Source organism: Kitasatospora sp. A2-31 (genome assembly GCF_022288725.1).
Lineage (GTDB): Bacteria > Actinomycetota > Actinomycetes > Streptomycetales > Streptomycetaceae > Kitasatospora.
The window spans coordinates 408,404-465,353 of sequence record NZ_JAKNTA010000002.1; the positions used below are offsets into that span (position 1 = coordinate 408,404).

The 56,950-nt window shown below is 74.7% G+C and carries 50 protein-coding genes; 33 read left to right on the plus strand and 17 right to left on the minus strand.

Annotated elements, in window-relative coordinates; genetic code table 11:
- Window positions 1-75 precede the first annotated feature (75 nt).
- The 6 genes from MCM47_RS06600 to MCM47_RS06625 all read left to right on the plus strand — a co-directional run bounded on the left by MCM47_RS06600 (window position 76) and on the right by MCM47_RS06625 (window position 6,071).
- Window positions 76-843: a helix-turn-helix domain-containing protein gene (locus tag MCM47_RS06600; RefSeq protein ID WP_238859422.1), complete on the plus strand. Its 768-nt coding sequence runs from the start codon at window positions 76-78 to the stop codon at window positions 841-843.
- A 185-nt stretch (window positions 844-1,028) separates the two neighbouring features.
- Window positions 1,029-2,900 carry a glycoside hydrolase family 15 protein gene (locus MCM47_RS06605; RefSeq protein ID WP_238859424.1) on the plus strand — a complete coding sequence of 624 codons (1,872 nt, stop codon included), beginning with the start codon at window positions 1,029-1,031 and terminating at the stop codon, window positions 2,898-2,900.
- A 95-nt stretch (window positions 2,901-2,995) separates the two neighbouring features.
- Entirely contained in the window at window positions 2,996-4,444 is a 1,449-nt protein-coding gene (locus tag MCM47_RS06610; RefSeq protein ID WP_238859426.1) for an MFS transporter, read from the plus strand.
- Between the two features lie 70 nt (window positions 4,445-4,514).
- Window positions 4,515-4,760: a hypothetical protein gene (locus tag MCM47_RS43170; protein ID WP_308222291.1), complete on the plus strand. Its 246-nt coding sequence runs from the start codon at window positions 4,515-4,517 to the stop codon at window positions 4,758-4,760.
- Window positions 4,761-4,846: 86 nt separating this feature from the next.
- On the plus strand, window positions 4,847-5,437 hold the full coding sequence (locus tag MCM47_RS06620; protein WP_238859427.1) for a DUF1772 domain-containing protein: 591 nt from the start codon (window positions 4,847-4,849) through the stop codon (window positions 5,435-5,437).
- A 175-nt stretch (window positions 5,438-5,612) separates the two neighbouring features.
- Window positions 5,613-6,071 carry a hypothetical protein gene (locus MCM47_RS06625; RefSeq protein WP_238859428.1) on the plus strand — a complete coding sequence of 153 codons (459 nt, stop codon included), beginning with the start codon at window positions 5,613-5,615 and terminating at the stop codon, window positions 6,069-6,071.
- A 110-nt stretch (window positions 6,072-6,181) separates the two neighbouring features.
- Here the strand turns inward: MCM47_RS06625 and MCM47_RS06630 are convergent, their stop codons facing one another.
- Window positions 6,182-6,682, minus strand: a complete 501-nt coding sequence (locus MCM47_RS06630; protein WP_238859429.1) for a DUF1772 domain-containing protein — start codon at window positions 6,680-6,682, stop codon at window positions 6,182-6,184.
- Between the two features lie 154 nt (window positions 6,683-6,836).
- On the opposite strand from MCM47_RS06630, the gene MCM47_RS06635 reads away from it, so the two are divergent.
- The 3 genes from MCM47_RS06635 to MCM47_RS06645 all read left to right on the plus strand — a co-directional run bounded on the left by MCM47_RS06635 (window position 6,837) and on the right by MCM47_RS06645 (window position 10,519).
- Window positions 6,837-7,841 (plus strand): AraC family transcriptional regulator, encoded by a 1,005-nt coding sequence (locus tag MCM47_RS06635; RefSeq protein ID WP_238859430.1) that lies wholly within the window; start codon window positions 6,837-6,839, stop codon window positions 7,839-7,841.
- A gap of 145 nt (window positions 7,842-7,986) precedes the next feature.
- Window positions 7,987-8,742: an alpha/beta fold hydrolase gene (locus tag MCM47_RS06640; RefSeq protein ID WP_238859431.1), complete on the plus strand. Its 756-nt coding sequence runs from the start codon at window positions 7,987-7,989 to the stop codon at window positions 8,740-8,742.
- Between the two features lie 241 nt (window positions 8,743-8,983).
- On the plus strand, window positions 8,984-10,519 hold the full coding sequence (locus MCM47_RS06645; protein ID WP_374209081.1) for a glutamate synthase subunit beta: 1,536 nt from the start codon (window positions 8,984-8,986) through the stop codon (window positions 10,517-10,519).
- A gap of 193 nt (window positions 10,520-10,712) precedes the next feature.
- Here MCM47_RS06645 and MCM47_RS06650 read toward each other — a convergent pair whose 3' ends face one another.
- Window positions 10,713-11,723, minus strand: a complete 1,011-nt coding sequence (locus MCM47_RS06650) for an NADP-dependent oxidoreductase (RefSeq protein ID WP_374209082.1) — start codon at window positions 11,721-11,723, stop codon at window positions 10,713-10,715.
- A 232-nt stretch (window positions 11,724-11,955) separates the two neighbouring features.
- Here MCM47_RS06650 and MCM47_RS06655 point away from each other — a divergent pair, with 232 nt between their 5' ends.
- Window positions 11,956-13,269 carry a DUF3533 domain-containing protein gene (locus MCM47_RS06655; protein ID WP_238859432.1) on the plus strand — a complete coding sequence of 438 codons (1,314 nt, stop codon included), beginning with the start codon at window positions 11,956-11,958 and terminating at the stop codon, window positions 13,267-13,269.
- Window positions 13,270-13,338: 69 nt separating this feature from the next.
- On the opposite strand, the gene MCM47_RS43175 is transcribed toward MCM47_RS06655, so the two are convergent.
- The 3 genes from MCM47_RS43175 to MCM47_RS06675 all read right to left on the minus strand — a co-directional run bounded on the left by MCM47_RS43175 (window position 13,339) and on the right by MCM47_RS06675 (window position 17,529).
- Window positions 13,339-13,989 (minus strand): GNAT family N-acetyltransferase, encoded by a 651-nt coding sequence (locus MCM47_RS43175; protein WP_308222292.1) that lies wholly within the window; start codon window positions 13,987-13,989, stop codon window positions 13,339-13,341.
- 149 nt (window positions 13,990-14,138) lie between these two features.
- Window positions 14,139-14,756, minus strand: coding sequence for an NUDIX hydrolase (locus MCM47_RS06670; protein WP_238859435.1), 618 nt, complete (start codon window positions 14,754-14,756; stop codon window positions 14,139-14,141).
- A 70-nt stretch (window positions 14,757-14,826) separates the two neighbouring features.
- Complete coding sequence (locus MCM47_RS06675; RefSeq protein ID WP_238859438.1) at window positions 14,827-17,529, minus strand: CHAT domain-containing protein; 2,703 nt, start codon at window positions 17,527-17,529, stop codon at window positions 14,827-14,829.
- A gap of 495 nt (window positions 17,530-18,024) precedes the next feature.
- Between MCM47_RS06675 and MCM47_RS06680 the strand changes: the two genes are divergently transcribed.
- The 11 genes from MCM47_RS06680 to MCM47_RS06730 all read left to right on the plus strand — a co-directional run bounded on the left by MCM47_RS06680 (window position 18,025) and on the right by MCM47_RS06730 (window position 29,662).
- Complete coding sequence (locus MCM47_RS06680) at window positions 18,025-19,032, plus strand: MsnO8 family LLM class oxidoreductase (protein WP_238859440.1); 1,008 nt, start codon at window positions 18,025-18,027, stop codon at window positions 19,030-19,032.
- A 223-nt stretch (window positions 19,033-19,255) separates the two neighbouring features.
- Window positions 19,256-19,669, plus strand: a complete 414-nt coding sequence (locus MCM47_RS06685; protein ID WP_238859442.1) for a cupin domain-containing protein — start codon at window positions 19,256-19,258, stop codon at window positions 19,667-19,669.
- A gap of 189 nt (window positions 19,670-19,858) precedes the next feature.
- Entirely contained in the window at window positions 19,859-20,929 is a 1,071-nt protein-coding gene (locus MCM47_RS06690; RefSeq protein WP_238859444.1) for a DUF4129 domain-containing protein, read from the plus strand.
- A complete protein-coding gene (locus MCM47_RS06695; RefSeq protein WP_238859446.1) occupies window positions 20,926-21,471 on the plus strand; it encodes a hypothetical protein in 546 nt (181 codons plus the stop codon). Before MCM47_RS06690 ends, MCM47_RS06695 begins: the two co-directional genes overlap by 4 nt.
- Window positions 21,472-21,620: 149 nt before the next feature.
- The gene (locus MCM47_RS06700) at window positions 21,621-22,706 is read left to right on the plus strand and encodes a MoxR family ATPase (RefSeq protein WP_238859448.1); all 1,086 of its coding nucleotides are present in this window, start codon (window positions 21,621-21,623) and stop codon (window positions 22,704-22,706) included.
- A complete protein-coding gene (locus MCM47_RS06705; RefSeq protein WP_238859450.1) occupies window positions 22,703-24,325 on the plus strand; it encodes a DUF58 domain-containing protein in 1,623 nt (540 codons plus the stop codon). The genes MCM47_RS06700 and MCM47_RS06705 overlap by 4 nt, the downstream gene beginning before the upstream one ends.
- Window positions 24,326-24,567: 242 nt before the next feature.
- Window positions 24,568-25,089 (plus strand): hypothetical protein, encoded by a 522-nt coding sequence (locus MCM47_RS06710; RefSeq protein ID WP_238859451.1) that lies wholly within the window; start codon window positions 24,568-24,570, stop codon window positions 25,087-25,089.
- 272 nt (window positions 25,090-25,361) lie between these two features.
- Window positions 25,362-26,420, plus strand: a complete 1,059-nt coding sequence (locus MCM47_RS06715) for a phosphatidylinositol-specific phospholipase C domain-containing protein (RefSeq protein ID WP_238859453.1) — start codon at window positions 25,362-25,364, stop codon at window positions 26,418-26,420.
- Window positions 26,421-26,607: 187 nt separating this feature from the next.
- The gene (bla, locus tag MCM47_RS06720; protein WP_238859455.1) at window positions 26,608-27,549 is read left to right on the plus strand and encodes a class A beta-lactamase; all 942 of its coding nucleotides are present in this window, start codon (window positions 26,608-26,610) and stop codon (window positions 27,547-27,549) included.
- Window positions 27,550-27,740: 191 nt separating this feature from the next.
- The gene (locus tag MCM47_RS06725) at window positions 27,741-28,196 is read left to right on the plus strand and encodes a hypothetical protein (protein WP_238859457.1); all 456 of its coding nucleotides are present in this window, start codon (window positions 27,741-27,743) and stop codon (window positions 28,194-28,196) included.
- 59 nt (window positions 28,197-28,255) lie between these two features.
- Window positions 28,256-29,662, plus strand: coding sequence for a M48 family metalloprotease (locus MCM47_RS06730; protein ID WP_238859459.1), 1,407 nt, complete (start codon window positions 28,256-28,258; stop codon window positions 29,660-29,662).
- A gap of 472 nt (window positions 29,663-30,134) precedes the next feature.
- Here the strand turns inward: MCM47_RS06730 and MCM47_RS06735 are convergent, their stop codons facing one another.
- On the minus strand, window positions 30,135-30,770 hold the full coding sequence (locus MCM47_RS06735; RefSeq protein WP_238859461.1) for a TetR/AcrR family transcriptional regulator: 636 nt from the start codon (window positions 30,768-30,770) through the stop codon (window positions 30,135-30,137).
- A gap of 146 nt (window positions 30,771-30,916) precedes the next feature.
- Here MCM47_RS06735 and MCM47_RS06740 point away from each other — a divergent pair, with 146 nt between their 5' ends.
- Complete coding sequence (locus MCM47_RS06740) at window positions 30,917-32,242, plus strand: YncE family protein (protein ID WP_238859463.1); 1,326 nt, start codon at window positions 30,917-30,919, stop codon at window positions 32,240-32,242.
- A gap of 68 nt (window positions 32,243-32,310) precedes the next feature.
- The gene (locus tag MCM47_RS06745; RefSeq protein ID WP_305067943.1) at window positions 32,311-32,916 is read left to right on the plus strand and encodes a dihydrofolate reductase; all 606 of its coding nucleotides are present in this window, start codon (window positions 32,311-32,313) and stop codon (window positions 32,914-32,916) included.
- Between the two features lie 16 nt (window positions 32,917-32,932).
- On the opposite strand, the gene MCM47_RS06750 is transcribed toward MCM47_RS06745, so the two are convergent.
- The 3 genes from MCM47_RS06750 to MCM47_RS06760 form a co-directional block, all read right to left on the minus strand.
- Complete coding sequence (locus tag MCM47_RS06750) at window positions 32,933-33,820, minus strand: MBL fold metallo-hydrolase (protein ID WP_238859464.1); 888 nt, start codon at window positions 33,818-33,820, stop codon at window positions 32,933-32,935.
- Window positions 33,821-34,126: 306 nt separating this feature from the next.
- Window positions 34,127-34,762: a C40 family peptidase gene (locus MCM47_RS06755; protein WP_238859465.1), complete on the minus strand. Its 636-nt coding sequence runs from the start codon at window positions 34,760-34,762 to the stop codon at window positions 34,127-34,129.
- Between the two features lie 60 nt (window positions 34,763-34,822).
- On the minus strand, window positions 34,823-35,623 hold the full coding sequence (locus tag MCM47_RS06760; protein ID WP_238859466.1) for a glycoside hydrolase family 25 protein: 801 nt from the start codon (window positions 35,621-35,623) through the stop codon (window positions 34,823-34,825).
- Between the two features lie 360 nt (window positions 35,624-35,983).
- On the opposite strand from MCM47_RS06760, the gene MCM47_RS06765 reads away from it, so the two are divergent.
- Window positions 35,984-40,033 carry a helix-turn-helix domain-containing protein gene (locus MCM47_RS06765; protein WP_238859467.1) on the plus strand — a complete coding sequence of 1,350 codons (4,050 nt, stop codon included), beginning with the start codon at window positions 35,984-35,986 and terminating at the stop codon, window positions 40,031-40,033.
- A 90-nt stretch (window positions 40,034-40,123) separates the two neighbouring features.
- Window positions 40,124-40,540, plus strand: coding sequence for a hypothetical protein (locus tag MCM47_RS06770; RefSeq protein WP_238859468.1), 417 nt, complete (start codon window positions 40,124-40,126; stop codon window positions 40,538-40,540).
- A gap of 144 nt (window positions 40,541-40,684) precedes the next feature.
- Here MCM47_RS06770 and MCM47_RS06775 read toward each other — a convergent pair whose 3' ends face one another.
- The gene (locus tag MCM47_RS06775) at window positions 40,685-41,491 is read right to left on the minus strand and encodes an SDR family NAD(P)-dependent oxidoreductase (RefSeq protein WP_238859469.1); all 807 of its coding nucleotides are present in this window, start codon (window positions 41,489-41,491) and stop codon (window positions 40,685-40,687) included.
- Window positions 41,492-41,665: 174 nt separating this feature from the next.
- Between MCM47_RS06775 and MCM47_RS06780 the strand changes: the two genes are divergently transcribed.
- The 4 genes from MCM47_RS06780 (at window position 41,666) to MCM47_RS06795 (ending at window position 45,107) form a co-directional block, all read left to right on the plus strand.
- A complete protein-coding gene (locus MCM47_RS06780) occupies window positions 41,666-42,577 on the plus strand; it encodes an SMI1/KNR4 family protein (RefSeq protein WP_238859470.1) in 912 nt (303 codons plus the stop codon).
- A gap of 120 nt (window positions 42,578-42,697) precedes the next feature.
- Window positions 42,698-43,870, plus strand: coding sequence for a serine/threonine-protein kinase (locus MCM47_RS06785; protein WP_238859472.1), 1,173 nt, complete (start codon window positions 42,698-42,700; stop codon window positions 43,868-43,870).
- A gap of 42 nt (window positions 43,871-43,912) precedes the next feature.
- Window positions 43,913-44,608: an SMI1/KNR4 family protein gene (locus MCM47_RS06790; protein WP_238859474.1), complete on the plus strand. Its 696-nt coding sequence runs from the start codon at window positions 43,913-43,915 to the stop codon at window positions 44,606-44,608.
- 196 nt (window positions 44,609-44,804) lie between these two features.
- Window positions 44,805-45,107 (plus strand): hypothetical protein, encoded by a 303-nt coding sequence (locus MCM47_RS06795; protein ID WP_238859476.1) that lies wholly within the window; start codon window positions 44,805-44,807, stop codon window positions 45,105-45,107.
- A gap of 56 nt (window positions 45,108-45,163) precedes the next feature.
- Here MCM47_RS06795 and MCM47_RS06800 read toward each other — a convergent pair whose 3' ends face one another.
- The 3 genes from MCM47_RS06800 to MCM47_RS06810 form a co-directional block, all read right to left on the minus strand.
- Window positions 45,164-45,574: a VOC family protein gene (locus tag MCM47_RS06800; protein WP_238859479.1), complete on the minus strand. Its 411-nt coding sequence runs from the start codon at window positions 45,572-45,574 to the stop codon at window positions 45,164-45,166.
- 10 nt (window positions 45,575-45,584) lie between these two features.
- Window positions 45,585-46,079 (minus strand): helix-turn-helix transcriptional regulator, encoded by a 495-nt coding sequence (locus tag MCM47_RS06805; protein ID WP_238859481.1) that lies wholly within the window; start codon window positions 46,077-46,079, stop codon window positions 45,585-45,587.
- Between the two features lie 82 nt (window positions 46,080-46,161).
- Window positions 46,162-46,554 (minus strand): hypothetical protein, encoded by a 393-nt coding sequence (locus MCM47_RS06810; RefSeq protein WP_238859483.1) that lies wholly within the window; start codon window positions 46,552-46,554, stop codon window positions 46,162-46,164.
- Window positions 46,555-47,231: 677 nt separating this feature from the next.
- On the opposite strand from MCM47_RS06810, the gene MCM47_RS06815 reads away from it, so the two are divergent.
- Window positions 47,232-49,127: a serine/threonine-protein kinase gene (locus MCM47_RS06815; protein WP_238859484.1), complete on the plus strand. Its 1,896-nt coding sequence runs from the start codon at window positions 47,232-47,234 to the stop codon at window positions 49,125-49,127.
- Here MCM47_RS06815 and MCM47_RS06820 read toward each other — a convergent pair.
- Window positions 49,102-50,601 carry a PLP-dependent aminotransferase family protein gene (locus MCM47_RS06820; protein ID WP_238859485.1) on the minus strand — a complete coding sequence of 500 codons (1,500 nt, stop codon included), beginning with the start codon at window positions 50,599-50,601 and terminating at the stop codon, window positions 49,102-49,104. The genes MCM47_RS06815 and MCM47_RS06820 overlap by 26 nt on opposite strands.
- Before the next feature lie 172 nt (window positions 50,602-50,773).
- On the opposite strand from MCM47_RS06820, the gene MCM47_RS06825 reads away from it, so the two are divergent.
- On the plus strand, window positions 50,774-51,556 hold the full coding sequence (locus MCM47_RS06825; RefSeq protein ID WP_238859486.1) for a metallophosphoesterase: 783 nt from the start codon (window positions 50,774-50,776) through the stop codon (window positions 51,554-51,556).
- Window positions 51,557-51,639: 83 nt separating this feature from the next.
- On the opposite strand, the gene MCM47_RS06830 is transcribed toward MCM47_RS06825, so the two are convergent.
- The 3 genes from MCM47_RS06830 to MCM47_RS06840 form a co-directional block, all read right to left on the minus strand.
- Window positions 51,640-53,166, minus strand: a complete 1,527-nt coding sequence (locus MCM47_RS06830; RefSeq protein ID WP_238859487.1) for a SulP family inorganic anion transporter — start codon at window positions 53,164-53,166, stop codon at window positions 51,640-51,642.
- A 121-nt stretch (window positions 53,167-53,287) separates the two neighbouring features.
- Window positions 53,288-53,890 (minus strand): carbonic anhydrase, encoded by a 603-nt coding sequence (locus tag MCM47_RS06835; RefSeq protein ID WP_238859488.1) that lies wholly within the window; start codon window positions 53,888-53,890, stop codon window positions 53,288-53,290.
- Between the two features lie 748 nt (window positions 53,891-54,638).
- Complete coding sequence (locus MCM47_RS06840) at window positions 54,639-55,427, minus strand: SDR family oxidoreductase (RefSeq protein ID WP_238859489.1); 789 nt, start codon at window positions 55,425-55,427, stop codon at window positions 54,639-54,641.
- Window positions 55,428-55,600: 173 nt separating this feature from the next.
- On the opposite strand from MCM47_RS06840, the gene MCM47_RS06845 reads away from it, so the two are divergent.
- Window positions 55,601-56,209 carry a TetR/AcrR family transcriptional regulator gene (locus tag MCM47_RS06845; protein WP_238859490.1) on the plus strand — a complete coding sequence of 203 codons (609 nt, stop codon included), beginning with the start codon at window positions 55,601-55,603 and terminating at the stop codon, window positions 56,207-56,209.
- Window positions 56,210-56,303: 94 nt separating this feature from the next.
- On the plus strand, window positions 56,304-56,771 hold the full coding sequence (locus MCM47_RS06850) for an NUDIX hydrolase (RefSeq protein WP_238859492.1): 468 nt from the start codon (window positions 56,304-56,306) through the stop codon (window positions 56,769-56,771).
- Window positions 56,772-56,950: the final 179 nt, after the last annotated feature.

Consider the following 56,950-nt stretch of genomic DNA (forward strand, 5'->3'; position numbering starts at 1 on the left):
GGGGGGGGGGGGGGGGGCCCGCCGCGGGCCCCGCCGTGGGCGGTGCGGCGGGCGGCCGCCGTCGCGGCCGAGGCGATGCTCCGCACGGGCGACCCCGGGGCCGCGCTGGCCGGGCTGGCCGCCGCGGGCGTCCGGACCGGCCCGGGCGGCGCGGAGCACACGGGCCGGGAGCACAAGGGCGCGGAGCACAAGGGCCCGGGGCACACGGGCGCGGAGCAGGCCGGGGCGGCGGCGGTGCAGAAGGGCGGCGAGGTGGCGCGGGGTGCCCTCGCCGAGTACGAGGCGGTGCTCGCCGCCCGGGCCCACCTCGCCGCCGGCGATCCCCGGGCGGCCCTCGCGGCCCTCCCCCCGGAGGCCTGCCGGGCGCCCGGCCCGGCGATCGGCGCCCTGCTGGTGCGGGCCGAGCTGAGCTCCGCGGCGGGGCACGAGGAGGCGGCGCACCGGATGCTGGCCCGCGCCCTGGTGCTGGCCAGGCCGGACCGGCTCTGCCGCCCGTTCGTGGACGCAGGGCCCTGGGTGGCTCACTTCCTCCGGGCCAGGCCCGCCCTCACCGCCCCGCACGGCTGGCTTCCGGACGGCCTGCGCGGTCCGGCCGGCCTGGTGGACGGGTCGGACGCTCCACCGGACCGAATGCCGGTCGAGCCGCCGGTCGAGCCGCTGACGGTGCGGGAGCGGGAGGTGCTGGAGCGGGTGGCCGAGCTGATGTCCACGGAGGAGGTCGCGGAGGACCTCCACCTGTCGGCCAACACCGTGAAGACGCACCTGAAGAGCATCAACCGCAAGCTGCGGACCACCCGCCGGGCGGACGCCGTCCGGCAGGCCCGCCGGCTCCACCTGCTGTGACCGCGGACTCCCCGACCCGTCGGCTCCGCAGCCCGTCCGCCCGGGCGCCCACCGACCGGGCCGGTCGGTGCCACCGGGTCACCCGCCGCAGGTGATCCACCACCGTTCCGGGCCGGGTTACCGTCGCTGGAGCACCCACCGCGGGCGGATGCCCGCACCTGGCACCGGCCGGCAGAGGAGGCACCGTGAACGACTATCCGCCGATCGCCGACCACGGCATGGTGGGGGACCTGCAGACCGCGGCCCTGGTCACCGCGGACGGCACCGTCGACTGGTGGTGCACACCGCGGTTCGACTCCCCGAGCCTCTTCGCCTCGCTCCTCGACAGCGACCGCGGCGGCCACTGCCGCCTGGCCGCCGACCTCGGGGACACCGACGACGCCTCGGTGCGCCAGCTGTACCTGCCGGACACCGCCATCCTGATCACCCGCTTCATGGCGCCCGGCGGGGTCGGTGAGGTGGTCGACTTCATGCTGCCCGACGAGTCTTCGGAACCGTCGCCGCGCCACCGCCTGCACCGGGTGGCCCGGGTGGTCCGCGGCAGCCTGCCGTTCGAGCTGATCTGCCGGCCCCGCTTCGACTACGGACGTGCCCCGCACACGGTGGAGCGGTTGGAGGAGGGCTCGGTGGTCTTCCACGGCCCGGGCACCGACCTGCGGGTCGAGACCACGGAGCCGATCGCGCTCCACGTCGACGGCACGGACGTGTCCGCCCGCTTCACCCTGGACGCGGGCCAGCACGCCGCGGTCGTCCTCACCAGTGAGACCGCCGGCTTCGGCGGCGGGACGGGCGGGCCGGGGCGCCCCGAGGAGGCACCGCTCACCCTCGACTCGATGGGGGCCGCGTTCGCCACCTGTCGGAGGTTCTGGCTGGCCTGGCTGCGGTCCTCGCGCTACCGGGGACGCTGGCACGAGATGGTCAGCCGCTCCGCGATCACACTGAAGCTCCTGACCTACCACCCGACCGGCGCTCCGATCGCCGCCGCCACGATGGGGCTGCCCGAGCAGATCGGCGGTGAGCGCAACTGGGACTACCGCTACACCTGGGTGCGGGACGCCTCGCTGTCCGTCCGCGCCCTGATCGACCTCGGCTTCCGTGCTGAGGCCGACGCCTTCCGGGCGTGGCTGCGGGACCGCTTCGAGGCCGGCGGCACCGCCTCCGGCGAGCCGCTGCAGATCATGTACCGGATCGACGGCGAGCCGCGGCTGACCGAGGAGGTCCTCGACCACCTGGAGGGCTACCGCAGGTCGGCCCCGGTCCGGGCCGGCAACGCGGCCGCCGACCAGATCCAGCTCGACATCTACGGGGAGGCCGCGTACGCCCTGGCCCAGGCCGAGGACATCGGCGGCATCCGCGGCTGGGCCTCGTTCGCACGGCTGCTCGACTGGCTCACCGAGAACTGGGACCGCCCCGACGAGGGCATCTGGGAGACCCGCGGAGGCCGGCAGGACTTCACTTACAGCCGCCTGATGACCTGGGTCGCCTTCGACCGCGGGCTGCGGCTGGCGACCGACTACTCCCGCCCCGCCGACACCGCCCGTTGGCGGGACGTCCGGGACACGGTCTTCCGGCAGATCGTCGAGCGCGGTTGGAGCGAGCGGCGGCGGGCGTTCGTCCAGCACTACGGCGCCGAGGTCCTGGACGCCTCGCTGCTGCTGATGCCGAAGGTCGGCTTCATCGCCCCGCGGGATCCCGACTGGCTCAGCACCCTGGACGCCATGGACCAGGAACTGGTCAGCGACAGCCTGGTCTACCGCTACGACCCGGCGGCCTCCCCGGACGGCCTGCGCGGCTCCGAGGGCACCTTCAACCTGTGCAGCTTCCTCTACGTGGAGGCGCTCGCCCGGGCGGGGCGCCCGCACCAGGCGCGGTACGCCTTCGACAAGATGCTCACCTACGCCAACCACGTGGGCCTCTTCGCCGAGGAGATCGGCCCCTCCGGCCAGCAGCTCGGCAACTTCCCCCAGGCCTTCACCCATCTGGCCCTGATCGACGCCGCCCTCGCCCTCGACGAGGCCCTCGACCGGGACACGGGTCGGGACGGCCGCGCCGGCTGACGCCCGCCGCCCACGACCGGGCGGGACCGCCACAACGCCCCTGTCCTGGCGTGACCACCGCTCCCACCGACACCGACCCGAGGTGCTGAGCCACCGTGACCGACCGAGCAGCTCCCACCGGCCCCGCCGGGACCGCCTCCACGGCGGCCCGGCGAGTGCTCGCCCCGCTCGCCCTCGCGCAGTTCATCTGCAGCTTCGCGGGGTCGAACATGAACGTGATGATCAACGACATCAGCGACGACCTCGACACCACCGTGCAGGGCGTCCAGGTGGCCATCACGATCTTCCTCCTGGTGATGGCCGCGCTGATGATCCCCGGCGGCAAACTCACCGACCGCTACGGCCGCAAGCGCTGCTTCCTGGTCGGGCTCGCCGTCTACGCGGTCGGCGCCGTCCTGAGCGCCGCCTCCCCGGGGCTCGGCGTGCTCATCCTCGGCAACTCGATCCTCGAAGGCATCGGGACGGCGCTGCTGATCCCGCCCGTCTACATCCTCACCACCCTGCTGTTCACCGAACTGACCTCGCGGGCCAAGGCGTTCGGCATCATCATGGCCCTGGGTGGGATCGGCGCGGCCGCCGGCCCGCTGATCGGCGGACTGATCACCACCGCGCTCTCCTGGCGGGCCGCCTTCGTCTTCCAGGCCCTGGTGATCGTGGTGATCATCCTCCTCAGCCGCCGTCTCACCGACCCGCTGCCGGCCGACCCGACCCGGCCGTTCGACGTCGTCGGGGCCGTCCTGTCGGCGGTCGGCCTGGTCCTGGTCGTCACCGGCATCCTCGCGGCCGACAACAACCTCTGGTTGATGGCCGGGTTGCTGGTCGGCGGCGTGCTCGTGCTCGCCTGGTTCTTCCGCTGGGTGCGGGGCGAGGAGCGGTCCGGCCGGGAGCCGCTGCTGTCCACCGGCCTCTTCCGCAGCCGCACCTCCAACCTCGGCCTGATCACCCAGAACACCCAGTGGCTGATGCTGATGGGTACGTCGTTCACCGTCGCCGCCTACCTGCAGGTGGTCCGTGGCTACGACGCGATCGAGACCGGGGTGATCTTCACCGCCTCCACGCTCGGCCTGCTCGCCGCGTCCCTGTCCGCCGAGCGCCTCGCCCGCCGCTTCCCGCAGCGGACGCTGATCATGGCGGGGTTCGTGCTCACCACCCTCGGCACGGGCGTGCTGATCGGCCTGGTCGCCGGCTCGCCCGGTGCGTGGGCGTTCGCCCCGGGCCTGCTGCTGATCGGGGTGGGCCTCGGCGTCATGCTGACCCCGTCCGTGAACGTCGTGCAGTCGAGCTTCCCCGAGGAGCAGCAGGGCGAGATCTCCGGTCTGTCGCGCAGCGTCTCCAACCTCGGCTCCTCGCTCGGCACCGCCATCGCCGGCACCATCCTGGTCTCGGGGCTCACCGAGCACGCCTACGCCGCCGCGATGTCCACCCTGGCGCTCATCGGGCTGGGCGGTCTCGTGGCGGCCCTGATGCTGCCCCGCACGGGGGCCGGCACCCCGGCCGACACCGAGGCCGGCGCCCGGACCGGTCCGCCGGGAGGCGGCGGGTAGACGCACGCGTATGGGGCTGAGCTCGGCGACCATGGTCGTCCTCCCCCCCCCGGCCGGGTTGACTGGGGGCATGGCGAACGACCCGCAGAACTCCCCGCAGAGCGGCCCGACTTCGAGCCACCTCATGGTGGTGGCCGGTGGGACCGGCAAGACCGGCCGCCGCGTCGCCGAGCGGCTGGCCGACCGCGGCCGCGCGGTCCTGGACGGCCGCGACGCCAGCCTGTCGGACGGCGTCCGGCGGGCGCGGGGCCGCGAGCCCCGGGACTTCACGACGTCCGCCCGGGCGGCCGCCGCCCGCAGCGCCTGGAACGCCTGATCCACCGCTTCCGGCCCCGGGCCCGACGAGGCCCGGGCCGGCGTCCGTTCCACCCATCCGTGCCCCGCCCACCGAAGGACGCCCCGATGCCCCTCGACCGGACCGCCCCCGTCGCCCCCGTCGCCCCTGCCGCCCCCGTCGCCCCTGCCGCCTCCGGCACTCCCGCCGCCGCGGCCCCGGTACGGGCGGCCGGGCCGCTCCTCGCCGTCGCCACCGTCGCCATGGGCCTGATGGCCGGCCTCTTCTTCGCCTTCGACGTGTCCGTGATGCCGGGTCTGGCCCGGGGCGACGACCGGACGTACGTCACCGCGATGCAGAACATCAACAAGGCGATCGAGAATGGTGTCTTCGGCCTCGTCTTCGTCGCCGCGCTCGCGGTCACCGCCGCCGCGGCCCTCGTCCAGTACCGGGGCGGCCGGCGCGGCCCCGCGCTCTGGGCCGCCGCCGCGACCACGCTCTACCTCGTCGCCCTGGTGGTCACCATGGCGGTGAACATCCCGCTCAACGACGAGCTGGCCCGGGCCGGTGACCCGGCGTCGATCCAGGACCTCGGGGCCGTCCGCGCCCGGTTCGAGTCCACCTGGGTGACCGCCGACGCGGTGCGGACGCTGCTCTGCACGGCGGGCCTGGCCGCGCTGGTGCGCGCCCTGTTCCTGCACGCCCGCGCCGCGCGCTGACGCGCGCTGTCCCCGTCCGGCCGGCAGCTGGTGTGCGCCCTGTGCGCCCCCCCGTGCTGTCGGCCAAGTCCGTTGTGGTGCGGGTGACTTGGCCCCGCCGGGCGGTTCTACAATCATGGCTGCGAACAGCGACCGCCGGGGGTGCGAGAGCCCCTGGGGAAGGGGCGGCAGCCACGTGAGTCCCGCACTGCGACCGTTCCGCGTGGAGGGCAGGGCGATCCAACTCGCCAAGTACCTGGCCGAGGAGCGGATCGACGACCTGGTCAGGTGCTCCTGCATCGGCAACGAGGTCTCCATCGACCAGTCCGACACCCACTTCCTGATCGGCCTCGGTGGCCTCGGGGGGACGGTTCGGCTGAACTTCCAGATGACCCACGACGGGCCCGCCCACGCCCGCTCCTGGAACCGCTACCTCCCGGCGGGCTCCGGTCCGGAGGACATCGCCCACCGCATCGCGCTGGACATCGCCACCCTCGGCCGCGAACTCGCGCCCCTCCGCGAGAACCCCCCGATCCCGCGGACGGTGCCACAGCCGCGCACTCCGGCGCAGCCGCGGAAGCCTCCGCAACCCCGCACCCCGGCGCAGCCGCGGACGGCCGCACCGCCGCAGCCGCGGACACCGCCGTCGGGCTGACGCGAAACGCCGGAGGTCGCCGGGCGGGCGCCCCGGCCCCAGGTGTCCGGGGCGGGTCGCCCGCCGGCGGCCTCCGGCCGTCCCGGGGCGCTCCGGCGGCGGGCCGACGCTCAGCCGGCGGTGTCGCAGTGCAGCACCAGCGCCCAGCAGAGGAAGCCCAGGGCGGCCGTGCAGAGCAGGGCACGGGCGACGTTCCACCGTACCCAGCGGGTCTCGAAGCGGCCGCGGACGTCCGCCGGGTCCGCGATCCGGCTCGGGTCGCCCGCCGCGGCGAGCGCGTCGTTCAGCGGGATGTTGATCCGTCTGGTCACCACCAGCGAGGCCCCGTAGCAGACCAGCGCCGCCACCGTCGCCGGCAGGCCCCGGCGGCCGTCGGCGGGCAGGTGCAGGACCACCGCCACCGCCGTGGTCACCAGGGCGCCGACGAAGCCCAGCAGGAACCAGCCGTTGAGGATCGCCACGTTGATCCGCTGCATCACGTCGATGAAGGTCCGGTCCTCCGTCCCGCGCAGTCCCGGCATCACCGAGCAGGCGTACGCGTAGAACAGCCCTGCGCTCAGTCCGGTGGTCATCGTGGCGGCCACGAGCGCGATCACGCGCGACACTTCCATCGGGCACATCCCTCCTCTCCGTCCGCGGCAGTGCTGCTGCCGACGGGTCCGGCCGACCGGGGTCGCCCCGGCCTGCCGGGCTCTGCCCGCCCGGCGTTCAGACTCTCTCAAATGACGGAACGTCAATCCATGTCCACGCGTCTAGGCTTACCCCATGGACACTCTCACCGGGCTGCTCGACGGGCCGAAGGCCCGGGGTGCCTTCCTGCTGCGCTCGATCCTCACCCCGCCGTGGTCGCTGCGGATCGAGGACGGTGCGCCGCTCTCGGTGCTCACCATGGTCCGCGGGGACGCCTGGGTCGTGCCCGAGAGCGGTACGCCGGTGCTGCTGCGTCCGGGTGACGTGGCGATCGTGCGCGGCCCCGAGCCGTACACCGTCGCGGACACGCCGCAGAGCCCCGTCCAGGTGGTGATCGGCCCGGGGCAGATCTGCACGCGCGACGGGGTCGGCGTGGCCGAGTCGATGGCGCTGGGCGTGCGGACCTGGGGCGAGGCCCGGCCGGGCGAGGAGCACGCCGTCATGCTCTCCGGCACCTACCAGGCCGAGCACGAGATCGGCCGCCGGCTGCTGGACCACCTGCCGACCCTGCTGGTCCGTCCGACCGGCGACGGCGCCGCCACCGAGGACACCCTGATCCGGCTGCTGACCACCGAGCTCACCTGCGACGAGCCCGGCCAGGAGGTCGTCCTGGACCGCCTGCTGGACCTGCTGGTGGTCGCCGTGCTGCGCAGCTGGCTGGCGGTCCCGGACGGCGGCGCTCCCGCCTGGTACCGGGCCCAGCACGACGAGGTGGTCGGACCGGTGCTCCGGCTGATGCACGACGACCCGGCGCGGCCCTGGACGGTGGCGGGGCTGGCGGCCGAGGTCGGCGTCTCGCGGGCGGGGCTGGCCCGCCGCTTCACCGCGCTGGTCGGCGAGCCGCCGATGGCCTACCTGGCCGCCTGGCGGCTGGCGCTGGCCGCCGATCTGCTCCGCGACCCGGAGCGCACGGTGGCCTGGGTGGCGCACCAGGTCGGTTACAGCAACGCCTTCGCGCTCAGCGCGGCGTTCAAGCGGGTGCGCGGGCTCACCCCGCAGGAGCACCGCTGGCTGGCCGCCGCGGCCCCGGCCGCCACCGGGCCGGTCCACGCCGCGACCACGGTCGTCCTGGCGGGCTGACCGCCGGCGGTCGGCCGCCCCGGCGCGGGCCGGTGGCCGGCGCCGGACTCGGACCCGGCCGCAGGCCCGGACCCGGCCGCGGGCCGGTTCCGGTGCGCGGCCGGGTGGGAAGGAGACCTCCCACCCCCTCGACCGGGAGCACCACATGACGATCAGTCACCGCATCATCGGAAGCGGCGCCCGCAAGGTCCTCGTCCTGCACGACTGGTTCGGCACCAGCGCGGGCTGGGGCGCCTTCCTCGACCACCTCGACCCCAAGGCCTTCTGCTACGCCTTCCTGGACTACCGCGGCTACGGCGAACGCCGTGACGCGGAGGGCGAGTTCACGCTGGCGGAGATCGCCGCGGACGCGCTGGCGCTGGCCGACGAGCTGGGCTGGGACGCGTTCTCGCTGGTCGGGCACTCGATGGGCGGCAAGGCGGCGCAGCGGGTGCTGGCCGAGGCGCCCCGCCGGGTGCGCCGGCTGGTCGGCGTGGCACCGGTCCCGGCGAGCGCCTATCCGCTGGAGGGGGACGCCCACGACCTCTTCCACGGCGCCGCGGACCACCCGGCCAACCGGCGGGCCATCCTCGACCTGGTCACCGGGCACCGTGCGTGCGGTCGCTGGCTGGACGCGATGACGGCGCGCTCGCTGGCCGACTCCCGGCCGGAGGCCTTCGCCGCGTACCTGGACGACTGGACCACCGCGGACTTCGCCGCGAAGGTCGCGGGCAGCTCGCTGCCGGTGAAGGTCTTCGTCGGCGAGCACGACCCGGCGCTGTCGGCCGAGGTCATGCGCGGCACCTGGCTGACCCACTACCCGCAGGCCGAGCTGGAGGTGCTGTCGAACGCCGGGCACTACCCGATGCACGAGGTCCCGGTGGCGTTCGCGACCGCACTGGAGGCCTTCCTGCGGGCATGAGCGCCCGGGCGGCGGCCCGGTCCGAGCGGGGCCGGGCCGCCGCCCCCTCCGTCGCTCCGCTCCCGTCCCCGACCCGCGTGCTGCGGCGTCGGTGCGGGCTCGCACCGGCCACCCCCTGTCGCCCGGAGGTTCGCAGGCGTACGGTGGCCACACGGTGGCGCGCAGCGTCGGCGGTGCGCCCGGCGGGTGCGGTCACGGCGGCGCCCCCGACCCGCCTTGGCACGCCCCGCCGGAGGCCGCGATGGCTGATTCCCAGGCCGACCGCCCGCCCGACCGCATGGCCTTCCTCACCACTGCACGCCAGCCGCGCGAGCGACGGGACCCGCGCGAGCGGCTGGGGGACCGGCGCGAGGTCTACCGCCCCGGCGCCCTGCTGCCGATCATCGGCAGCCAGGCCGCCCGCTGCATGGACTGCGGCCTGCCGTTCTGCCACCGGGCCTGCCCGCTGGGGAACCTCGTCCCGGACTGGAACACGCTGGTCTCCCACGGCGACTGGGGCTCGGCCGCGGCGCGCCTGCTGGCGACCAACAACTTCCCCGAGTTCACCGGCCGGCTCTGCCCGGCGCCGTGCGAGAGCGCCTGCGTGCTGGCCATCGACGGCGAGGCCGTGACGATCAAGAACGTGGAGCTGGCGATCGCCGACCAGGCCTGGGAGCGCGGGTTCGACCGGCCGCAGCCGCCCGAGCGGCTGACCGGGTTCCGGGTGGCCGTGGTCGGTTCGGGCCCGGCGGGGCTGGCGGCCGCGCAGCAGCTGACCCGGGCCGGCCACACCACCACCGTGTACGAGCGGGCCGACCGGATCGGCGGGCTGCTCCGCTACGGCATCCCGCCGTTCCGGCTGGAGAAGCACCGCCTGGACCGGCGGATCGACCAGATGCGGGAGGAGGGCACCCGGTTCCGGACCGGCGTCGCGGTCGGCGGCCACGACCTCCCCGCGGACCTGCTGCGGGGACGGCACGACGCGCTGGTGGTCGCGGTCGGCGCCACGGCGTGCCGGGAGCTCGACGTCCCCGGCCGCCGGATGCCCGGCGTGCACCAGGCGATGACCTACCTGACGCTGGCCAACCGCGTGGACGAGGGCGACCTGCCGGCCTCCCCGCTGTCCGCCGAGGGCCGCCGGGTGGTGATCGTCGGTGGCGGCGACACGGCCGCCGACTGCCTCGGCACGGCCCTGCGGCAGCGCGCGGCCGCGGTCACCCAGCTCGACATCAACCCGCGTCCGCCGGCCGGGCGCGCGGCCGCCCAGCCCTGGCCCGTCCACCCCAAGGTGTACCGGGTGACCACCTCGCACGAGGAGGCCGGCGGGGAGGAGGCCGAGCCCAGGGTCTTCTCGGCCACCACGGTGGGCTTCGAGGCCGGTGCGGACGGGCGGCTGGCCGGCGTGCGGTTCGCCGAGGCGGAGCCGGGCGACCGCCGGCCCCGGCCCGGCACGGCCCGGACCCTCCCGGCCGAGCTGGCCCTGCTGGCGCTCGGCTTCTCCGGCGCCGGCTTCTCGGGCCGCCGCCGCAGCCACGGCCTGGCCGCCCAGCTGGGCCTGGCGGTGGACGGGCACGGCAACCTCGCCCGCGGCGGGGACTTCGCGGCCGCGGCGTCCGGCGCACCCGGCGGCCCGGCGGACGGCGTCTTCGTCGCGGGCGACGCCGGGCGCGGCCAGTCGCTGATCGTCTGGGCGATCGCGGAGGGCCGGGCCGCGGCGGCCGCGGTCGACCGCTACCTGCGGGGCGCCACCGAGCTCCCCGCGCCGATCGCGCCCTTCGACGGCCCGCTCACGGCCTGACCGGCAGGGACCGGCCGCGGATGGCGCCGCCGGGTGGGCAGCCGTGCCGCGGCGGGCGGGCCGGCCCGCGGACGAGCCGTGCGCGGGCCGTCGGCGGTGGCCGGGGCCCGCGTGCGCCCAGCCCCGGCCCGACCCGCTCCGGCCCGGCCCGACGCGGCCCGGCCCGACCTGACGCGGCCGACGGTGCCCCTCCTCAGACCAGTTCGAGGACGAGCTTGCCGGTGTTCTCGCCGCGGAACAGCATCTGCAGCGTCCGCGGGAAGTCGTCCACCGTGCCGCGGACCACGTGCTCCAGCACCTTGATCCGCCCGGCGGCGATCCAGTCGCCGATCTCCCGGGCCGCCTCGCGGTAGCGCGGCGCGTAGTCGAAGACCACGAAGCCCTCCATCCGGGCCCGGCGGACCAGCAGGTTCAGGTAGTTGGACGGCCCCTGCACGCCGGTCGCCGAGTTGTACTGGCTGATCGCGCCGCAGACCACGACGCGGGCGTGCATGGCCAGGTTGGCCAGGGCCGCGTCCAGGACCGCCCCGCCCACGTTGTCGAAGTACACGTCGATGCCGTCCGGCGCGTGGGCGCGCAGGGCCTTGCGGACGTCCTCGCTCCGGTAGTCGATCGCGGCGTCGAAGCCGAGCTCCCCGGTCAGCAGCGCGCACTTGTCGGCGCCGCCGGCGATGCCGACGACCTGGCAGCCCCTGGCCTTGGCGATCTGGCCGGCCATGGTGCCCACCGCGCCCGCGGCGCCGGAGACCACGACCGTCTCGCCCTCCTTGAGCGCGCCGACGTCCAGCAGGCCGAAGTACGCCGTCATGCCCGGCATGCCGAGCGCGCCGAGGTAGGCCGAGGGCGCGGCCGCGGCCGGGTCGATCCGGAACGCGCCCCGGCCGTCGGAGACCACGTGCTCCTGGACGCCGAAGGTGCCGACGACCAGGTCGCCGATCCGGAAGTCGGGGTGGTTGGACTCGGTGACCTCGACGACCGACCCGGCGCGCATCACCTCGCCGATGCCCACCGGCGGCAGGTAGGAGCGGCGGTCGTCCAGCCAGCCGCGCATCGCGGGGTCCAGCGAGACGAAGCGGGTCCGCCCGGCGAACTGGCCCTCGCCGGGGGCCGCGGCCGCCTCGGTGACGTGCGCCCAGTCCTCGGCGGCGATCTCGCCCTGCGGACGGCGGGCGAGGCGGATCTGACGGTTCGTGGCGGACAGCATGGGGGGGCTCCCGGTGGGTGGGCTCGTGCTGCTGCGCGGGGTCCCGCGCGCGACGGAGGAGAGTCTAAGCAAGCGCTTAGTCATCTGGCCAGGCCTGGACGGCGGACCGTCCGCCGCCGCCGACCGGGTCGGGCGGTACGTCGTTCGGGCGAGGCGCGGCGGCCCGCGGCGCGCGGGCCGGTTAGGTTCGGCCGCAAGGGGCGGGGGACCGACCGACGTGCACGGGAGAACCATGACGACGAACCGGCCTCAGGGCGGCGTGCGGGCCCGGCAGGTGCTGGCCAATCCCAAGGTCTGGGTGGTCCCGACCGTCACCATCGGCCTGGTGGCCTTCCTGCTGACCCTGCTCTACATGGGCGGCATCCTCAACCCCACCGAAGAGCTGCACCGCCTCCCGATCGGCCTGGTCAACTCCGACCGGGGCGCCACCGTGGCCGGACAGCAGCAGAACCTCGGCGCCCAGGTCACCGCCGGCATCGCCGGCGCACCGGACCCGAAGGAGCACGTCTCCTGGCGCCTGCTCGACCAGGCCGGGGCCGACGAACAGCTCGCCTCCGGCAAGCTGGCCGGCGCGCTGGTGGTGCCGCCCGACTTCAGCGCCGCGATCGTCTCCCTCGGAGAGCTGCCGCAGAAGGCGCCGCCGCGCCCGACCATGACCGTCCTGACCAACCCGGGCGTGGGCAGCCTGGAGTCCTCGCTGGCCTCCAACATCTCCCAGACGGCGGCCCACCGGGCCTCGCAGGAGCTCGGCAAGAAGCTCACCGCCCAGGCCCAGGCCATGGCCCAGGCCCAGCCCCCGGCCCAGGGCGGCACCCCGACCAACGCCGAACTGCTCCAGCTCGCCGACCCGGTGACCGTCGAGGTCAGGGTCGGCCACCCGATCGGCCCGCGCAGCGGCGTCGGCCTCACCGCGTTCTACTACACCCTGCTGGTCGTGCTCAGCGGCTTCCTCGGGGCCAACGTCATCAGCAGCGGCGTCGACATCGCCCTCGGCTACCAGGCGAGCGAGCTGGGCCCGCTGCGCATGCAGCGGCCGCTGGTGCCGATCAGCCGCACCCGGGCGCTGATCGTCAACGACGTGATGTCCTGCGGGCTCGCCGTGCTGACGTCGAGCCTGATCATGCTGGCGAGCGTGGTGATCCTGGACATGGACGCCTCGCACCTGCCGCTGCTCTGGATCTTCTCGGTCTGCGCCACGATCGCGGTCGGGCTCGGGGCGCAGGCGCTGATCGCGGCGTTCGGCGCGATCGGGCAGCTGGTCGGCATGTTCGTCTTCATCGCCCTCGCGCTGCCGTCCTCCGGGGCGACCATCCCGCTGCAGGCACTGCCGGACTTCTACCGGGGCCTGGCCGTCTTCGAACCGATGCGCCAGATCACCGACGGCGTCCGCGCGATCCTGTACTTCGGGGCGCAGGCCGAGGCCGGGCTGACCCGGGCCTGGATCATGATCGCCGTCGGCACGGTCGCGGCGCTGCTCTTCGGCTTCGGGATGACCACCTACTACGACCGCCGGGGCCTGCACCGCTTCCACCCCGAGGCTGGCTGATCCCGGTCGGCCGGCCGGTCGACCGCCTGCCCGTGCGGTGGCGGCGAGTGGCGTCGGACCGGCGGCCGGTCAGCGCGGCAGCCGGATCGGGCCCAGCTCCCGCACCGGCAGGTCGGGCCGGAGCACCGCCGGCGTCTCGAACAGGGAGCCGGAGCCGAGCCCCGGCACCGTCCTGACGAGGCGCCAGCCGCACGAGCGGTAGTAGCTGTGCAGTGCGGGGTTGTCCGTCCGCGCGTCCAACCGCAGCACGGCGGCGCCGTCGGCAGCCGCCCGGTGGCCCGCCCACAGGTGCAGGAGCCGCCCGATGCCCCGGCCCGCGTAGGCGCGGTCCACGGTGCTGGCGCGCAGGTAGCGGGCCGGCACGGCACGCTCCTCGGCCGTCCACCGCCGCGTGCCGGCACGGGGCCAGAGCGAGCAGGTGGCGACCGGAGGGCCGTCCGGTTCCAGCAGGGCGAGCACCGTGGCGCCGGCCTCGATCATCCGGAGCCGGCGCCGCGTCCGGTCGGGACCGGACCACTGCAGGCTGCTGCTCCGGCCCGCCACCCAGGCCGCGGCCTCCTGCCGCCAGCGCGCCAACAGCTCCGCGTCCCCCGGCTCGGCGGCCCGCACGTACAGGACGGCTCGGACGGCGCCGGCGGGATCGGCGGGATCGGCGGCGCCGGCGGGATCGGCGGGGTCGGCGGGGTCGGCGGACGCATCGAGGACCGGCTGAGAGCTCACCCCCCGCCAACGAACACCGACCCCGAAGGGTTGCGCCCGGCGGGCGGACACACGGGTGACACGCCCTGTCGAGCGGGCGGGATGGGGAAACGCGTGAATCGCGTCGGCTGCGGGTGCCGAGATCGAGCTGGCTGAGCCGCGCGCATCGCTCATAGAAGTCTCCGCGCCTGCGCAAGGGCGATGGCAGCAATAGTAAAGCCGTCCGTAATCCGTCCCGTGAGCATGTAATCGCGAGCTTCTTCGGGGGTGAGCCAGGCTGCGCTTCGGATCCCTTCGGCGGCTTGGACGCTGATGCTCTGCATCCGAGGGATCTCGGCAAGGTAGAGTTCTACACTCTGGGACATGAGCCCGCTGTCCGGGTGGACCACGCCCAAGGGCTTGTACTCGTCTGCGGCTGCACTCAATTCCTCTCTCAGTTCCTTGGCGGCATTCTGGGCCCCGGTCAAGCCAGCCGTTCCGAAGCCGCGAGGAGCTTCCAGGCTCCAACTTCGAAGTGCGTGCCGGTAGATCTCCAGCAGGAGGATATCGCCGTTATTGCAGGGGAGAACGACCGAGGGTGGCGAGGTTGCCGAGTGGAGGATGCGGACATAGCCGGTGACTCGTCCGTCCGGGAAGCGCACGGGGTCGCGTACGACCCTGATGTAGTCGTCTGAATACATCAAGCCCACCGGGCCTAGGTCATCGATGATCTCGATGGCGGCGTCAGTGTTGTCGAACAACCGGGGCTGGTCCTCGCGCAGGCGACGGTAAGTGGCGTGGTCTTCCAATTTCGTTCCTTCATTGCTTGGGGGAGACTGGTGAAGTGCTGGCAGCGCGCCGAAGGGGGGACGGCGTGAGTCACAGGTACAGGGCGATGGGGAGGGATTCCTGCCATTCCCCAAATGCTTCGGCGTCCTCGACGGATCCCCGGTAGCGAAGGTAGAGCGCCTCGACCGCATCGAACACTTTGGCCCCTGCGGAGCGAGCCGTGATGCGGCTCGTGCGGAGCAGGTAGCCGACGGTGTCCGCTATGGCGTCGTCGCAGACACTCCACAGCGGTACGCCTATGACACCTGAGCCAGACGCGATGAGCGACCTCATGAAACCCAGTACGTCGCCCCCGCCGGACTGCATTCCCTGACCGGCCAGGCAAGCACCGAGAATCGAAAGTTTGTTGCGTGGGAGTCTGAGGCGCAGCGCGATGTCGTATTGCGTGAGGTAGTCGCCGCTTGCCAGCTTCAAGGCAGGGCCCAGCTCCTGCAGAGCGGAGCTGAAGTACCCGTGGCCGGCGTAGACGAAGAATTCCGGCTTGCATGCGACCAGAGCCTTGATACCCGACCAGTCTGCCGGGTACGACTGGAACGGTCCGGTAAGGCCGGTGGGTGGGGTGCCGGCGATGTGCAGGTAGGGGGCTGGCCAGTCCGCGCTCGCCACTTCGTTGCCTGTGACGATCCCATCGGTTACGAGAAGGGCGGCGAGGTCGTCGTCGGCAGCCACAGGCTGCCGCTTGAGCAGGTGGCGGCCCTGGCCGACGAAGGCGGTGACGCTGACCGAATGCGACAGCGGGAGCATCGCACCCAGCGGGAACGCGCCGCTGCGGGGTAGGGCCATATGTAATGGCAGCGCGAAGATCTCGTCGGTAGGGACGAGTATCAAGTGGCTGGGTGTGCCGCCTCGGGTGATGAGCCCCCACACCGGCTGCAGCAGCTGTGTCCACATGTCGTGGCAGTCCTGCCTGGAAGGCGGCCCCTCTATGGCCGCCTCGCAGATTCCCTGAGCCAAGTCGCGCAAGTCCGCGCGACTCATGTCGGAGATCATGTCAAGTGAACCGTCGCGACTGATGAGGGCACCTAGGCCTGCTGATCTGTGTCCGGAGGACCCGTACGTGAAGTAACGGACCACGCAGGTGCCCGGATTGTTTCCCGTGTACATCATCAGCCGGTGAGCGATCTCAGCGTCATGCGGTGCGAACTCCAGCGGATACCGCAGGAACTGCTCCTCGAATTCCTGTGAACGGGCTTCGAGGATGTCCCTGGGGATTGGCTCCTTCTCCTGGGTGGGAGCGCGAAGTGGTGATCGGCGCCGACGGCCGCGCGTGCCGCTCACAGGTGTGCATGTATCCGCGCCTCCCCCAGGGTCAAGTGCTGGCGGAGGGGAGGAGGAGACGGGCGGTGAGGAGATGGAGCTCTGCTGGGGTGGACCGAGCAGTGGCAGCGAAGCGTTGGACATCAGATCGAGCAGCTCTCGGGCGGTGGACTCTTCGACGAGTGAGAACACCTCCTCGATGCGCTGCCGCGAAGGGCTTTCGTTCATAGCCCGTGCGATGTGCCGGAGGTAGACCGGGCGGACCTGCGCCGCGTAGGCGCGCTTGTAGGCGGGAATGACCACAACCCGGCGTACCGAGCGTGCCATCTCGAGTTCGCGCTCTACGACGTCGCCCGGTTGTTCCTCGGCGCTCAGACTGCTTGCCACGGTGAGGTAATGGCGCACGGTGTAGGCGTGGAAGTCGACGTCCATGCCCGTTTCGCGGCCGCTTCCGGTTCCGGGCATGTTACTGCCCAGTTCGTCCAATAGCTGGCGCAACTCCTCGACGCCTTCGCGGCCGCCCTTGTGCAGTGCAAGGTTCTGTCGAGCGATGAGTCTTCCGCGCGCCCACGGTTGGGCTGCCGCCGCCGTGAAGAGGTCCACGGCTTGGTCCGGGTCCGCTAGCGCCAGGCTGATCAGGGACTGGGCAGTCCGGTAGGCGTCTCCCAGGGCCTGGGAGATTCCTAGCGATTGGCGGGACACCAGCTGGGACTCGTCTTCGTACCCGCTCGCGCGCAACGCGGTTGCCAGGTTGTGCAGAACGTTGGAGTAGCCGCGAAGGAACTCTCGCGTCCGGGTGGCGTCTCCAGGTGACACCCGTTCCAGGTCGATCCCTTGTGTGACGGCCTCGCGGTGCGTCTGTGCGCGCAACTCCTCCATTTCGTCCAGGAGCTCGGCTTGCTCGTCGAGGGAGGGGCGGGTCGCCGATTTCTGCCCGATCTCCTCGAAGCGGGCTCGCGTGAAGTTGCTGCGCAGATCAGGCAGGATCCACCAGAGCCCTGAGTCCTCGGCCACGTTGACGGCTGTCTCGAAGGCGACGCGAGCGCGCGTGTAGCTGCCGGTTCGGTAGCGGATTCTCCCGGTACCGTCGTGCCACCTGGCGGTCACATAGGACGGCAGGACGGCCCCGTGCCCGGCGCCCTGCTGAGCGATGCGTGAATGCAGCCACTGTGCTTGCGTCCGGGATTCCTCGATGAGGCGCAGGCCACGCAGCAGGTCATACTCCACGTCGGCCTTGACCAGGTCGCACCAGAAGGCACCGGTGCGTCGCGCTACGGCGGTGGTGCCACTCGCACCCGCGCCGTCGTATGCACCGCTCAGGCGTAGGACTCCGATGGCTTGGGACTGGTCCATGGGAATGTCGAAGTCGGTGTCGAAGGAGAGGATCAGATCCTCCACGTCCACCGAACGTACGAAGTCGCTGATGCGTGACTTGAGATCTCCGTCGTTTCGTTCGTCACGCTCGTCGCGGGTCATGGTCCTCCTTCCGCGCAGGGCATGCAACGCCAAGATCAGCGTCGATTTGGAAGGCCGTCGTGCGCAAAGCCACCGCGGGGTTCCTCGGATTGGTGAAGACGCGTCAAGCTAAACTCCGTCGCCGCCCATGTCGGAGATGGTTCCGCCACCTTCTATGAGGGCGGCGGTCCCCATGGTCAACCGCTTCGAGTGGCAGCAGCCCGGCGCGCTTTCGCGCGACAGGAACCGATGACTGTTCGCTCTGTGGGCACTCCTTACAAGCCCCTCTGTCGACCATACTCAAGCGCTGGTCGGCGTGCGCGGGATGGCGTAGTGGCTGCGCGACTCGACTATGGGGGAGCGATGATCATTTCGGCGACCGACGTCACCGAACAGTGAGTGACTGCTTCCCGGAAAGCCACCCTGATCCGCCGTGCACCGCCAGTGCTCGCCCTGCCGGGCGGGGGGAGTGCCCGGGACGGGAATGCGGGTCGGACCGGCGTGGTTGGCGGCGACGTGACCACGACCGCGCCTTCGCTCCGACTCTCCGTGCTGGACCGGTCCCGGACCAGGCGGGGCCAGGAGCCCGCGCAGGCGCTGCGGGACACGGTGGCGTTCGCGCGGGAGGTGGAGCGGCTCGGTTACCACCGGTTCTGGGTGTCGGAGCACCACGGAGTGCCCGGGGTGGCGGGCTCGGCGCCCACCGTGCTCGCCGCGGCGGTGGCGGCGGCGACCACGCGGATCCGGGTCGGCACCGGCGGGGTGATGCTTCCCAACCACCAGCCGCTGGTCGTCGCCGAGCAGTTCGGCGTACTGGCCGCGCTCTTCCCGGACCGGATCGACATGGGCCTCGGACGCTCCGTGGCGTTCACCGACGGCGTGCGCCGCGCGCTCGGCCGGGAGAAGGACGCCGCCGACCGCTTCCCGGAGCAACTGACCGAGCTGATCGGCTACTTCGACGGCGCCGGGCGCACCAGTCGGGACGTCCACGCCCGGCCCGCGGAGGGCCTGCACGTTCCGGCGTTCGTGCTGGCCACCGGCGCCGGCGCGGACGTCGCCGCCGACGCCGGCCTGCCGCTGGTGATCGCGGCCGCGCGGGGCGAGGAGCGGATGCTGGCCGCCGTCGACCGCTATCGCCAGCGGTTCCGCCCCTCGGCACAGGCCGCGGAGCCGTACGTGGTGGTCTCGGGCACCGTGGCGGTCGCCGCGACCACCGAGCAGGCCGAGCGGTTGCTCGTCCCCGAGGCCTGGTCGAGCGCCCACGCCCGCACCCGCGGCGAGTTCCCGCCGCTCGCCCCTGCCGAGGAGATCCTGGAGCGGGCGATGACGCCGCGCGAGCGCGCCGCCTACCAGGAGGCCCTGCGCGGGCACATCGCCGGCACGCCGGCCCGGGCCGCGGCCGAGCTCGCCGCGCTGGTCGAGCGGACGCGGGCCGACGAGTACCTGGTGACCACCAGCACCTACGACCGCGCGGCGCTGCTGGACTCCTACCGGCTCCTGGCGGAGGCGGTCGGCCTGGCGTGAGGGGAGCGCGGGCAGGCGCCCCCGGCGTGGCGGCCGCGTTCGCGGATCCGCCGTCCCGGAGGCACCGTTGACCCCACGGGCCCTGCAGGACACGATCTGCGGTGAGGACCGCGTCGCGCACCGGCCGACGGCCGCCGGCGTCCCCGCCCGCAGGAGTACCGCCTTCCAGGAACACCGCCTCCGGGGTCGCCGCCCCGGAGCCAGCCGACCAGGACGGACCCGCATGGCCGACCAGCCCTTCGACACCGCCCGCTCCGCCGACGCCGCCACGGTGACCGCGCCCGACGGCGCGATCGTCCACCCGTTGCTGGTCCTGGACGGCGCGGGGAGCATGGCCGTCTTCGAACTGGCCCCGGGGGAGGTTACCCGCGCGGTCTCCCACGCCACCGTCCAGGAGCTGTGGCACGTCACCGGCGGCCGCGGCCTGCTCTGGCGTCGCCAGGCCGAGCGGGAGGAGACCGTGCGGCTGCACCCCGGCACGGTGGTGTCGGTGCCGTTGGGCACGGTGTTCCAGTTCCGGGCCGACGCGGACGCCGCCGAGGCGCTGCGGATCGTCGCGGTGACCATGCCGCCGTGGCCGGGCGACCCCGAGGAGGCGCGCCCGGAGGACGGACCCTGGCCCCCGACCGTCGCCTGACCAGACGGCCTCGCCGGGCCCCCGAGGCCCCGGCCGCACGGCCCGGCTCCCCTGCGAACGCGACGGATCGACCGCTCGACCGCCGCGACTCCGACCGCGCCGGCGGAAGGTGACACCGGGACAGTCGGTATGCGACGCTGCATCCGCGCGCGTGATCGAGCGTTGCCGGTGGGACCGGGGGGATTCCGCATGACTGACGTGCCGTCGAGCCTGCCTCGGCGCGCCCGGGGGACCGGGGGAGCCCGGGGCGGCGGGCCCGGCCGGCCGGGCGCCTCGTGGGGCCGGAGGCCCGCACTGCTGCTGGTCCTCGGCGGCCTGCTGCTCGCCGCGGCGTCGCTGCGCCCGGACGGCGGACTGCTGGGCACGGTCGGCGACCCGTTCGTGCGCGCCGTCGGCTTCGTCGTGCTGATCGCCGGGGGCTGGGCCGTGCTGGTCGGGCGCTTCGCCGTCCGCTTCCGCGAGGAGGTCCGCCACCTCGACGGGCCGACCCCGCAGGCCGAGCGGCTGCGCGAGGCCACCGTGTGGCTGCTGGGCGGGGCGACCGTCCTGGTGCCGGTGCTGCTCTTCGTCTTCCACCACCGCGCGGCGGAGGGGCGGCCCGTGAAGCCCCTGCTCACGGACGTCGAGCTGCCGCCGCTGCCGACCCCACCGGCGTCCACCGCGCTGCCGCAGCCCTCCGAGCCGCCCAACGGGGTGCCGGTGGTGCTCCTTGTGCTGTACGCGCTGGCGGCCGTCGCGGCGGTGGTCGCGCTGGTGGTCCTGGTCAAGGTGCTGCGGGGCCTCTACGGCGCCCGGCGCCGGCCGGAGCCGCTGCCGGTCGTCGGAGAGGTCGAGCCCGAGGACGTGCTCGCGGCCGCCGTCGCCACCGGGCGCCGTGCCCTGCACGGCGTCGACGCCCGGGCCGCGGTGATCGCCTGTTACGCCGCGATGGAGCAGTCGCTGGCGGCGTCCGGGGTGGAACGGCGGATCTGCGACAGCCCGACGGAGCTGCTGGAGCGGGCCGTGGCGGACGAGCGGGTCGACCGGGCCCAGGCGCACGCGCTCACCGAGCTCTTCCGCGAGGCCCGGTACTCCACCCACCCGATGGACGACGACCACGTCCGCCGGGCCGGGGAGGCCCTCGACACCATCGCGGCCCGCCTGGCGGAGCCGGCCATTCCGGCCGACGGCGCCATCCCGGCCGATGGCGCCACCCCGACGGGCCGTCCAGCCCGTCCAGCCCCGACCGACCGCGCCACCGCCTCGGGAGGCCGCCGATGAGCACCCGTCCGGGCCGCCGGGCAGCCGGACCGACGGACGGCGAGGCCGAGTTGCCCGCCCCCGGCTCGGTCCGGCACAGCCTGATCGAGCTGGCGGTCGCGGCCGTCCTGGCCGAGGTCCTGTTCGGCCTGGTCGGCGGGCGGCCGGCGGCCGCCGCCGGGGCGGTGCTCTTGGCCCTGGCCGCGCTGCCGACCGCCCGCTACGTCGCCGGCGGCGGCGTCCTGGACGTGGGCCTGCGCCGCCGGTCGCGCCTGATGGACTCGCACGAGCCCGGCCTCGGTGACTGGCGCTGGACCGTGCGCCAGGGACTGATCCCGGACGGCGACGTCCAGCCCCTGCGGGGCAGACTCCAACGGCTGTTCGCCGCCCGCCTGTCGGAGGCCCACCACCTCTCGCTCGACGACGACCGTGACCGCGGCCGGGCGGCCGAGCTGATCGGCCCCGGACTCTGGCCGTGGATCGACCCGGCGGCCCAGGCTCCGGCGCCGAGCGTCCCACCGGACGTCCTGCTCGCCCTCGTCGACCGGCTCGAATCCCTGTAGCGGTCCGGCCCGCACGCCTCCTCCCGCTCACCCCTCGTGCCGCCCCGCAGCGGCCGAGCCCACCGCCCGTCCCGCCCGTCCCGCCCGTCCCGCCGGCGCCGCACCGCCGCCCGCAGCGGGTGGGCCCCTACCGTCCCGTCAGGAGAGCCATGACCGCCGTTCCCCAGGCCCCCGCCGACCCGAGCGCCGCCCCGGCCGCCCCGGAGGTCGCCCCGGACGGCTCCGGCGCGTCCGTCGAGCTGACGCCCCAGCAGGCCGGCGAGTGCGCCCGCACGGTGCTCAAGGAGATCGAACGAGCCGTCGTCGGCAAGCCCGAGGCGCTGCGCCTGGTGATGCTGGGCGTCCTCGCGGGCGGCCACGTGCTGATCGAGGACCTGCCGGGGCTCGGCAAGACCCTGCTCGCCCGCTCCTTCGCGACCACCCTCGGCCTGGACTTCCGCCGGATCCAGTTCACCCCCGACCTGCTGCCCTCCGACGTCACCGGCGCGCCCTTCTACGACCAGCGCAGCGGCGAGATGGTCTTCCGGCCCGGCCCGCTCTTCACCCAGCTGCTGCTCGCCGACGAGATCAACCGCACGCCGCCGAAGACCCAGGCCGCACTGCTGGAGGCGATGGCCGAGGGACAGGTCTCCGTCGACGGGGCGACCCGCCGGCTGCCGCAGCCCTTCGCGGTGATCGCCACCGCCAACCCGATCGAGTACGAGGGCACCTACTCCCTGCCCGAGGCCCAGCTGGACCGCTTCCTGCTCCGGGTGCGGATGGGCTACCTGTCCACCGGTCTGGAGGCCGCGATGCTGCGGGCCCGGCTGGACCGGTCGGCTCCCGAGACGGTCCTGGACGCCGTCAGCAGCCCCGCCGAACTGCTCGCCATGCGGGCCGCCGTGGAGCGCGTCGAGGTGGACGACGACCTCGTCGACTACGTGATCGCCCTGGTCGACGCCACGCGCAACGACCCGCAGATCCAGGTCGGCGCCTCGCCCCGCGGCGGCCTCGCGCTGGTGCAGCTGGCCCGCGCCCGCGCGATGCTGGAGGGCCGCGACTTCCTCACGCCGGAGGACGTCAAGGCGCTGGCCGTGCCCGCCCTGGCCCACCGCATCACCCTCAAGCCGGAGCTGTGGGTGCGCCAGATCGACGCGGACGAGGTGCTGGCCCGGGTGGTCGCCACCGTCCCGGCCCCGCAGACCCTGCCGCGGGCCTCCGATGCCGCCGGCTCGGGCGCGGACGCCGCGCGGTGACCGCCGAACGACCCGCCGGCGCCGGGGCGGCCGGCACCCCGGCGGCCGAACCGCCCGCACAGCGGGCCGGCCGGCTCGCCGCCCAGACCGGGGAACGGGGGCGCCGCCCGGTCCGCCGCCTCGCCACGGCCACGTCTACGGCCGCAGCCACGGCCACGGCTACGGCGGGCGCCGGGGGAGCAGCGACCACCCCGACCCGCGGTCCGGTCATGACCACGGCCGGCGCCGCGCCGGGCCGCCCGGCACCGGATTCGCGCCGCCGGGGCGCCCGGCGCTTCGCCGGGGCCGCGCCGGGCGACCCGATCACCGCCCGCATCCTCGCCCGGAGCGCCCGCGCCACCGCGGAGGGCCTGCCCAGCACCCCGCCCTCCCCGCACTGGCGGCCCGGCGAGCAGACGCTGCGCCTGCTCACCGTCGCCGTGGCCGCCGCGGCGGCCGCCCTGGCCACCGGCCACGCCTGGCTGCTCGCCCTGGCCGCGGGCCCCGCCGTCCTGCTCGTGCTGGCGGCCCCCGGCGACAGCCGGCCCACCACGCTGGCCACGACCGCCACCGTCACCCCACGCCGCTGCTTCGAGGGCGAGCGCATCACCGTGCGCATCCAGGTGGAGCACGACGGGCGGATCGGCCCGCTCGACCCCACCGTCGTCCTCGGGCCCGGCCTCGCCCTGGAGGCGCTGACCGTGCGGCCCGCCGGGGTGGACCTCGCCCTGCGCGCCGACAGTTGGGGCCGCTGGAGCCTGGGCACCGTCGACGTCGACGTCTACGACGCCGGCTCGCTGGCCCGCCGCACCCTGCGCACCGAGCTCGGCACCGCCGACGTCTTCCCGGTCCCCAGCGCGGCCGGCCTGACCCCGATCCCGGTCCGGCTGCCCGAACGCCTCGGCGAGCACACCACCGACCACGACGGCAGCGGCGTCGAGGTGATCGGCGTGCGCCCCTCCGTCCACGGCGAGCGGCAGCGGCGCATCCACTGGCCCTCCACCACCCGCCGCGGCAGCATCCAGATCAACCAGTTCGCCGCCGAGCGGGCCGCCGACGCCGTCGTCCTGCTCGACACCCTCGGTGATGTCCACGACCCGGCCACCGGGGTGTCCAGCCTGGACGAGAGCCTGCGCGCGGCCGCCGGCCTCACCCGCGCCTACCTGCGACGGCACGACCGGATCGGCCTGGTCGCCGTGGGCGGTCAGCTCCGCTGGCTCACCGCGGCCACCGGGGACCGACAGTTCTACCGGATGGTCGAGAGCGTGCTGGAGGTCCGTCAGGACCGCGCCCACCGCGGTCCCCTCCTGCCGCAGCTGCCGCTGCCCGCCCTGCCGCGCCACGCGCTGGTCTACGCGTTCACCACGCTCGCCGACCAGCGGATCCTGGACGTGCTGGGCCGCATCGGCGACCGCGGCAACCCGCTCGTCGTGGTGGAGATCCCGGTCGGCGAGCCGTCGGTGGAACCGGGCGACGAGGTCGGCGCCCTCGCCCTGCGGCTCTGGCGGGCCGAACGCGAGGCGATGCGCGCGGCCCTGCGGGCCCGCGGCGTCCCGGTCGCCCGCCACACCGCCGGTGAGGCGCTCGACCTCGCCCTCGCACCACTGCTGCGCCGCCGGATCGGGGGAGGAGTCCGATGAGCGACCCGAGGAGCGGGACGTCCCCGACGGCCGGTCCGGTCTCAGGTCTGACGAGCGGCCCGACGAGCGGCCCGACGAGCGGGACCTCCCCGACGGCCGGTCCGGCCGGTCCGGCCGGACCGGGCTCAGGCCCGCCGGGCCCGGCCTCGGCGCCCGCGCGGACCGGCGAAGGGCCGGCCGTCGCGCCGACGAGAGCGGCGGCGCCGCGCTGGGCGCCGTGGGCCGAGCGGACGGCCCTCTGCGTGGTCGGCGACGCACTGGTGCTGGCCGCCGCCGGAGCCGGCGGCGAGGGCGGCGCGGCCCGGCTGGGCCCGGTCGGCCTGGTGGCCGCACTGGCCCTCGCGACCTGGGCCGCCCCGCCGCCGCCCCTGCCGGCCCGCCGTCCCACCACCTGGCCGGCCCGGCTCGCAGCCCATCGCACCACCGTGCTCGCCACCGGCGGCGTGGTGCTCGCGGCGCTGGGCGAGCCGTCGCTGTGGCGGGGTGCGGCCGTGGCCGTCCTGCTGGTCGGCTATCTGCTGCTCGTCGACGCCCTCGGGCCGGACCGCCGGCGCCCGCGCCCCGCGCACGCGCTCGCCGCCCTCGCAGCGTCCGCGCTGGTCCTGCCACCGGCGTTCGCCCCGACCGGGGCGCAGGACTGGTCGCGCCCGGTCGCGGTGCTCGGCGTCGTGGTGGCCGCGGTGGGCGTCGGCCTGGCCCTGCACAGCCGCCGCCACCCCGGCGGGGCGGACGCGGCCGGAGCGGAGCCGGGGCGCGGGAGCTGAACGGCCGTCGATCCGTCGGCGGCCGGGTTCCTGCGACGGGTGGTGAGGTGCCCGGTGGCCCCTCCTGCCACCGTCCTGCCACCGTCCTGCCACCGTTCGGCTGCCGTCCGGCCGCCGTTCGAGCCCGACGGTCCCGGTTGCGCCGGCAGGTGTCCCAGAGTGGTGGCGAGCCGTCACCACCTTGTCGTGTCTTCTTCATCTGAAGCATGCTCAGGCAGCCGATCCTTCGGGTCGGCCGCACAGCCCCCGCTTCCGACGAGGAGACAGCAACCGTGACCGCTCGCCGTACCATCACCGGCGCACTCGCCACCGGCCTGCTCACCGCAGCCGCCGCCCTGCTCCCGCTGCAGCCCGCGACGGCGGCCGGCGACGGCAGCCTCCCCTTCGGCTCGGCCACCACGGTCGGTCTGCACAACACCTACGACCCGGCCGCGTTCGGCTACCTCGCGCAGAGCCTGGACACCGGCACCGGCATGATCGAGCTGGACGCCTGGACGGACACCATCACCAAGGAGTGGAAAGTCAGCCACTCCAACCCGCTCGGCAACTCCAACAACTGCGTCACCGCCGGCACCCCGGCCCAGCTCTACACCGGCGGGGGCAACAAGAACCTGGAGACCTGCCTGGACGACGTCCGGGTCTGGCTCGGCGCCCACCCGGCCGCCGGGCCGCTGGTGGTCAAGCTGGAACTCAAGGGCGGCTTCGCCGCCAACCGCGGCATGGGCCCCGCCCAGCTGGACGCGCTGATCGCCGGCCACCTCGGCTCCGCGGTCTTCCGGCCCGCCGACCTGCTGGCCAAGCCCGGCGGCGGCTCGTACGCGAACGCCGACGAGGCGGCCCGGGCGGGCAACTGGCCGACCCGGTCGTCCCTCGCCGGGCGGGTGCTGGTGTACGTCATCCCCGGCACGTTCGAGGAGGGCAACCCCTTCGACACCCTCCACACCGACGTCGAGTACGGCCGCCACCTGCGCGACCTCGCCTCGGCCGGCCGGATCGGCGACGCCCAGGTCTTCCCCGCCGTGCACGGCGCCAAGGCCGGCGACCCGCGCACCGGCTACGGGGAAACGGCGATCCGCCCGTGGTTCGTGGTCTTCGACGGCGACGCCGCGGCCTACACCGGTGGCATCGACACCTCCTGGTACGACGGCCGGCACTACCTCCTGGTGATGACGGACGCCCAGAACGTCGCCCCCGCCATCAGCGCCACCGACCCGACCGCCGACCAGGCCCGCGCCCGCACCGAACAGCTCGCCCGGGCGCACGCCAGCATCGTCTCCAGCGACTGGCGCCACCTGCCCGCCGTCCAGTCCCTCGTCCTGCCGCGCGGCTGACGGCCGCCGCCGGCCCGCCGGTAGCCGCGCACGCCCCCTACGGATCCGGGGCGTGCGCGGCCCTCGACGACCACGACGGCAGGGTGATCGGCCGGAGGCTGGGGCTCGCGAGGATCCGCGTGGAACGTCTTCCCTCCTCAAGGCGTGGTGATCAGTGACGTGTCGATCACTCATGGAGGAGACGGTGATGGAAACCACCGGAGCACGGCGGTCCCGCCGGGCGGTCCTGGCCCTCGGAGCGGGGACGGCGCTGGCCGCCGGCCTGGCCTCGACCGGGCGGGCGTACGCGGCCGCCGCCCCTGCCGCCGCCGGCACGGCGGCCGGAGCGGCCGGCGCCCTGTGCGGGGAACTGGCCGGCCTGGAAAGCCGGTACGCCGCCCGGATCGGGCTGTTCGCCCACGACACCGGCACCGGACGGACGCTGGCGTACCGGGCGGACGAGCTGTTCCCGCTCTGCTCGGTCTTCAAGCCGCTGGCCGTGGCGGCCGTGCTGCGGGATCTCGACCGGGACGGCGAGTTCCTGGCCAAGCGGATCCACTACACGGAGCAGGACGTCAAGGACGCCGACTACGCGCCGGTGACCAAGGATCACCTCGCCACCGGCATGACGGTCGAGGAACTGTGCGCCGCCGCCGTCGGCCAGAGCGACAACGCCGCCGCGAACCTGCTGCTCCGCGAGCTGGGCGGCCCGACGGCGGTCACCCGCTTCTGCCGCTCCGTCGGGGACGGGCGGACCAGGCTCGACCGCTGGGAGCCGGAGCTCAACTCGGCCGAGCCGTGGCGCAGCACCGACACCACCAGCCCCCGCGCCATCGCGCGGACGTTCGCGCAGGTGCTCCTCGGTGACGTGCTCGAACCCCGCGACCGGGCCCGGCTGACCGCCTGGATGATCGCCAACACCACCAACACCGACCGGTTCCGGGCCGGCTTCCCGCCGGGCTGGGTCCTCGCCGACAAGACCGGCGGCGGATCGGCCTACGGCGTGTCGAACGACGTGGGCGTCGTCCGGCCGCCGAACCGGAGGCCGATCGTGGTGGCCGTGCACACGACCACCCGGTCGGCCGCGGGCCCCCAGCACAACGAGATGGTCAAGCGCGCCGCCGAGCTGGTCGCCGAGACCCTGAGCTGAGCCCACCGGCTGCGGGACCACGCCCCGGGCCGCCCGGACCCCGTGCCTTCCGGCCATGCGGGGTCCGGGCAGGGCAGCGGGGGAGCGCGAGCAGCGGGACTGCGGGGCTTCTCTGTCTTCCCTTCGGGTCGCGTGCAACGAGTTTCCGTAATGTGTCATCAACTCACGTCGTGCAACGTAGAATTGGGTTCATGGGCACCGTAGTGCGTGAGGCAACCCGGGAGATCGTGGCCGCCGCAGCCCCGCAGGAGCTGCCCGTCATTGACAGTCTTCGGTCGCTGGATGACGCGCAGATCACCCGCGTGCTCCGTCGCCGGAACGGCAAGTCGGACATGCTGGGATTCGGCCTGACCGAGGCTGCTTCCTTCGTGACTCCCGTGGTGTGGTTGGTGGTCAGCGAGGTTGTCAATCGCGGTGCGGGTATGGCGGCTGACAGCTTGATCGGCCGTCTCGGGTCAGGAGCACGTCGCCTCCTGAGACGTTCGCGGACGCAGTCGGAGGCCATACCGCCACTGTCGTCCGAGCAACTGGATTTCGTACACCGCAAAGTGCTGGATCGCGCGGCCGATGCCGGCATCGAGGGGCCGCAGGCCCAAGCACTGGCCGACGCGGTGGTCTCGCGGCTGGCGCGCGAGACCACTCCGTAGACTCCGTGCTTCCCCGGGTCGACCAGGCGATCTTGGGGCGAGGCACCACACGGCGTTTCGTGCTGCTGCTGGGGCTGCTCCTGTCGTCGTGCATCTCCCAGATCAACACCACGGTGTTGACGGTCCAGTCATGGTGCTCGGACACGGGCTGCGCCCACCGTGGCGACGCGGATCACAGTCTGTCCCTCGCCGACCAATGGGATCGCATGGTCCGAGGCGGGCACCTCCAGGACTACTGCTCGGGTGCGGCGTCGGTGGCACTGCACATCGATCTGGCCGGGACGGGAGCTGTCGTGTGTGCGGCGCTGGCACTGTACTGGCTGCTGCCATCGTGGCGGCGTCACCGGCGGTGCCTTGTCCCCGCTGCGGACTTCGAGTTCGAACTTCGGCCGGAGGCGGCTGCTCCCGCTCAGCAGCGACGGCCGCCTATGATCTGGACCGCAGAGGAATGGCGGCTGCGGCATCCCGCCGAAGAGCGTGCGCCGGAATCCGGGCCACGCGAATCACTGACGGAACACCTGTCCCGACTGGTGGTACAGACCGGTCTCCGCCGACCACCCGGCTTTGTCGTGGATGCCGGTGCGTCGTCGGCCGGGGCCGTCGCGTTCGGTCGAGGCGGGAGGCATTCGGTGTGCCTGGACGGCAACCTGGTGATGCGCCGTGACCGGCAGCCAAAGATGTTCGAAGCTGTGGTACTGCATGAACTGGCGCACATTCGCAATGGTGACGTGGACATTGCCTATGTCGTTGTGGCGCTATGGCGGATCTATCTTCCGGTCGTGTTGTTGCCGTGCCAACTGGTCACCTGCTGGGCCCTACTGAAGGGATTGCTATGGGGGACGGAGCGTGGCTGCTCTCCCGAAGCAGAACTGCGCTCGGGCATGGCAGCGCTTTCGCTTTCGCTTGCCGCATTGACCTATCTGGCTCTCGCCGACATCCTCCGACGGCGTGAGCTGGTGGCGGATCTCGACGCCGTCGCGTTCGGCGCCGATCCGGTCATGTGGCGCATGGCGCGCGAGGGCGATATGGCCGGACGCCGTTCCGGCGGTTCGCGATGGTTATGGGCGGCGGGGCGGTGGTTCTGCGGTCTCTGGCGGATCCATCCCACGTGGGATCAAAGGTATAGAACCCTGGTTCGATCGGAAATAGTCGATTCCGGCGGCACCCCGCTGCAGTTCCTGCTGTATGCCGGCGCGGCAGTGATGATTCCGTACGCGCTTGCGCCCGTCTTGCTGGTTGCTCCTGCGTGGCTGGGTCGGGCGATCGCTGCGAATTCAGTCGTCCTGGCAGCGTCGGCGTTTGAGATGATCGTGTGTGCGCGGCAAGTGATCCCCCGGTTCGGCTTGAGGATTCCTGCCAGGGGTGATGGTTGGATTCTCCGCTATACCACGATGTCGATCAGTTGGCGGCTGGGGTTGATCGCGGTCTACCTCGTCGTGCTCGTGGTCGTCGCCCAGTTCGGTTGAGTGGCAGCCGAAGTCCCTCTCCGGTCGATCCGCCCGATCCGCAGCTCGGCGGCCCGACCGATGAGTCCTGGCCCTGGCCGCCACCGGGGCGGGCCCGGCCCGCCCCGGTGGCGGCCGGCCGGGTGGCCGGGGCGCCGATGGGGCGGGCCGGGGGGGTCAGCACTGGGGCCGACGGCCGTGGTTGGCCTTGCTCCGGCTGCGTGCCTTCTTCTTCCGGCGCCGCTTCGACGACATGGCCGCTCCTCTCCCGGTCGGTCGGCACCGGCCCTCGGGGAAGTGGTGCCGCGCGGGCGGCGAGGGCGGTGCTCCGCGGAGGGGCCCGCCGAGGGCGGGTCCCGACCTCCATGGTCCGCCGCCGGGGCCGGGAGCGAAAGGCGAGCAGGCCGTGGGCGCGCGCAGGCCGCCCCAGCCCGGAGCTCCGGTACCCCACCGCGGTACCCGTCCCGGCCGGGGACGCCGGGGCGTGCCGCCCTCAGGCGGGCCGGCGGACCACCCCCAGCAGGAGCGTGACCAGCTCGTCCACCACCTGGTCCATCGAGGCCTCGAACTGGCCGGCCGTCCAGTCGTGCAGCAGCCCGTTGACGGCGCCGATGAACGCCGTGGCCGCGATCCGGTAGTCCCGCTCGGTGGCCTCGCCGCGTTCCGCGGCCGCCCGGGCCTCGGCGAGGATCAGCTCCACCCAGCGGGCGCGCCGGACCAGCCGCTGGCGCTCCAGCTCCGCGCTGACGCCGATGATCTCGACGAAGGCGATCCGCAGCCGGCGCGGGTCGTCCGTCGCCGCCGCGACGTAGGCGCGCAGCACCGCCCTGATCCGCGCCTCGAAGGCGAGGCCCGCGGAGTCGCCGAGGGCGGCCAGGACGGCGTGCTCCGTCCAGTCGTTGACCACCAGGTGCAGCTGGGCGAGGACGTCCTCCAGATTGCGGAACTCCTCGTAGAACTGGCGGGTGGACAGGCCGGCCGCCTCGCAGAGCGCCGTCACCGAGGCGGCCCGGTAGCCCGGCCGGTCGCCGAACTGGTCCAGGGCGGCCCGGAGGAAGCGTTCGCGCCGCTCGGCCCTGCGCTCCTGTGCGGACCGTCCGCCGTACGTGCCCGTCGGCCCACCTGCCACTGCCGCCGCCCTCGATCGCCGCTGATGATCCTTCAATTGTTGCCCACCGACGTCTTGCCAGGGTCGCCAGGTCGTCCCTACCGTCGAGTAACGCAATCTGACAAACCTCCTTTTCAGACTCTGCGCGTTCTCGCGAAGGAGCGGCGATGACAGCCCCCGCACACCCCGCCCCGCCCCGTCCGCCTCGCCCGCGCCGGATCTCCCGGCGGACCCGGGCCCTCGGCGGCCTCGCAGCCGCCCTGGGCTTGGCCCTCACCGCCTCGGCCGCCGCGCCCGCCGCAGCGTCCGCCTCCGCGCCCGCCTCCGCGCCCGCCGCGGGCCCGGGGCTGCGGGAGGTGATGTTCGTCGGCAACAACTGGGACGGTACGGCGGACGTCATCCGCTCCACCGGCGACCTCGCCCGGGTCGGGCGTATCGACGTGATCCCGGACAAGGACCAGCGGCTCGCCGAGATCTACCTCAACCCCGTCAAGCTCGCCTACTTCCTGGGCATCCGGCTCGGCCCGGGGGAGGGCCACGACCAGTTCGTCGACGACATGTACTCCACGCCGGACGGCACCGCCGTGGTCGTCTCCCGGCCGAGCTTCGCCGACGTGGTCTCCATCGACCTCGCCACCGGGCGGATCAACTGGCGCTTCCCGGTCTCCGGCTACCGCTCCGACCACATGGCGCTCTCCCCGGACGGCACCCGGGTGGCGGTCTCCGCCTCCACCTCCGACACCGTCCACGTGCTGGACGTCCGCACCGGTGCGCAGCTCGGCTCCTTCAAGACCGGGGACAAGCCGCACGAGAACCTGTTCACGGACGGCGGCCGGCGGATCTGGAACATGTCGATCGGCGAGGTGAACACCGCCCTCGACGCGCCCTGGCTCGACTGGACGAAGGGCGACCGCCGGATCACCGTGGTGGATGCGGACACCTTCGCCCAGACCAGGGTGATCGACATGCGCGAACGGCTCGACGCCTTCGGCCGCTCGGATCTCTCCGACGCGATCCGCCCGGCCGCCTTCACCCCCGACGAGTCGAAGCTCTACTTCCAGGTGTCGTTCTTCAACGGCTTCGTGGAGTACGACGTGGCCGGTGACCGGATCACCCGGATCAAGACCCTGCCCAAGAATCCGGCGACCAGCGAGGACCGCACCACCTGGGTCAACGACTCGCGGCACCACGGCCTCTCGATGAGCCCCGCCGGCGACAAGCTGTGCGTCGCCGGGACGATGGACGACTACGCGACGGTCGTCGACCGCGCCACCTTGCAGGAGGGGCCGCTGGTGCCCGCCTCGAAGCCGTACTGGGCCACCGTGAGCGGCGACGGCAAGTCCTGCGTCATCTCGGAGAGCGGCGCCGACCGGGTCACCGCGATCGACTTCGCGACCGGGCTCAGGACGGCGTCCGTGCCGGTCGGCGACCACCCGCAACGCGTCCGCCTCGGCCACGTCGCGGCCGGCTGGACCGGCCCGTCGGGCGGCTGACGGCGGGAGCGGACGCGGGTGGCGGCCGCGGCCGGGCGCGCCGCCGGTGATCGGTAGAATCGCCGGTCATGACGGACCCCCAGGACGACGACCCGCTCCGATGCGGCGGCGGCCGGCCGCCCGCACCGCCCGTCGGGTCCGGCCCGGGCCACGGCACCGGTCGCGGTACGAGGGTCGGGCTGATCTGGGCGCAGACCCTCGACGGCGTGATCGGTGCCGACGGCGACATGCCGTGGCGGCTGCCCGAGGACCTGGAGCACTTCCGGACCACCACGGTCGGCCACCCGGTGGTCATGGGCCGCCGGACCTGGGACGCGCTCCCGCCGCGGTTCCGCCCGCTGCCCGGCCGGCGCAACATCGTGGTGACCCGCGATCCGCGGTGGACGGCGGCCGGCGCCGAACGGGCCGGCTCCGTCGGCGAGGCCCTGGAGCTGGCCGCCGGGTCCGCGGCGTCGGCCGCTGCGCAGGTGTGGGTGATCGGCGGCGGGCAGATCTACCGCGCCGCCCTGGAGCACGCCGTGACGCTGTCGGTGACCGAGATCGACCTGTCGGTGGCAGGGGACACCTACGCCCCCACCTTGGGCCCGGAGTGGAGCGTGGTCGAGGAGCAGGGCTGGCGCTCCTCGACCACCGGGCTGCGCTACCGGATCCTCCGGTACGAACGCCGCCGGTAGCCCGGTGCGCGGCCGCTCAGGACGGGCCGTAGACGATCACGAAGTCGTCGTGGACGTACCGGCCGGGCCGGCCGTCCGCCTTCTCCAGGGCGTCGCGGACGGCCTGGAGCCGGTCGACCCCGAGCTGCAGCGGCGGCTCGTCCGGCTGGTAGGTGTACCGGATCGGGTAGTCGACGCCCGGCTCGCTGCTCATCTCGATGTGACAGCCGAGCACGTGGCTCACCGGGTGCGCGGCCGCGAAGGCGATCAGCCGGTCGATCGTGGCGGTGTAGGCGTCCCAGTCGGACACGTACAGCCGGCCCGGGTAGACGGTGTCACCGGTGAGCAGGAAGCCGGTGAACGGGTCGTAGTAGGAGATCGCCGCCTCGTGGTGGCCGGGACCGGGCAGGCAGGTCAGCACCCGGCCACCGAGGTCCAGCGGGGCAGGCCGGTCGAGATCGTCGTCCAGGCCCAGGAAGGCCCGGACGGTGGCGAGCTCCGCGCCCACCACCACGGTGTCGGGGCGGTCGGCGAACTGCGCGTCCCCCGCGACGTGGTCCCCGTGCCCGTGGCTGTGCAGGACGACCAGCTGGTAGCCGGGGCGCGGGTGGCGGTCGAGCCAGTCCGCCACCAGCTCGTCGACGACGCGGCGGAGCGGGAACAGTTCGGGGGACGCGGTCGCGCCGGTGTCCAGCAGCACGGCGCGGTCGTTGCCGAAGAGCAGGAACAGGAACGGCGCCTCGTAGTTCACCGCCATGTTCTGCCGCAGGATCACGGTGTGCTCGTCGTAGCGGTGGACCTGCAGCTCCGGGTCCGTGTTGTGCTTGGCGGACTCGGAGCCGTGGATCCACCGGACGTCGAGCGAGCGGCCCGCCAGGTGCGCGGACACGTCCGTGAAGTCGATCGGGCGCGGGTCGGGGGTCATGCCGCCTCCTGGTTCCGGTCAGCGCGTCGACGTCCCGTCTGCCCCCCGGCGGACGGGCGCGGCACCCTTGCGGGAGCCACCGGGTGCGAACCTACCAGGCGCCTGTGACAGCGCCCGTCGCGGGATGTTCGAGGCCTCACGACCCCCGTGCCCTGCGCCTCGGGCCCTGAGCCCGTGGTGTCACTGAGCCCCGCTGCCACCCCGCCCCGCTGCTACCGCGCCCTGCTGCCACCGCGCCCCGTGCCGCCCGCGGTCCCGAGTGCTTCGGGGGTGCGGGTGGCACGGGGCGCGCGGCTCGCGCAGGTGTCAGTCGACCAGGTTGACCGGGCGGTGGGCGTGGTAGCCGTCACCGGACTTCAGGCCGTAGTTGTGCGTGGCGCGCCGGGTGCCGACCTTGCCGGCCTGCTCGTAGGACCAGTAGGAGGCGTGCTTGCCGTCCGCCCAGCCGTCGAAGATGACGACGTGCCGGTGGTTCGGGTCGTTGCTGTTGGCCTTGATGACCAGGTCGCCCTGGCGCAGGTCCTGCATCGCGATCGGCTTGGTCCAGCCGTCGTTCTTCAGCGACACCGTGTTCGGGCCGGACTTGGGGAGCTTGAGGGCCATCGAGGCGTAGCCGGAGCAGTCCTGGCGGTAGCCGTCCTTCCAGGTCTTCTTCTGGCTGTACGGCACGGCCCTGCCCGCGTTGTCCGTCAGCCAGACCTTCGCCCGCCGGATCTCCTCGGCCCGGGTGATCCTGGGGGCCGCGGCCCGCTCGGTCTCCGAGCCGGCGTCGAGGGCCTCACCGCCCTCGTCCTCGGTGTCGAGGACCGGATCGGCGACCTCGGAGACCGCGGCGGGGGACGGGGCGCCGGCCGGCAGCGCGACGGCCGGTCCGGTGAGGACGAGCGAGCCGAGCACGGCGGCGGCGAGGGCGGCGGCGGTCGAACGGCGGATGTGCTTCATGGTGGTGCCTCCTGCGGCGGTGGTGCGGGAACGGGGTGGAGGTGGAGTCCGGAAGGGGCGTCAGCCCTGGTGGGCCAGGCGGCGCAGCGCCGCCCGGTCGGCGTGGAAGACACTGGCGTCGACCGTGCCGGGCGTGCCCGGCACCGACGCGCGGTCGCTGTACTGCCAGAAGTCCCAACCCTTGGCGCCGGGCAGCGGCTCGGGCGGGGTGGTGCCGTAGCGGGCGAGCCAGAGCGGGTAGCCGCTCAGCTCCTCGGTCCCGCCGAGGCACTCGTCGACGAAGTTCTTGCGGGTGTAGACGATCGGCGTGGCGCCGGTGGCCTGCTGCACCCGCTGGAGGAAGGCCTTCACCTGGTCGAGCCGGAGCCGGTGACCGTCGCTCCGGCACTGTTCGAGGTCCACCACCGGCGGCAGCTCGCCCGGCCGGGTGCCGGAGAAGCCCTCGCGGTGCAGAACGTCGAGGAAGTGGTCGGCCTGGGCGGTGCCGTCCTGGTCGGCGGTGAAGTAGTGGTAGCCGGTGCGGACCAGGTCCACCGAACGGGCGCCGGCGAGGTCCCGGCCGAACCAGCCGTCGGTGAAGGCGGTGCCCTGGGTGGCCTTGAGCATGACGAAGGACTGGCCACTGCGGGCGATCGCGGGCCAGTCGAAGGCCTGGTCCTCCTTCGGGCCGTGGTCGCCGTGGTAGCTGTCGATGCCGCGCACCGCGTAGGCGTCCGGACCGGTGCCCGCGGCGCCGGCCGGCGAGGCCGGCCCGAGGGCGGCCGCGCCGAGGGCGGACGCGGCGACGGCGGACGCCGCGACGGCGGCGACGGCGGCCGCCCGGACGGCCCGGTGGACCGTGCTGCGGAAGCGGAGCTTCACGTCGGGTTCTCCTCTGCTGTGGTTCCGGGGGTGGTGACAGAACGGTGGTGAGCGGTGGTGACGGAGCGGCGGTGACGGAGCGGCGGTGACGGAGCTGCGGTGACGGAGCGGTGGTGTGGGAGCAACGGTGACGGAGCGTTCGGTCCGGTGCGGTGCCGGCCGGCTGTTCCGCTGCCCGGTGAGAGCTTCGCCCAGCGGCGGCCCGGCCTGCACCCGTTGCCTGTTGTCGAGCGGACGGGACATCTCGACAACCCCTCTGACCTGCCGTCATCACTCATGAGAGGGGAATGCCCGACCTCGCGTGACCCGCTCGGAGCCCAGTCGTTGACGGGTCGGGAGCGAGTCGAGCGGGGGCCGAGGGTGAGCACGGAGAGCGACACGGGGCAGCCGGGCGGGGCCGGGTTCGGAACGGTCCTGCGCACGCTGCGCCGCGAGGCCGGACTCTCGCAGGCCGACCTCGCCGGCCGGGTGCACTACGACAAGAGCCACATCAGCAAGGTGGAGACCGGCGACAAGCCGGCCACCGCCGAGTTCGCCCGCGCCTGCGACCGGGCCCTGCGCGCCGGCGGCTCCCTGGTCGCGCTGGCGACGCGCGGCCACTGCCCCTACCCGGGGCTCGCGTCCTTCCGCGCGGAGGACGAGCGCTGGTTCCACGGCCGCGAACGCGCCCGCGCCGCGCTGCTGGGCCTGCTCGCCGAGCGCCACGCCGACCGCGGCGGTCCCGTCCTGGTGGTCGGTCCGTCCGGCGCCGGGAAGTCCTCGCTGCTGCGGGCCGGCCTGGTGCCCGCTCTGCGCCGCGGCGGCCTGGCGGGCCTCGGCCCCGCCTCCGCCGCCGTCCTCACCCCGACCGGCCGCCCGCTCGACCGGCTCGCCGAACTCGCCGACGGCCCGGACGCCGTGTGGATCGTCGACCAGGCCGAGGAGCTCTTCACCCTCTGCGCGGATCCCGAGCAGCGGCGGGCGTTCCTGGACGCGCTCTGCCGCGAGGCCGGCCCCGGGGGCCGCCGACTGGTGGTGCTGGGTCTCCGCGCCGACCTGTACGGCCACTGCCTGGCGCACGACGGCCTGCTGAAGGCCGTCCGGCGCGGCCAGCTGGCCCTCGGGCCCATGAACGCCGCCGAGCTGGCCGAGGCGATCACCGGGCCGGCCCGCACCGCCCGGCTGGAGCTCGAACCCGGACTGCTGGAACTCATGGTCACCGACCTCGGCCTGGAGGGCGCCGGAACCACCGGCACCGCCGGCGCCTACGACCCCGGCGCCCTGCCGCTGCTCGCCCACACCCTGCGCGCGGTCTGGCAGCAGCGCGCCGGACGCTCCCTCACCCTGGCCGGCTACCGGGCCATCGGCGGGCTGCACGGCTCGGTCGCCGCGACGGCCGAGCGCGCCTGGGCCCGCTTGGAGGACGACGCGGCGCGGGCCACCGCCCGCCGGGTGCTGCTCCGGCTGGTCCACCTCGGCCCGGACGGCCGGGCCTCGCGCCGCCGGGCCGACCGCGCCGCCCTGGCGGGCAGGCCCGTCTCCGATCCCGGTGCGCCGCCCGGTCTCGACGCCTCCGCCCCCGGCCCCGGCGCCCCTGGCCCCGCTCCGGAGGACCGCGTGCTCGACCAGGTGCTCGCCTCCTTCGCCGACGACCGCCTGCTCACCGTCGACGCGACCGGCGTGACGCTCTCCCACGAAGCGCTGCTGCGAGCCTGGCCTCGCCTGCGCGACTGGGTCGACGAGGGGCGGGCCGGTCTGCGCCTGCACCAGCAGCTCACCCAGGACGCCGAGCACTGGGCCGAGGCCGGCCGGGAGGAGGCGCTGCTCTACCGGGGCAGCCGGCTGGAGCTGGCGTGCGAACGGGCGGCCGAGCCCGCCGGCGAGGAGCTGCTCACGCCCGTCGAGCGGGAGTTCCTGACGGCCGGTGCGGCCCGTGCCGAGCTGGAACAGCGGGCCGAGCGGCGCCGCGTGCGGACGCTGCGCCAGCTGGTCGCGGGGCTCGCCCTGTTGCTGGTGGCGGCACTGCTCGCGGGCGGCTTCGCCTGGCAGCAGTGGGACCGTGCGACCGGCGCCAACCGCACCAACCTCGCCCGCGCGCTGCTCTCCGGCGCCGAACGCAACGCCGGGCGGGACCCGTATGCGGCGATGCTGGAGTCGGTCGAGGCCCGCAGGGTCACCCTGTCCGGCGGCACCGGCCTGCGGCGCCCGGCCGAGGATGCGGTGCTGAGCACCCAGTCCCAACAGCTGACCGGGCGGATCCCCGGCTTCACCCTGGGCGTCAACGGACTGGCGATCAGCCCCGACGGGCGGCTGGTGGCCACCGGCGACTCCCAGGGGCAGGTGGCGCTCTGGGACGCGCACACCACGGCCCGGGTGGCCGAGCTGCAGGGCCACGACGTGAGAGCCCCGGTGCAGGACGTCAGGTTCAGTCCCGACGGATCGCTGCTGGCCGCGACGGTCACCAGGAAGGAGGGCCTGCGCATCCTGCTCTGGCGGGTCGCCGACCGGCAGCGGTTGCCGTCCCCGGTGATGCCGCAGAGCCTCCCGACCGGCACCTCGGCGGCGAAGCGGCTGGCCTTCAGCCGGGACGGCGCCCTGCTCGCGGCCGCCAGCAGCGACGCCGCCCCGCCCGGACGCGGGTGCGTCTGGGTGTGGCGCACGGACGCGGGCGCCGCGCCCCCGGTGCGGACGCTGACCGGTCACACGGGGGTGGTCCAGGGCGTCGCCTTCGGGCCCGGCCACCTGCTCGCCTCCGCATCCACCGACGGCGACGTGCTGGTCCGGGACCTGGGGGAGGTGGGCGGCGTCCGGGACGCCGATCCGTCCCGCGCCCCGGAGGGAGGGGCGACGACGGTGTTCGCCGGGCGGGCCCCGGCGCCGAAGTCGGTGGCCTTCGCCGCCGACGGGCGACTGCTGGCGGTCGGCGGCGACCGCGGGCACATCCGGCTCTGGCGGCCTCCGGCGGACGGCGGCCCGGTGCCGGGCGCCGCGCCGGTCCCGGGCACCACGGCGCCGCCCGGCCCGGCGTCGTCCGCTCCGGCGTCGTCCGCCCCGCAGGCGGGCGCTTCGGGCGCGGACGGGGACGAGCCGCAGACCTCCCCGCCGATCCACCGGCTGACCGGGCCCGTGGCCGACCACCCCGCCGAGTGGCCGTCCACCGACCTGCCGCCGGCCCACCAGGGCCCCGTCAACGCCCTGGCCCTCACCCCGGACGGAACCACCCTGCTCTCGGCCGGCGCCGACCAGACCACCCGCGTCTGGGACCTGCCCACCGGCCGGGTCGCGGTCGAACTGCGCGGCCACCCGACCTTCGTCCTCAACGTCGCCGTCGCCGGTGACAACCGGACCGTCGTCACCTCGGCGGGCATCAGCTCCCCGCCCGGCAGCGTCCTGCTCTGGGACCTCCACCGCGGCACCGACCTCGCGCCGGGCCCCGACCGACCCGCCGTCACGGCCGTCGCCTCGGCCGGCGACCGCGCGGCGGTCGGCACCGCCGACGGACGGATCGCCCTCTGGGACGTCGGCGGCCCCGTGCCGCGCCCGGTCGCGGTCGCCCCGCCCGACGGGCGGCGTGTCACCGCCCTGGCGTTCGACCGCCGCGGCCGCACCCTGGCGACCGCCCACGAGGGCGGCGCCGTCCGGTTCCTCCGCGTCGTGGACGGCACTCCGGTGGCCGCCGTCGACGTGGGCGGGTCCCCGACCGCACTGGCGCTCAGCCCCGACGGCACCGTGCTGGCGGTGGGCACGGCCGACGGCCGGCTGTTCACCGGAGCGCCGGACGGCACGCCGCTGCACGCCCGCCCGCTCGACCCGTGCGGTCCGGTGTACGCGGCGGTGTTCCTCGGCGACGGCGCGGACCTGGCCTTCGCCTGCGACTCGCAGTACGTCCACCTGCTCGCGGCCGCCGACCCGGACGCGCGCCCGCGGAAGAGCGACATCCACCACGCCGACCACCTGCGCCACCTCGCGGTCAGCCCGGACGGCCGCCTCCTGGCGACGGCCGGCAACGACCGCCTGGTCGTGGTCTGGGACGTCCGCACCGGCCGACCGCTGGGCGCCGATCCGAACCGCGCCGCGGAGCCGGAGGCAGCGGCGCGCACCGTGGGCTCCGACACCGTCCACGCCCTCGCCTTCGCCCCGGACGGTCGCACCCTCGCCGACGTCGGCCACCAGGGCGCGCTGCGGCTTTGGGATCTCGACTCCCCGGCCCCGGCGGCCACCCTCACCGGTCCGGGCCTGCCGCTCAACGGACTCGCCTTCCTCCCCGACGGCCGCGTCCTGACGGGGGGTGACAGCGGCGCCGCCCCCGTCTGGAGCCTCGACCCGGCCACGGCCGCCGCCGAGGCCTGCTCCGTCGTCCGCCCGCCCCTGCCGCACCGCGACTGGCTCCGCCTCGCCGCCGGCGCCCCCTACCGCCCCACCTGCCCCTGACCCGCCGGGGCGGGACACCGCTGAGCGGCGATCCACCCGGCACCGCGCTCGCGGCACATGCAGGTGTGCGTGACGGGGAAGGGACCACCCGTGACCGACAGCCCTGACCAGACCGGCCGGCGTGATCCCGAGCCGCGGCAGGACCTGGTTCGGCGCTCGACGCCGTTCCTGCCGGCCGGTAGTGAGATACGGCAGGCGTTCATCTGCCAGAGCGCGCCGAACTTCCTGTTCTTCGTCATCACCTATCTGACCGGCCTGACGATGTTCTGGAACACGTACCGGTGCGTGGTGGTCACCCGGGACGCCATCCACGTGCTGGACAGCGGCAAGCTGTCCGGCGGTGCCGGCCCGCGGCGTCTGGCGGCCACGATGCCACGCGCCACCCGGCTCGGTCCGGTCTCCGGTCGATGGGGGGAGCTGCACCTCGTCGGTGAGCGCCACTGGGTCCACAAGCGCTTCCACGACCAGATCGCCGCCGCGGACCGGGAGATCGGCTTCGGCCCCTAGGCCGGCGTCGCGGACGACGCCCAGGACCTCGCCCGGGGCTTCGAGGTCCTGACCCGACGTCATGCCCCACCGGGTCGGGGTCCCACCCGGGTTCGGCGGCCGGTGGGCACGCAAACGCCCGGGGTGCCCGTCGGCGGCGGAACGTCAGTGGCGCGGCTCGATCCGGAAGTCGAAGGCCGTGGTGCCCGGGTCGATCGCGGTGACCCCGCCGTCGACCGTGAGGACGGCACCGTTGACGTAGCTCGCCGCGGGGGAGAGCAGCCAGCCGATGGCCGCGGCGACCTCCTCCGGCTCGCCGGGGCGTGCGGCCGGGGCGAGCCGGGTGGCCTGCCGGTAGGCCTCGTCCACGCCGCCGGGCAGCTGCTCGGCGTCCGCGAAGCGCGTCATCCGGCGGTCGGCCATCTCGGTGCGCACCCAGCCCGGGCAGACGGTGTTGGCGCGCAGGCCGAGGTGGCCGTAGTCGACGGTGAGCGAGCGGCAGAGCTGGAGCAGCGCGGCCTTGGAGGTGGCGTAGGCGGCGCTCCCCGGGCCGTTGCGCAGCGCGGAGACCGAGGCCACCGCCACGACCGAGCCCCGCGAGCGCAGCAGGTGCGGCAGTGCGGCCCGCAGCATCAGGAACGGCCCGGTGAGGTTGGTGCGCATCACCAGCTCCCAGTCCTCCAGGGTGACGTCGCCCACCGCGCCGCCGCGCCCGACACCGGCGTTGAGGACCAGGCCGTCGAGCCGGCCGAACGCGGACAGGGCCGTCTCCACCAGCGCCTCGACGTCGGCCGGCTCGGTGGTGTCGGACACGTGCGCCACCGCGCCGGTCTCCTCGGCGATCCGCGCCAGCGGCTCGGCGCGGCGCCCGGAGACGACCACGTGGTGGCCCTCGGCCCGCAGCAGCCGGGCGGTCGCGGCACCGATGCCGGTACCGCCGCCGGTGACGATGACAACGCGCTGGTCGGACATGGGCTCCAGCCTCCGGGAGGGAATCGGTGTTCTGTGGACTGACCATCGGATCCTATGCTCACGACCCGTCAGGTCCGGCTGCCGTGCCGTTCGCCCCTCCGCTCGCCCTCCCGTCCGCCTGTCACCCCGCTGGGGTAGCGTCCTCCCCGACTGCCGAACCACCCCGGGGGACCGATGACCGACCAGCCCGTGCCGACCGACCAGCCCGTACCGACCGACCAGCCCGTACCGACCGACCTGCCCGTACCGGCCCACCTCTCCGGCGCCACCGCCGCCGAGGGCCCCCTCGCCACCGAAGGCCCGACCGCCGTGGAGGCCCCGACCGCCGCCGACGCGGTCGCGCTGCTGCGACGGGTGGCGGCGGCCTCCGGTGGTCTGGTGACCCTCGACCCCGGCATCGACGACGCGCGTCTCGACGCCTGGCCGGTCGTCGTGCCCGAGGAGATCCGGGTGCTGCTGCGGGCGGTCGGCGGGGTCCGGATGATCGTCTCCCGGTCGCCCGTGAACGGCCACGAGTCGATCGACCACGTGGACCTCGACCACGCCTACAACCACGGCCACCACGCCGGTGGCAGCACCGGGTGGTACCAGGACCACGCGGGCGGCCCGGGCACCCACTGGTTCGTCTTCACCGACCACGGCGACGGCCACGTCTACGTGGACGTCGACCGGGAGAGCGGCGCGTGGGGGCCGGTGTTCATGTTCTGGGACGCGGCCGACACCGTCCGCCTCGCTCCTTCCCTGCCGTCCTGGCTCCACCACCTGGCCCGCTGCCTGGAACGGGCCCTCGCCGAGACCCCGGCGGGCGACGTACGGGCCTTCCGCATGCGGCTGGCCGACCTCTGGCCCGACGGGGAGGAGCGGCCCGCGGATCTCGAGTCGATGACCGCGGCGGAGGCGCGGGCGGGCGGCGACCCGGTCCTGAAGGCGGCGGCGGCCGAACTGCCCGACGACGGTCGGCTCGTGGACCTCCGTACGGTGGCCGGCCCCGTCCGCGTCGACTTCGAGCTGTCCGCGGCGACGTGCCGCTACGGCCGCCACGCCCGCGGGGGCGTGCTCACGGCCACGCCCTGGGACGGCGAGTAGGTCCGCGGCGGCCGGCACCGGGGGCTCGACGCCGGGCGGCCCGAGCCTCGGCAATCGTCCAGGTGTTCCCAAATGTCCTCTGTCTGGCGGGAATTGGCGGCGGCACCCTAGGGTGGCCGCATGCAAGCCTCCGCTGTGGCACCCTTCGGCCTGATCGTCGTCATCGTCGTCGTCCTGGCCGTCGTCATCGTGGCCCGAGCGGTCCTCGCGGGACGCAAGCGACGGCGGAGGCGCCCGGACACTGCCGACGCGGTGCCGTCCCTCCTCCCGTCCGTGCCCTACCCCCAGGCCCGGACGTACGTCCAGCCGCAGGCCGACCGGGGTGCGGCCGCCGCGCCGGTCGCTCCGGCCGTGCCGGCGGCACCGGCCACGCCGTTCGCACCCTCGGCGCCCGCCCCCACGGTCGCGCACCAGCCGATGCACCAGGGCGAGCCGCGGACGATCGGTGGCTACCACCTGCTCGGCCGGATCGGCTCCGGTGGGATGGGTACGGTGTACCTGGCCCGGCGGGAGGGCGCGGCGACGCAGGTGGCGCTGAAGACCATCAACCCCGAACTGCTCGACAACACCGAGCTGTTGCGCCGGTTCGAGCGCGAGGCGGAGGTGCTGGGCATGGTCCCCGGCGCCTACACCGCCCGCGTCCTCGACGGCGGGGTGGACGGCGGACGGCCGTACCTGGTGATGGAACTGCTGGACGGCCGCCCCTTGGACGCCCACCTGCGCGAGCAGGGCCCGATCCGCTCCCCGGAGGCGCTGCGGGCCCTGGCGCTCGCGCTGGCCGTGGCCCTGTCCGGGGTGCACCGGCTCGGTCTGGTCCATCGTGACCTCAAGCCGGCCAACATCATGCTGACCACCGCCGGGCCGCGCCTGCTCGACTTCGGCATCGCCGCACTCGTGGACGGCACCAGGCTCACCGCGGCCGGCGGCGGCCCCGGCACGCTGACCTACATGGCGCCCGAGCAGTTCGGCGACGAGCGGGTCGGCACGGCCGCCGACGTCTGGGCCTGGGCCTGCTGCGTGGTCTGCGCCGCGCACGGCGCCAGCCCGTTCGCGGCGACCAGTACCGGCGCGGTGATCCGGCGGATCATCGACACCGGCCCGGAGCCCGCCGCACTCGCGGCCGTCGGGGATCTGGACCCCGCGCTGGCCGCCGTCGTGGCCCGGGCGCTCACCGCCGAGCCGTCCGACCGCCCCGCCGACGGCGCGGCCCTGCTGGAGCTGCTGACCGCCCACCCCGCCCCGGTCCCCGTGCAGGACCAGATCACCCAGGGCTGGCGCACCCTCGCGCTCTGAACCGCCACCGTGCGGCACCGCGCCTGGGCTAGCCTGGCCGACGTGATCACCGCCGACTCCCTGCTCGCCCGCCTGCACGCGCTCGCCGACCGGGTGCCGTTCGACCTCGCGCTGCGCCCGGGCGCAGCACCCGGGGAAGCCGGGGACCCGCCCCTGCCCGTGCCCGCCGCCGAGCGTGAACTGCTCGGCAGGTTGGGCGGATTCACCGTTCCGCCGGTCGAGTTCGTGCTGACCGGGCATCCGCGCCAGGGGAGCGGGCAGGGCCTGCCGGAACGGCGGTGGGTGGTGTCGGACGACGGAGGCGGCGGGCTCACCTGGGTCGACATCGCGGCCGACGGGGGATGGGGTCAGGTGCTCATGCAGTACCGGGAGGGCGGGCTGTACGTCCAGGCCGGTTCGCTGACCGAGTGGCTGGACCGACTGATCGGCACCGCTGAGGAGTTGGTGGAGGAGACCGGCTTCGACGAGGGCGTCCAGCCCTATGCCGACGACTTCTGGGACGCGCTGTACCCGGACGGCCTGGACCTGCCCCTGCACCGTGCAGCGGAGCTCCGCGCGGCCCACGCGGACCCCGTGGTCGCCGAGCTGGCCCGCCGGGTCCCGGACGCCGCACCGGTGGCCGACCTGCGCGTCGCCCCGCCGGGGAGCCGGGCCCGCTTCGACCGGGTGTGCGGCCCGTACCGCCTGGAACGTGCCGCCGGCGGGGCCGTGTTCGCCGCTGTGCCCCGGGAGGAGTGACCACGCGGGCGCGGCCGTGGGGGCGTGCGACAGCTCGACGCGCGCCCCGCGAAGCTCCCCAGTGCCCCGTCCTCCCCGCCCTGCCGGACCGTTTCTGCGTGGCGCTCGCGTGAACGGACTTTCCACGCGGGCACACTGACGCCAAGTCAACGGACCGAGCGGTCCTTGAACCGCATCACGGGCGAGGGGCAGGGGCATGGACGACGGACTGAAGGCGATCGTCGACGCGGTCCGCGAGGTGGAGAAGCTGGCGCGCGAGACGGTCATCACCCCGGCGCGCGGCGACCGCGGGAACGTGCTGCGCGAGAACGAGGCGACGGTCCTCGACGCGGCCGCGACGCTCGTGGAGGTCGCCCGGGAGTTCGTCGACCTCTACTACCCGTACCGGATGACCACCGCCGACGCCCGCGGCGCCGTCCACGACGTCCGGAAGGGGCTCGCCACCCTGACCGAACGGCTCCGTGCGGCAGGCGAACGGCCCGGTGCGACCGGGGCCTGAGAGCCGCGGGTGGTGCGGAGCCGACGGGGTGGGCAAGGGGTTGCGCGGCCGCCTCGTCAGGCCTTGGCCTCCTGCTGGATCCGCACCATGTTCCCCGAGGGGTCGCGGAACGCGCAGTCGCGCGGCCCCCAGGCCTGGTCGATCGGCTCCTGGAGGACCTCGGCGCCGGAGGCACGGACCCGCTCGAAGGTCGCGTCGACGTCGTCGGTGCTGAAGACGGTCATCGGCAGGACGCCCTTGACGAGCAGCTCCTGGAGGGCGTCGCCGTCGGCCCGGGAGCGGCCGGCATGCGGCTCGGAGAGCACGATGTCGAGGTCGGGCTGGTCCGGGCTGCCGAGGGTGACCCAGCGGTGCTCGCCGGAGGAGACGTCGTTGCGGACGTCGAGGCCGAGCGCGTCGCGGTAGAAGGCGAGCGAGCCGTCCAGGTCGTTGACGGTGATGTGGCAGTAGTGCAGTGCGATGGTCATGCCGCCCACGTTAGGTCGCGGCCCCGGGGCCCGCTTCTCGAATCCTGCTCGGATCGCCCGGCCTCTTGCCCACCGGGAGCGCCCCGCTCCCGACGGGGCGTCCTGCCCGTGTGCGCGCCGGTCGGGTACGCACCTTGGCCACGCAGGCGGGCATCGCCGCGACGGCCAGGTGCTCCCGGGCGCGGTAGGCGCTCGGTGGCTCGCCGACGAGCTCGGTGAAGCGCGAGCTGAACGATCCGAGGGAGGTGCAGCCGACCGCCATGCACGCGTCGGTCACGCTCGTGCCCGAGCGCAGCAGTGCCATCGCCCGCTCGATCCGGCGGGTCATGAGGTAGCCGTAGGGCGTCTCGCCGTAGGCCGCCCGGAACCGCCGCGAGAAGTGCGCCGGCGACATCAGCGCCCGGCGGGCCATCGTCGGCACGTCGAGCGGGCGTGCGAACTCCCGGTCGATCAAGTCCCGCGCGCGGCGCAGGTGCGCGAGGTCGGCGAGCTCCTCCGGGGTCATGGTTCGACGCTACCACCGGCCCCCGACACGGCCCCCACCTGCGGAAAGGGGCCGCACGCGGGGGCGGTGGGGAGCGGGGCGGTCACGCGCAGTGCAGGACGACCCGGGCGCAGTGGGCGTCGATCCGGGCGCCGCGCCGGCGCAGGCGGGCCTCCTGGCTCCCGGCGCGGACGGCGGCGGTCGCGATGGCCGTCGGGACGGTGGCGGCCCGGACGGCGAAGGTCTGGCTGCCGGTGGTCCCGTCGGTGGTCCTGGTCGGCATGGTGACCAGCCAGAGCGGCAGCACGGGTGCGTAGACGCCGTGGCCGGCGGCGGTACAGACGGGGTCGGCGGGCGGTGCGTCCGGCATGGGCGCGCCGGCGGCCGCGAAGACGGCGGCCGGTGAGGCGGTGGCCGGGGCGGGCGCGGCGGCCGACGATACGGCGGCGGGGGCCGGGTGCGCGTCGGTACGCGCGTAGCAGGGGTCGAGTGCCATGGAGGCGGCTCCTGGTGCAACGGATCGGCCGGCCCGGTGGGGGGACCGGGCCGTGCGGCCGGGCTGCCGGGGCCGCGGTCGCAGGCGCGCCAGTGGGGACGGCGGGCCTGCCCGGGCGCGGGCAGAGGCCTTGCTGGGTTCGGCCGTCGGAGGCGATCGGAGGGTCGCTCGTGCCGCTGCGGGCCGTCCGGCCCGTGGGTGGCGGGCCTGCTCCGGTGAGCCCCGGGCCGTTGGCCGGGGGCGACCGAAGTCTCTGCAGGGCACGATAACCCGATCCGACGGCCTGAGCCCGCAAGCCGCCACGGCGCGGACCATTCCGTGACCGCGTGCAGCAGGCACCTCACCGGGCGCGTTCGGCGGCGGCGCGGCGGCCGCCCCGGACGTCGGCCCGCAACCGCGCCGGAAGCTGCGAGGCTCCCGCCCGGGAGAACCGGGCAGGGGGGCCTCGCGCGGGCCGTGGCTCGGCGGCGGACGCTGCGCTCGCAGTCGCGGCAGCGCTCGGTCTGCGCCTCGACCGCATGGGCGGGGCGTCCGCCTTGCCGGCCTCGCGGTGGAGGCGCCCGTGGCGCAGCGCGGCGGCTGCTGGCGCGCCGCGCCCGCGTTCGGACCCCCCGCCCGCCCCGTCGACAGCGGACCATCTGCGCACGTCGTCGGCGCGGACCTCTACGATGTCCGCCATGAACCCTGGGGGGCCGCAGCCGCGGCTGATCGACGGCCGCTTCGAACTGCTGGAACGCCTCGGCGGCGGCGGCATGGGCCTGGTCTGGCGCGCCCGCGACAACGCCCTGTACCGCGAGGTCGCGCTGAAGGAGGTGCGGCCGCCGGACCCGGCGATGGCCGCCGCCGACCCGGACGGCGCCAACGAGCTCCGCGAACGCGTGCTGCGCGAGGCCCGCGCGCTCGCCCGGCTCCAGCACCCGAACGTCGCCGTCATCCACCACATCGTCGACACGCCCGAGCACCCGCACCCCTGGCTGGTCATGGAACTGGTCAGCGGCGGCAGCCTCGCCGACCGGATCGCCCGCGGCCCGCTCACCGTCCCCGAGGCGGCCCGGATCGGCCGGGGCGTCCTGGCCGCGCTGCGCGCCGCCCACGCCGCCGGCATCCAGCACCGCGACGTCAAGCCGGGCAACGTCCTGCTCCGGCCCGACGGCACCCCGGTCCTCACCGACTTCGGCATCGCCGCCATGCAGGACGCCACCGCCCTCACCGCGACCGGCGCGCTGATCGGCTCGCCCGAGTACATCGCCCCCGAGCGCATCCGCGGCGAGGAGGGCAACCCGTCCTCCGACCTGTGGTCGCTCGGCATGATGCTGTACGTGGCCGTCGAGGGCCACCACCCGCTGCGCCGCGCCACCACCCTGGCGACCCTGGCGGCCGTCCTGGACGAGCCGCTGCCGCCGCCCAGCCGTTCGGGCGGGCTCGGCCCGGTCCTGGCCGCCGTCCTGGCCCGAGACCCCAAGCTGCGCCCGGACGCCGACCAGCTCGACCGGGCGCTCGCCGCCGCCGAGCAGGGTGCGGCCCCGGGCACCCCGGCAGGCCAGGCCGGCCCGGCCTGGGCGCCGACCTTCCTGGACACCCCGCGCCCGGGCGGCGCCGTGTCCGCCGCGCCCGGCGTCTTCGGCCCCCCGCCCGGCGACGTGCCCGCCCACGCTGCGCCGCCCGGCGGCGTGCCGTCCGGGTCGTGGCCGGCGCAGGGCCCGGCCGACCCGACCGGCTCGACGTACCCGAGCGGCTCGACGTACCCGACCGGGCCGGTGCCCCCGACCGGCTCGACGTACCCGATCGGCTCGGTCGGCCCCGTCGACGCGATGGGCCCCACCCGCGCCACCGATCCCGCGGCCGCACCCGGGCCGGCGAAGCGCGGGCGCACCGTCGCCGCGGTAGCCCTCGGGGTCGCCACCGTGGCGGTGGCGGGCGTCCTCGTCTGGTCGCTGAATCCGGACGGCGCCAAGGGCAAGGACGCCAAGGCCGCCGGCGGCCCGGCCGCTTCGAGCTCCGCAGCGGGCGCGGGCGGGACCACCACGCCGGGCGGGTCGGCCGACACCGCCGCCCCCTCGGCCGGTCCCGCCACCCCGGCTCCGGCCAAGTCGTCCTCGGGCGGCTCGGGAGGCGGCGCCACCACCCCGGCCCCGGCGGACCTCCTCACCCCCGACGGTGTCCGTGCGGTGGTCGCCGCGGTGACCGCCGCGGCCGGCAAGTCGACCGTCAAGGACCTCACCGTCTACCCGGGCTACGCGATGGCCGAGGTGCCGACCGCGGACCCGCGCGCCTACGAGTGGTACGACTACCGGGACGGCAAGGCCACCCGCCGCACCCCGGGCGGCCCGATGCTCTCGAGCAAGACCGCCGACCTCACGCAGTACGACTGGAGCGTCATCCCCGCGCTGCTGAAGAAGGCCGAGGAGACCCTCAACGTCCCCAGCCCGACCAGCAGGTATCTGATCATCGGGCCGGACATCTCCGACGGGACTCCGACCATCCGCGTCTACCTCTCCAGCGCCAACAGCATCTCCGGCTACCTCTCGGCCGACGTCACCGGCAAGGTCAAGCGGACGTACCCCGCCCAGTGAGGCCGGGCCCGGTCCGTGGATCAGGCCCGGTCCCGCGGCTCGACTCCGGCCGCGCAGTGCTGGTCGGGGGGTGGTCCGGGGCGGCGGCCGCCAGCACCGTGCAGAGGGCGTCGAGCGCGGGCGGGTAGCCGCGGTCGGACGGCGCGGCGAAGCCGACCAGCAGGCCCTGCGGACGACCCGCCGGCTCGTGGTGGAGCTCGGTGAGCCCGCGCAGGGCGAGGCCCCGGTCGGTGCAGGCGGCCAGCAGCACCTCCTCACCGGGTCCGTCGGACGGGAGCGTGACCAGGGTGTGCAGGCCGGCCGGGACGCCGTGGGCGGTGTGGCCGGGCAGGGCGGCGACCCGCTCGAGGAGGAGTTCGCGGCGCCGCCGGTAGCGCAGGCGGGCGGCGCGGACGTGGCGGTCGTAGGCATGGGTGGTGATCAGCTCGGCGAGGACGAGCTGGCCCAGCGTCTCGGTGTACAGATCGGCCTGCCGCTTGGCCTCGACCACCGCGCCCACCAGCCGGGGCGGGAGCACCAGCCAGGCCAGTCGCAGGGCCGGGCCGAGGGTCTTCGAGGCGGTTCCGCAGTGGACCACCCGGTCGGGGGCGATGCCCTGGACGGCTCCGACGGGCCGGCGGTCGTAGCGGAACTCCCCGTCGTAGTCGTCCTCGACGATCAGGCCGCCGGTGGCGCGCGCCCACGCGCAGACGGCCTGACGGCGGCGCGCGCCGAGCGGCACACCCGTCGGGTACTGGTGGGCGGGGGTGAGGACCGCGGCGTCCGTCTCCCGGGTGAGTGCGTCCGTGCGTGCGCCGTCGGCGTCGACCGGCAGGGGGAGGACGGTGAGACCGGTGCGCCGGACGACGTCCCGGTAGGAGTTGTGCCCCGGGTCCTCCATGGCCACGGTGCGGGCGCCGGCGGCGGCCAGGACGGAGCCGAGCAGGCCGAGGCCCTGGTAGTAGCCGGAGGTGATCACGATGCGGTCCGGGGCGGTGATCACACCGCGGGTGCGGCCCAGATAGTCGGCCAGGGCCGTGCGCAGCTCGATCCGGCCCTGGGGGTCGCCGGCCGCGAGGATGTCGGGGCGGGCGCGGGGGAGGACCCGTCGGGTGGCGGCGAGCCAGGCCCGGGTGGGGAAGGCGCTGACGTCCGGGTGCCCGGGGCGGAGGTCGTGCCGTGGCCCCGCCGGTGCGGGGGAGGGGCGGCCGGCCGCCTCGGGCGGCTGCGGCAGTGCGGCCACCCTGGTGGCCGCGCCGGGCCGGGTGACCAGGTGGCCCTCCTCGGCCAGCTGGTCGTAGGCGGCGGTCACGGTGCCCCGGGAGAGCCCGAGCTCCCGGGCCAGTCCGCGGGTGGAGGGCAGGGGCGCGCCGGGGGCGAGGCGCCCCTGTCGGATGGCCGTCCGCAGGGCCGACTCCAGCCCGGCGCGCCGCCCCTTCGCCGCGTCGAGGGCGAGAAGCAGGTCGAGACGGGAGCTGGACCAGGAATTCGGCATGGAACTGGATCTTATGCCTGGTCCGGCCGCCTTCTAGGGTCGCTTCGAGGACGGACGGGTCCGAGCACGAGCCGCTCCGAGCACGAGCCGCTCCGAGCACGAGCTGCTCCGGGCACGGGTGGATCCGAGCGCCGACCGGTACGAGCCGGACCGAGACGAAGGGACTTCCGCGGTGATCGTCATCGCCCATCTCAGCGACATCCACATCGACGGCGGGCAGCGCAGTGCGGACCGCGCCCGGGCGGTGATGGACCACCTCGAAGCCCTCCCCTACGACTTGGACGCCGTCCTGGTCACCGGGGACATCGCCGATCACGGCCTCCCCGCCGAGTACGAGCGGGCGCGTGCGGTGCTGACCTCCCGCCACCCGGTTCTGGTCTGCCCCGGCAACCACGACGAGCGCGCCGCCTTCCGCCGGCACCTGCTCGGCGAGCACGAGTCCGGGGAAGCGGGGGCGCCGATCAACCGGGTGCACCGCGGGGACGGCTTCGTCCTCGCCCTGTGCGACTCCTCCGTGCCCGGCAGGGACGAGGGGTTCCTCGCGGACGAGACGCTGGCCTGGCTGGAGGGGACCCTGGACGACACCCCCGGCGACGTGCCCGTGCTGGTCGCCTTCCACCACCCGCCGGCCCTGCTGCACCAGCCGTTCATCGACGGCCTCCGGCAGTTCGGCGCGGAGCGACTCGCGGCGCTCGCGGACCGGCACCCCCGCATCACGGCCTTCCTGTGCGGGCACGCCCACACTCCGGCGGCGACCACCTTCGCCGGTCGGCCGCTGCTGGTGGCACCGGGCGTGGTCTCCACCCTCCGGCTGCCCTGGGAGCACCGCGCCCACCCCGAGGACCACGTCCACCTCGACCAGCCGCCCGCGCTCGCCTTCCACGTCCTCGACGACGAGGGCCGGCTGACCACCCACTACCGCTGTGCCGTCACGGACGGCCCGGCCCGGGGCTGACGGCCCGCCGGCTCACCGGGCGACACCCGTGCCGCGAGCCCGGTGTCCGAGGGCGGTTCGCCCCCGGACACCGGGCCGGGCGCTCACACGCCGGCCGGCACCCGGACCACGCCGGCCTCGCCGAGCCGGTTGTGCCGCTCCTCCCAGGACCCCAGCGCGCTCCGGCAGGCGTGGTCGAGGTGGCGCAGCCCGGTCAGGTCGAGGTGGACGATCCGGTCGGTCGGCAGCCGCTCCAGCGCGTCCAGGAGCCGGGGCAGCCGCAGGAAGGTGGCGTTGCCGGCCAGGGTGACCACGACCGTCCCGTCGGCGCGCTCGTCGACGCCGACGTGCAGGTGCGAGGTGTCCCATGCGCTCTTCAGTACCGACAGCAGCAGACCGAGCAGCACCCCTTCGAAGAGGTTGGTCGCCACGACGGCGAGCGCCGTGACCATGAGGATCAGCGCCTCCCCGCGGTGGGCCCGCCAGAGTGGCACGAGGGCCTTGACCGGCACCAGCTTGGCGCCCGCGTGCACCAGGACGCCGGCCAGCGCGGCGAGCGGTATGACCGAGAGCGCGGCGGGGAGGAGCGCGGCGAACAGCAGCAGCCAGAGTCCGTGCAGCACGCGCGAGGCCTTGGTCCGCGCCCCGGCCTGGACGTTGGCCGCGCTGCGGACGATGACGGCGGTCATCGGCAGCGCGCCGAGGACGCCGCAGACGGTGTTGCCGACGCCCTGGGCGACCAGTTCCCTGTTGTAGTGCGTGCGGGGGCCGTCGTGCAGCCGGTCCACCGCCGCGGCGCTGAACAGGCTCTCGGCGGAGGCGATCAGGGCGAAGGCGACGATCGTCCCGAGGACGCCCAGGCTGCCGAGCGCCGCGAGTTCGGAGCCGCCCGGGAGGCTGATCACCCCGGCCAGGCCGGCGACCTGGACCTTGGCCACGGAGAGGTCGCACAGGGCGGTGACCGCGGTCGCCGCGGCGACCGCGGCCAGCGGCGCGGGCACCGGCCGGACGCGTGCCGGCAGCCGGGGCCAGAGCACCAGGACGGCGACGGTGCCGGTGCCGATCGCGGCGGCGGTGAGCCCCTGCGGCGAGGCCGCGGTGTCCAGGAGCAGGCGCGGCAGGCCGGCGAGCTTGCCCGGGCCGTCCTTGGGTGCCTTGGCGTCGGCCATCGCGTAGAGCTGGCCGGCTATCAGGACGAGACCGATCCCGGCCAGCATGCCCTGGACGACCGAGACGGAGATGGCGCGGAACAGGCGGCCCAGCCGCAGTGCGCCCATCGCGATCTGGATCAGCCCGGCGGCGGCGGTGATGACGCCGAGGGCGGCCAGGCCGTGTTCCTGGACGGCGGCGAACACCAGGACGGTCAGCCCGGCGGCCGGCCCGGAGACCTGGAGGCTGCTGCCCGGCATCAGGCCGGTGAGCAGTCCGCCCACGATGCCGGTGACCAGGCCGAGTTCGGCCGGGACGCCGGAGGCGACGGCGACGCCGACGCAGAGCGGCAGCGCGACCAGGAAGACGACGAGGGAGGCGGCGAGGTCGGTCCGCAGGGCGGAGAGCCCGGGCGGGCGGGAGCTGCCGGGCGGGCCGGGCGAGCGGTCGGCGGTGAGCCGGAGGGCAGGACGGTGAAGCATCGGGTCCTCGGTCGGGTGACGGAGCTGGCGGACGGTCGGGTGGCGGAGCCGGCGGGCGGCCGACGGGCCCGCCCGGGGCGGAGCAGGAACACCCCGCTCCGAGCGGCAGGAGGGTGCCCGCTCAGAGCGGGAGGAAGAGGCCGGCGTCGGCCCGGTGCGCCAGCACCAGCCCCGTGTGGATCTCGTAGAACCAGCCGTGGAGCCTGACCCGGCCGTCGATCAGCCGCCGGGCGATGCCGGGGTAGCCGCGCAGCCGTTCCAGCTGCGCCAGTACGTGCCGCTGCACCGGCCCGGCGACGGTCGGGTCGAAGACGTCGGCCTCGTCGGTGCGGAGCTCGCCGGGGTCCGCGTGGCGCAGCCAGGCGCGGACGGCGGGTGCGGTGCTGAGGTCGTCCCCGCGGACGACGGCCCCGACGGCCCCGCAGTGCGAGTGGCCGCAGACGACGATGTCGCGCACCCCGAGGACGTCGACGGCGTACTCGATCGTGGCGGTCTCGCCGGAGGCGGCGTCCGCGTGGTACGCCGGGACGATGTTGCCGGCGGTGCGCAGTTCGAAGAGATCGCCGGGGTCGGCCCCGGTGATCAGGCTGGGCACCACCCGGGAGTCCGAGCAGGTGATGAAGAGCGCCTGCGGCGACTGGCCGGCGGCGAGGCCGGTGAGCTCGCGTCCGGCGAGGCCGGCGCGCTGCGGGAAGGCGCGGGCGCGGTCGATCAACGGTTCCATGAGGGCGTGCCTCCTTCTGCCCCCTCGCCGTGGTTCGGCCGGGGCGGGCGGTCGGGTTGGGCAGGGGACCGTCAGAACAGGCCGTCGGTCCGGGGGCGTCGGCCGCGGCGGCCGGGCACGGCGGATCCGCGCGCCGCCTGACCGTCGGTAACCCCCCGGTGACCTGATGCTGCGTCAAGAGTCAGTAAAACACGGGTATCGGGCGGGCAAAAGCCGAGCCTGGGAGGAATCTGTGCCGGTCCGGTTAACATCCTGTTGCCGCATCGTGCTGGTGTGTTGCAGCGGGATGGGTGTTCGAGGGGGCGGGGCGCCCCGCTGCGTCCAGGCTGCCGGCGAAGCGGCCGACGGCGGCGGCTCGCGAAGGACGTTCCCGCGCCGGCTGCCGCCGATGGGGTTGGCCCCGCGGGGCGACCTCGACCGCGCCCTGCCGCCTGAGGAGCTGGACCCGGGGTCCGCCTGCAGTGGTCCCCGGGCGTCGGCCGGGCCCGTTCATCCGGCGGGCGCCGGAGGGGCAGGTCGCCAGGAACCGGGTGCATGCCGACGTGCGGGTGTCGGGGCGGAAAGGGGCCTGGTCGCGCTCGGGGGTTCGCGGCCAGGCCACCTGCTCCCAGCATGCGGTCGGGCGGCCGGCCGGTCCACCGGATCGCGCCCGTCGGGGGACGCGGCGGCCCCGGGCGGGCGAAACGGGATCGCCACCCGGGGCCGGGGTCGTCGTGTCGTTGTGTCGCCGGGTGCGGGGCGGACCGGATCAGGCCTTCAGGAGGCGACCCGAGACGGCCAGCGTGACGCGGCGCGGGCTCAGGCTGCTGGCGATCGTCGAGATCCGGTTGCCGAGGCCCGCGACGACGCTTGGCGGGGTCTTGCCGCGCTCCAGGGCCCGCCGGGTGGCCGTGACGACCTGCTCGGCGGTGGCCATCCGGCCCACGGCGGCGTTCATGCTGCCCGCGACGTCGAAGAACTCGGTCCGGGTCGCTCCGGGCGAGACGGCGAGGACGCGCAGCGCCGAGGCGCGGGTCTCGTAGGCGACCGCCTCGGTGAAGCTGAGCACGAACGCCTTGCTCGCCCCGTAGACCGCCATCGCGGGGGTCGGCTGGTAGGCGGCGGCACTCGCCACGGTGACCAGGGCGCCCCGGCCGTCGGCCGCCATCTCGGGGAGGAAGGCGCGGGTCAGCTCGGCGACGGCCGTGATGTTGAGCTGGATCATCTGGTTGATCTGCGCCGGGTCCTGCTCGGCGAACGGGCCGTAGCTGCCGAAACCGGCGTTGTTGATCAGCGTGTGGACGGTGATCCCGCGGGCGTCGAGCTCCGCCCGCAGGCCGGTGCTCGCACCGGGCAGGGCGAGGTCGGCGGCCACGGCGGTGGCGCGGACGCCGTGGCGCTTCTCCAGCAGCTCGGCCAGCTCCTCCAGCCGGTCGAGCCGCCGGGCGACCAGCACCACGTCGGCGCCCCGCTCGGCCCACTGGTGGGCGAACTCGACGCCGAGACCGGCGCTGGCACCGGTGATCAGGGCCACAGTGCCCCGGTAGGTCATAGGCATGATCGGCTGCTCCACTTCCACGAGACTGGTTCCACGGGACTGTCCACGGGCGTACTCCGGGCGGGTCGCTGAGGGCGGTCTGCCCGGAACGGGTCCGGTGCGGGCTGCCCGCCATCAATGTAGGCAGTGTCATCATTGTAGTCAACGACAACATTGGAAGAAGGGAGACCGCCTTGGCCGAGGGGTCCTACCACCACGGCAATCTCCGGACCGCCCTGCTGGAACGCGCGGAGGCCGTCCTCGCCGAGTCGGGCGCCGACGGACTGTCCCTGCGGAGCCTGGCCCGCGACCTGGGCGTGAGCCACGCCGCCCCGTCGCGCCACTTCCGGGACCGCCAGGCCCTGCTGGACGCGCTCGCCGTCAGCGGCTTCGCCACCCTCAACGCAGCCATGCGCGCTGCCGCCGAGGCCCCCGGCCTCCCCGTCACGGCCCGCCTGGCCGCACTCGGCCGCGCCTACCTGGGCTTCGCCGTCCAGCACGCGGCCCTGCTCGACCTGATGTTCACCGCCAAGCACGCCGAGGACTCCAGTACCGAGGTCCGCGAACTCGGCCACGACTGCCTGGAGATCGTCGCCCGGCTGATCGCGGAGGCGCAGCAGGCCGGAGCCGTCCGCGAAGGAGACCCGGTCCGCCTGGCCCTGGTCGCCTTCTCCGCCACCCACGGCCTCGCCATGCTGGCCGTCGGCTCGCTCCTCGACGACACCCCGCTCGCCGACGCCACCGACCTCACCCTCGACGTCCTCCTGGCCGGGCTGCGCCCCGACCGCGCCGCCACGCCCTGACCGCGGGCCGCGCCGGCCGGTCCTGAGTGCCCGTCACCGCCGCGCCGCCCGCACGCCCGCGCCCACTACGATCGGGCCGGGAGGTGCAGGGGCGATGGCCAGGCGGGACTACGAGAACGACCCCGACGCGCCGAAGGCGAACAGCCTGGTGCCGGCGGCGAGCGTGGTCGTGGTCGACGACGCCGGGCGGGTGCTGCTCCAGCGCCGCAGCGACAACGGGATGTGGGCGCTTCCCGGCGGGGTCATGGAGCTCGGCGAGTCGATCGCCGGCTGCGGCGTCCGGGAGACTCGCGAGGAGACCGGCATCGACATCGAGATCACCGGGATCGTCGGGACCTACACCGACCCCGGCCACGTCCTCGCCTACGACGACGGCGAGGTCCGGCAGGAGTTCTCGATCTGTCTCCTCGGCCGCCCGGTGAGCGGCTCGCTCCAGGTCTCCGCCGAGTCCCACGAGGTCGCCTGGGCGACTCCCGAGCAGGCCGACCGCCTGCCGATGCTGCCCAGCATCCGCAAGCGCCTCACCGACTGGCGCTCCGGCACGACGCCGGTGGTCCGCTGACGCCCCGAGGCGTCCGGACGCGCGTCCGTGCGGCCGCCCGTGCCGTTCGACCTGGAGCTCGACACGGGCGCTCGAAGGGGCTCGCGGCGCGTCGTCACCCACCGCCGCGGGCGGTTCGCGCCGGACGGAGCCCCCTGGGGCGCGGGGTTGCCTACGGGGGGAGTGCGGGTCGAGGCTGG

Coding starts and splice junctions, on each gene's coding strand:
- MCM47_RS06780 (WP_238859470.1), top strand. CDS start 41,666: ATGACCGACCAGCCCGTGCCGACCGACCAGCCCGTACCGACCGACCAG.
- MCM47_RS06695 (WP_238859446.1), top strand. CDS start 20,926: ATGAGCACCCGTCCGGGCCGCCGGGCAGCCGGACCGACGGACGGCGAG.
- MCM47_RS06800 (WP_238859479.1), bottom strand. CDS start 45,574: ATGACCATCGCACTGCACTACTGCCACATCACCGTCAACGACCTGGAC.
- MCM47_RS06620 (WP_238859427.1), top strand. CDS start 4,847: ATGCCCCTCGACCGGACCGCCCCCGTCGCCCCCGTCGCCCCTGCCGCC.
- MCM47_RS06750 (WP_238859464.1), bottom strand. CDS start 33,820: ATGACCCCCGACCCGCGCCCGATCGACTTCACGGACGTGTCCGCGCAC.
- MCM47_RS43170 (WP_308222291.1), top strand. CDS start 4,515: ATGGCGAACGACCCGCAGAACTCCCCGCAGAGCGGCCCGACTTCGAGC.
- MCM47_RS06600 (WP_238859422.1), top strand. CDS start 76: ATGCTCCGCACGGGCGACCCCGGGGCCGCGCTGGCCGGGCTGGCCGCC.
- MCM47_RS06785 (WP_238859472.1), top strand. CDS start 42,698: ATGCAAGCCTCCGCTGTGGCACCCTTCGGCCTGATCGTCGTCATCGTC.
- MCM47_RS06685 (WP_238859442.1), top strand. CDS start 19,256: ATGGCCGACCAGCCCTTCGACACCGCCCGCTCCGCCGACGCCGCCACG.
- MCM47_RS06645 (WP_374209081.1), top strand. CDS start 8,984: ATGGCTGATTCCCAGGCCGACCGCCCGCCCGACCGCATGGCCTTCCTC.
- MCM47_RS06725 (WP_238859457.1), top strand. CDS start 27,741: ATGGGCACCGTAGTGCGTGAGGCAACCCGGGAGATCGTGGCCGCCGCA.
- MCM47_RS06655 (WP_238859432.1), top strand. CDS start 11,956: ATGACGACGAACCGGCCTCAGGGCGGCGTGCGGGCCCGGCAGGTGCTG.
- MCM47_RS06835 (WP_238859488.1), bottom strand. CDS start 53,890: ATGGAACCGTTGATCGACCGCGCCCGCGCCTTCCCGCAGCGCGCCGGC.
- MCM47_RS06805 (WP_238859481.1), bottom strand. CDS start 46,079: ATGACCCCGGAGGAGCTCGCCGACCTCGCGCACCTGCGCCGCGCGCGG.
- MCM47_RS06745 (WP_305067943.1), top strand. CDS start 32,311: ATGACGGACCCCCAGGACGACGACCCGCTCCGATGCGGCGGCGGCCGG.
- MCM47_RS06740 (WP_238859463.1), top strand. CDS start 30,917: ATGACAGCCCCCGCACACCCCGCCCCGCCCCGTCCGCCTCGCCCGCGC.
- MCM47_RS06820 (WP_238859485.1), bottom strand. CDS start 50,601: ATGCCGAATTCCTGGTCCAGCTCCCGTCTCGACCTGCTTCTCGCCCTC.
- MCM47_RS06775 (WP_238859469.1), bottom strand. CDS start 41,491: ATGTCCGACCAGCGCGTTGTCATCGTCACCGGCGGCGGTACCGGCATC.
- MCM47_RS06755 (WP_238859465.1), bottom strand. CDS start 34,762: ATGAAGCACATCCGCCGTTCGACCGCCGCCGCCCTCGCCGCCGCCGTG.
- MCM47_RS06635 (WP_238859430.1), top strand. CDS start 6,837: ATGGACACTCTCACCGGGCTGCTCGACGGGCCGAAGGCCCGGGGTGCC.
- MCM47_RS06815 (WP_238859484.1), top strand. CDS start 47,232: ATGAACCCTGGGGGGCCGCAGCCGCGGCTGATCGACGGCCGCTTCGAA.
- MCM47_RS06650 (WP_374209082.1), bottom strand. CDS start 11,723: ATGCTGTCCGCCACGAACCGTCAGATCCGCCTCGCCCGCCGTCCGCAG.
- MCM47_RS06630 (WP_238859429.1), bottom strand. CDS start 6,682: ATGGAAGTGTCGCGCGTGATCGCGCTCGTGGCCGCCACGATGACCACC.
- MCM47_RS06810 (WP_238859483.1), bottom strand. CDS start 46,554: ATGGCACTCGACCCCTGCTACGCGCGTACCGACGCGCACCCGGCCCCC.
- MCM47_RS06830 (WP_238859487.1), bottom strand. CDS start 53,166: ATGCTTCACCGTCCTGCCCTCCGGCTCACCGCCGACCGCTCGCCCGGC.
- MCM47_RS06850 (WP_238859492.1), top strand. CDS start 56,304: ATGGCCAGGCGGGACTACGAGAACGACCCCGACGCGCCGAAGGCGAAC.
- bla (WP_238859455.1), top strand. CDS start 26,608: ATGGAAACCACCGGAGCACGGCGGTCCCGCCGGGCGGTCCTGGCCCTC.
- MCM47_RS06840 (WP_238859489.1), bottom strand. CDS start 55,427: ATGCCTATGACCTACCGGGGCACTGTGGCCCTGATCACCGGTGCCAGC.
- MCM47_RS06675 (WP_238859438.1), bottom strand. CDS start 17,529: ATGACCCGCGACGAGCGTGACGAACGAAACGACGGAGATCTCAAGTCA.
- MCM47_RS06700 (WP_238859448.1), top strand. CDS start 21,621: ATGACCGCCGTTCCCCAGGCCCCCGCCGACCCGAGCGCCGCCCCGGCC.
- MCM47_RS06690 (WP_238859444.1), top strand. CDS start 19,859: ATGACTGACGTGCCGTCGAGCCTGCCTCGGCGCGCCCGGGGGACCGGG.
- MCM47_RS06795 (WP_238859476.1), top strand. CDS start 44,805: ATGGACGACGGACTGAAGGCGATCGTCGACGCGGTCCGCGAGGTGGAG.
- MCM47_RS06640 (WP_238859431.1), top strand. CDS start 7,987: ATGACGATCAGTCACCGCATCATCGGAAGCGGCGCCCGCAAGGTCCTC.